This is a genomic window from Leptospira noumeaensis (assembly GCF_004770765.1).
In the GTDB taxonomy this organism is placed as follows: domain Bacteria; phylum Spirochaetota; class Leptospiria; order Leptospirales; family Leptospiraceae; genus Leptospira_A; species Leptospira_A noumeaensis.
In genome coordinates, this window is the sequence record NZ_RQFK01000011.1 from 346030 (window position 1) to 403700 (window position 57671).

Sequence of the window (57671 nt, forward strand, 5' to 3'; positions counted from 1 at the left end):
CAACAGAGGGATTGGTCTTACTCCTTATGCCCTACTCGGCTTTATTTTTATCCAATCTTTGATTCTTTCTAGCCGAATCGCCAATGCATTCATTCGTGCAGAAGAATTAGCGGAAAGTTTAAAGATCAGTAACGAATCCCTGATCGCAGTCACAGAAAACTTGGAACAAATTGTTTCAGAAAGAACTTACCAATTAAATTCTTCTTTGAATCGAATTCGGAAAGACCTCCTCCTTGCAAAAAAAATCCAACAAAAAATTCTACCAGAAGACGGAATCAAATTCGAACATTTAAAAATCCATTTGTATTTCCAACCACAAGAAGAAGTTGGAGGAGATTTTTATGATATCTTCGAATTGGATAATGGAACTGTTCGTTTTTTTGTCGCTGATGCAACGGGTCACGGAATCCAAGCAGCACTATATACAATGGCCATCAAATCGGAATACGAAGCCATCAAACGTTTCATTACTAAAACTGATGATTTGATGAACCACCTCAATCAAAAGATCCAAAACAAATTTTCCGGATTAAAAATTGTATTTTCTGGATTTTTATTGGATATCGATACAAAAACAAAAACCGTATACTATTCGTCAGCGGGTCATCCAAACCAAATTTTCCAAACAAACGGGGAACAAATCATTCTGGAACGAACGGGAAATATCATTGGTTTAAAAAAAGACCAACCTTATACACAAAAACAATTCCAAATGTCTATGGGAGATAGAATCCTTCTTTTTACAGATGGGATGTTAGAACAAAAAAACGAATCGAGAGAAGAGTTTGGGATGGAAAGAATCCAAAAAATCCTAAGTGACTTTCAAGGAAAGGAATCGGAAAGGGTGCTTGCAGAACTTGTCATCCAACTGTTCCTCTTCCAAGGAAAAGAAGAACAAGAGGATGACCAAACAATGGTTCTTGTCGAATGGGAAAAAACTTCGTAAAAGTTAATTTCCCTTTTACTCATTTTTTTAAGTAAAGATTATCGACTCCATTTTTTTCAAACTCAGCATCATACTTTTCAGCTTCCTTCCCTACTTTGTTTTCATAATCTTCTGGGGAAAGTGCTTCCAATTCTTTAACCGATACTTTTTGTTCCAAATCTCTTTGTGCCAGTTCCGTGGAAAGATCCGTCCAGAAAATATCATCGTTATAAGGTTCGATATAAGACTCGAATACTTCTTGGAAGTATTCTTCTGAAATGGTATAAAGCCCATTTTCAGAAACGATGGGACTTTCAGGAGATGAGGAAAGTTTTTTTAAAATGGATTGGATGAATTCGTCCACAGAAGGATCTGTTTCTTCGTGAGGAGAATTACTAACCCATTCGAATACTGCAAGTGCATTCAAAAGGTGTTTTGTTTCTTGGGGATTTAGATCTAAATTCATGATTACCTACTTTGTTTCCATGGAAGTGATCATCCTCCCTCTAGGCAAATCAAAGAATGACTGTGGATCTATTTTCCTTATAGTTTTGATAGATCTGGTCTACGAGAAGGCGAAAAGTTGGATCTTCTTTTAGAATTTCTAGTTTTTCCTCCAAACTCAAAATGGAGAACTTAGGATACAAAGCTTTGGTGACTGCGGGCTTCATACCTAAGTAGTAAACAAACAAGTAGTAATGTCAAGAAAAAAATACTAAACAAACGTCATGTATTTATGTCGCGATACACATCCGCGATTCGTTTCACTCCCTCCTCCATTACATCCTTGGTTAAAAAACTAAAGTTCATTCGGAAGTAAGAAGAAGACCGACTGGATGGTGAAAATTCAGTTCCCGGAACCATGGCCACACCATTTTTTAAGCAAGACTCCATAAATTGTTTAGAGTTTATTTTAGGATAATTCACCCACAAAAACATCCCACCTTCGGGAAGAGAAAATTTGGCTTCTGGCAAAAACTGATTCAATAAATACACCAAATACTCTTTTTGGTTCTGATAAAAGGATTGGATGGATCTTAAATGAAAATCAAAATCCATGGTTTCCAAAAGTTTGGAGACTACTACTTGGGAAAACTGATTGGAGTTTAAATCATTTCCTTGTTTGACAGCAGTAAATAAATTTTGATACAACTCAGGAACAATCACAAAACCCAAACGAAAACCTGGAGATAAAATTTTAGAAAAACTTCCAAGAATGAAAGTTAGGTCATTTCTTTTCCGAAACGAACTTACAGAAGGGTAAACTTTACCATCAAAATCTAAATACCGGTATGCCTCATCTTCAATGAAGATAATTTCATATGTATCCAGTAAGTTTGCAATTTTGATTCTTTTTTCCACAGACCAAGTATAAGTAGATGGATTTTGGTAGGATGGGTTTGCATAAAAAACATGGATTTTGTTTTGGGATAAAATTTCTTCCAAAAAGTAAAGATTGGGGCCATCCGACTCCATAGGGACACTTAAAAAATTGGGATGGTATGGGGAAAAAGCCTGCAATGCACCCAAATATACGGGATCTTCCAATAACACATTGGTATGGGAATCCATAAAAATTTTACCTAAAATATCTAAACCTTGTTGCGACCCATGAGTGACTGTAATCGAACTAGGAGATACCCAAGGAACATCTGTTAGTTTTTCTACAATCTGGATTCGTAAATTCGCGTAACCTGAAGAATCTCCATATTGGAGGGCTATGGAAACATTTTCACGAATGACAGTTTCCATTACCGAACTCAAAAGATCTTTAGGGAACAAATCAGGATTGGGAAGTCCTCCAGCAAAGGAAAGGATATCCGAATTTTTCACTGTTAATTTTAGAATTTCGCGAATGACAGAACTACGAACATAAGATGTACGTTTTGCTGAAAAAATAGTTGGCAGTTCTGTTTCCATATAATTAGAATAACAAATAAAATGACAACTGTCCATATACAGTTTTATATATCTATTAGTATACAGTTAACCTATGACAAAATACAAACAACTTGCCCTTGACCTAAAAAAAGAAATTAAGTCTGGTTATTATTCTGAAAAAGAAAGAATCCCTTCTCTTCGTGAAATTCAAGATTTAAAATCATGTAGTCTCACCACTGCGAAGGAGGCTTACCGAATTTTAGAAGAAGAAGGTTATATTTATGTTGTACCACAATCTGGATACTTTGTTCACCCAAACATTAGTTCCCTTATCTCAGGGCCACAAAATGAATTTTATCCGGCAGTGGAAGCTGATGATAGGATCCAACAAATCATGCGAACGGTTATGGATCCCAAATTGATTTCCTTTGGAGCGGCCATTCCATCGGATTTTTATCTGCCACTGGGAGGGATCGTTTCTTCTTTTAAAAAAGCACTCCAATACAAAGAAATATTTTCCTATGGAGACTTACAAGGAAACCCAGGGCTTCGGGAATGGATTCACAAAAGGACTTCCATCCAAGGTTACCGCGTCAATTCAGAACAAATCCAAATCACAAGTGGATGTACGGAATCAATAACCTTTGCCTTACTCAGTGTCACTGAACCCGGAGATACAGTCATTGTCCCTTCTCCGATTTATGTTGGTTTATTTCAAATTTTGGAAACTCTGAGACTAAAAGTAGTAGAGATTCCCTATAGAAAAGAAAATGGAATTTCCAGTGATGAATATGAAAAATTAGTTAAACGTCATAAACCAAAAGTATTCTTATTTGCAGCTAACTTCAATAATCCGAATGGAATTTTAATGAGCGAATTTACCAAACAAAGTTTAGCAAAAATATCTTATTTGTATGGAATTCATTTGGTAGAAGATGATATTTATGGTGATCTTTACTTTAATGGAACAAGGCCAAAACCTTTGGTGAGTTATTTCCCCCAAGAACTAAAAGGTCCAAAGTCTTATCTTTGTTCTTCCTTTTCAAAAACATTGTCTCCTGGACTTAGGATTGGTTGGGTGGCATCCAAAACAGGAATTCGTGAATTAAGCAAACGAACAAGAGCCTATAAAATTTCCGAAAACAATCCTACCCAAATGGCCATCTTAGAGTTTTTAAAACTACAAACCTTTGAAAGGCATCTCAAGTTTTTACGTTCCGAATACCACAAACTCACAGAAGAGTATACCAAACTTTTAGACTTTTATAGTGAAGGAAATTTGGAGATACAAAAACCAGACGGTGGATTTGTATTGTGGATCAAATCATCGTTAGATGGTGATAAGTTACTCAGTGAATCAAAAAAAATAGGAATGGCCATTGCCCCTGGATCTCTTTTTGGACTTTCTAAACATTGGGACAAACACTTTCGATTGAATGTTTCCGTTGGATTTTCACCAAAAATTAGAGAGAAACTGATTCAGTTCTCAAAGTTATTCTTAAAAAAACGGAAATCTTAAGTGAAAGTTTTTGGTTGCAAGAAGAGGTACGAGAAACAAGGTCTATACTATGTCAGAAACCACACGCAAGTATTTGGAAACTTCTCAAATCATTCCTTCCAAAGGGATGTCCTACACCATGTATGAAATTGAAGGCCAAGATACAATTTTACGAATGCTTACCTTTATCCCAGACAATGACGAAATTCACATTTATCCAAAACCACCGGTGAAAAAACTTTATAAACCGGAACTTTGCAAAAAAGTAGAGGAAAATGAATTTTTAGGACTTTGGACGATGGGTGAGGAAAGAAAAGCGGGAAATTAGGCAACCGTGGCCCCGGACAGAATCGAACTGCCGACACGAGGATTTTCAGTCCTCTGCTCTACCGACTGAGCTACAGGGCCTTCGGTTACGACCAAGGTATTTTTCCAGATCCCTCTGTCAACGAACCTTTATAATTTTTGCGAGGACACATGAAGAAGTTTAGGAAACCATTTGCGACCGTCATTTTTTCAATTTTTTTATTTGTACATTGTGCATCCACCCTTCACAAAACAGGGATTAACCTGGAGAGATACAGATCGGATTTAGAATCCAAATCTGTTTTAGTTGACGGTCTCGACTGGAAGTATACAGAAAAACCTGGATCCGCAGAGACCTTAGTCGTGGTACACGGCTTTGGTGGAGACAAGGACCATTGGACTCGGTTTTCTAGACACCTTCCGGATGGGATCCGAGTGATTGCTCCAGACCTTCCTGGATTTGGAGAATCGGATAAACCAGAAGGATTAAGCTACACACAAGAAGCCCAAGCCGATAGACTGTATCATTTTACCGAATCACTTGGCCTAAAAGAATTTCATATCGCTGGAAATTCTATGGGTGGTGGGATTGCAGGTATTTTTGCAGCCAAATATCCAGAGAAGGTAAAATCTCTCATCCTATTTGATAATGCAGGTGTCAAAAGCCCCACTCCGAGTGAAATGCAACTCATCGATATGCAAGGCAAACCAAGCCCACTTCTTGTCACAAGCCCCGAAGACTTTGATCGGCTTCTCGCATTTACCTTTGTCAAACCACCCTATCTACCTTCATTCCTAAAATCATACTTTGCTAATAAAAGTTTTGCGAACAGAGAATGGAATGCTTCTATCCTCAAACAAATCCGCAAGGAAGGTTATTTTTTAGAAGGAAAACTGACTGAGATAAAAGCCCCTACACTTGTGATTTGGGGAAAAGAAGACAAGGTCATCCACTATACAGTCATGGATGTTCTAAAAAAGAAAATGAAAACAAAACTAGAAACAGTTTTACTTGAGAATATGGGTCATGCACCCATGATCGAAGATCCAAAATTGTCCGCCAAACTTGTACAAGACTGGTTAAACAAACCGTAAAACTAGACAAAACATCTAAAATACTTTAGTATTTTTTTTCTAATTTAGAACAAAAAAATACTTGTACTTTCACGGGTTTTTTATGTTATAAACCCGTGACTCCAAAACATAACAACAAAACTCTGATTGGAATTACCGGATCGATTGGATCTGGAAAATCCACTGTACTTGCTATGTTTGGTGAGTTAGGAGCAGAAACGATCAGTTCCGATTCCATCGCACGCGGATTCACCGAACCAAACAGTCCCATATTGCCGGAACTCGTAAAAATCTTCGGAGATTCCATCCTAGATGAAAACGGCGCTCCCATTCGTGCAAAAATTGCCGAACTTGCATTCTCCGACAAATCAAAGCTAAATGCCTTAAACGAACTGATTCATCCCTTGGTCCGCCAAACCTTTCTTCAATTTCTAAATTCAAGAAAAGAAGGAAGTATCATCGCCTGGGAAGTCCCCCTTCTATTTGAAACAGATGCGCATACCATTTGCGATTTCACTGTGACTGTTTCCGTAAGCCCTGAAGTGGCCTGGGAAAGAGTTCAATCACGCGGCGGGATGGACTTAGAAGATTTTAAAAAACGAAACCTATCCCAAATGGATTTAGAGAAAAAAAAGTCTCTCTCCGATTTTGTCGTAACGAACGATAATCAAAGGGAAAAACTAAAAGAACAAATTGTCATCATCTATCAGGAAATCAAACAAAGGAAAAACAAATGAAAGAACGAGTATTTTACGTAATCAATTTAGACAAACAAAGAATTGGAGTATTATCCCTCTTTCTTTTTGCCCTATTCTTTTCGATTTTCTTTTTAGGAGTTTCCATCGGGAAAGGGAAAACTGAGGAAAACCTAGCCCGTGCTCAAGTTTTGGAAACACAACAGCCAAACACTGAAGTGACCGACAAGTCCATTCCTGCACCAACAGGATCCAATGGAACGGAAACAACCATTGGGCAAAACGCAGCCTCTTCTCTCACGCAAGGAACCAAAGCCAAAGAACAAACCAATCTTTCGCAAGAAATTCCGATGGCAGACGTAGGAAACCCTCCCTACTTTGTAGAAACTTCCACTGCGAAAGATGAAGAAGATGAGAAAAAACAACAAGTTGTGGATTTGACAAAACGCGCTGAAAAACGAGTGGTTTCCAACAGAACAGAAAGTTTCAAAAACTTGGCACCCACTTCAAAACAAACAAAATCGGCGAAATCAAACCATCAAGTATCCACAAGTTCCAAACCAGAAGGAAAACAATTTACGATTCAGCTTGCAGCTTTCACAAACAGAGTTTCTGCTGAAACATTTTTATCCCAACTGAGAGCAGATAACCATGGTAAGTTGCCAGCAAAATCTTTTATCGTTGTGAAAAACGGATTTTTTGTAGTCCAAATGGGAAAATCCAAAGACAAGGAAAGTCTTTCCAAAGTTCTTTCGAAAACTTCCATGCCTAAAGAAATTAAATCCAAAGCCATGGTCGTAAGTTACCAACCGCTATCTTAAAAATAGAGATCGTCAAAAACCTTGGCCTTCGGCTTTCCTAATTTTTTTTAGGGGAGCCTTTTTCTATTTTTCCACATGTTAGATTTTAGAAATTCATTGCCTATTTGTAAAATCACGATTGTCTAAAGCCTAGAATGGAAACCGAAGGAACTCCCCATCATAGCCTTACTTATGGGACAAGTAGACTTGCACCCAGTATCAGTTTGGTCGACCGTGCCAAAGAAATTGAACTAGCAGAAGAATCTGTCCAACTGCATTTGCATGGGAAACTAGAAGTCATTGCAAACCAAATCCGTCGATTGAAAGAAGAAGCAGAACTAATTCTAAAACGAGCCGAAAAAGACATCGAACTACACAAGGCACGTTGCCAGTTTGAAAAAAAAACTGGCCAAACCATTCATTTATACGAAAAAGAAAATGGTTCTTATTTTTCCCTTCTCTCTCCAAAAGACTGGGGTAACTTTCCTCCCCACCTTTACAAAGGTTCTTATATCATGAATCCAGACCGAAGTTTCACAGAAGTTCTTTTGGATGCCTTGGATTAAAACCTAACTTTGATTTCATTTTTGAAACTAAAAATAAAAACCTTACAAAGATGGTTTGCTAGCATCTTAAAAGGAGATTATTTTCTTTTTGGATTAAAACCAGTAAAACAAGACATTCATTGGTGCGAAGAAACAAGGCTCACTCTTCCCATTTTACCCTCTCCCTTAAAGGAAGGAAAACTTCGGAACCTTCAGATTGCCATTGAAAATATCAACGAACGTGTATTATATCCAGGTAGAATCTTTTCATTTTGGAATGAAATAGGAAACCCAACAATAGGTAAAGGTTATACGGAAGGCCGTGTGATTCGAGGTGGGCAGGTAAGTTCTGAAGTAGCTGGTGGTCTTTGCCAATTGTCAGGGATCATCTATTATCTTTCTTTAGAACTTGGATTAAAAATTTTAGAACGTTTCCCCCACTCCCGTGATTTGTATAACGATGAAACTAGATTTACCCCACTGGGAACTGATGCCTCTGTGGTTTACCCGACAAAGGATTTACGAATCAAAAATACCTATCCCTTTCCTTTACTTTTTTCCTTGGATTTAAAATCGACTGAACTTACTTTTCGCATCAAAAGCCCAAGTCCCATCAAACGAAACAAATTACATTTCAAACAAACTACCAAAAATGGATTTTCGAATGTGCAGGTCTTCTTAGAGTCGGAGGAAAATGGCAAACGTGTCCTCTGTTCTTCTGATGATTACCGATTATAAAAGAAAAGGATTCGTTTTCGGTATTTTTGTAATCCTTGTTTCTTTACAACTTTTTGTACAATTGAGTTCTTCCTTTGCCTTTGGGGCGGATGGGTATTACTACGCTGCCCAAGTGAATTCTTATATTACAAAAGGTAGATTCTTTAGTCCAGACGTTTCACCTATTTTATATGGCCTCGTTTATTTTTCAAAATTAGGAAACAATATTGTCCTAACAAATAAGGTGTTTGTATCTTTACTAGTTGGATTTTTATTTTTAGCAGGTTACCGGTTAGGAGTTCATTTAACAAGTCGCAGGTTAATTTCAATCTTAATTGGACTGATCTTAGTTTCCTCTTCCTTTCTCCCCCATTTTAGTTTTAACTTTATTAAAAACTTAGGAGGAATTTTATTCTTCATTCTATTTTTAACTGAAATATTGATTTTAGAAAAACTGGGAAACCAAAGAAAACCCATACACTATATCCGACTGGTTTTTATTTTTGGAATGGTTTTTTTAAGTCATAAAATCACAGCAGGGATCTCTCTTTGTTTTTTGATTCCTTGGGTTCTAAAACAGATTCGGTTTCAGAAACTTTATGGGATCTATTTAGCCATTGGATTATTTTTTGTTCTGATTGGACTTACAATTATTTTCCCTAATCTCCTTCACTGGGAAGATCTAAAGACAATTATCTTGGAAGAATCTAAGTTTCAATTTTTATCTCCCTTTTACCAATATACAAAACTTTATCCAGAATTTGTTTTGGAACAGATTTTATTTTTTTTATCACCGCTCTTTTATCTTTTTACGAGATCCAAACTAGAACACTTTCAAAAAACATTTTACGACAAACTAGTTGTATTGTTTTTTTTGTTATCACTTCCAATCTTTAGTTATACAGCCTTTAGTTTTCCCTTTCGTATGTTCCTTTTGATTTTTATTCCAGGAACCATCCTAATCCTTCCTGCACTTTCTCAAATCAAATCCAAATGGATGGTCACTCTACTCTGTGTATTGATTTTTCCTTATCAGTATTTTACAATGATCCGCGGAAAAGAATTCAACAACCAAGATTATAAATTATACTCGATATTACTTCCATTGTTCCAATTCCCCAAAGATACACTCATTATTGTGCACCAAGGCTTTGATTATTTTATTTGTTATCATAAGGCAGGAGATGCTTTTCATTTTTTACCAGAAGAAAAACACAAAAATAGACCCATCTATAGGATTGTGTATGGGGTGTCTGCCGAAGATTATAAAACCTTTTTACCGAAAGATACAAAGATACAATATTTGCCTGGGTTTTATTCTGTAATCGAGGAAAGGAAATGGCAGGAGTTCCTAGAAAAACTGCCTGCCGAATCTAAAAACCGTATTTTGGATTGGAAAAATCCAAACACACATAGAACCAATACGATGTTAAGGAACGAAATCTTTAAGGAGAAGAATAAGAAGATTTAGTAAAAGCATATTCTGTTTTACATGCAGAATCTAATTCTTTTTTCTCTTTTAATAACAAAAGTTTGTCGCTACATACATAAAAATACAAATCCAGTTTTCCCGCAACTGGATATGTGCTAAGAGAAACCAAATGTTCATCAGAATCAGAATATCCAAAATACGCATTGTTGTAAGCTGTTCTTTCCTCTTCCGTTTGCGGGTATTGGATAAATATAGAAGGCCGAACCAGCCTCGATTTTGTATCCAAAACCAAATGGTCGGAATACACATCAAACACTCCCTCTAGTTTTTCACTGATCCCAGAGTATTGATTGAACTCGCGGTAAACAAAACTTTCACCATCAAACTCAATTGTATGAGAACAATCCAATCGGTCTGGAATTGTACAAAAAACAAAATTTCCTTGAACGGCGGCAATCAACGCATCGCGAGATTCCACTTTGGAAATGGAAAGATACCCACCAAACACCCAACCAGTGATTGTTTGTGATTGCACACGGTACCAATAAGCAGAGATCCCATCAATTTCCACATCTTTTTCCGAACGCTCCAAAACCTTAACCAAATCTCCTAGTTTTAATTTCCCCACCTTTTCTCCGTCGAGTGTGGGAGTTTTCCGAGCATTGAGAACTGTAGCAGAAATAAATACATTTTGACCGACTTCGATTGTAGGTGTTTTTTTACATTGAAACAAAACCAAGGAAGTTAAAAAAATCAGGAACAATTTCTTCATGGATGGAAGATTAGAATTTTATAGAAAATTTGGCAAGAAAATTTGTGAGTTAGGATGAAAACATACCACCTAATTTTTCATAGGTGGATCAGGGCAAATGCAAAAAACCTATTTTGTAAATAAAGAAGCTAAAGATGAAAGTTGAGAAGTAAGGTCTCCACTTGGCTCTTTTCCATCAGGAGAGAGTTTATCTATCACCATTGGCAATAAATTTCCAATGAGGTTTGCCGTAGCTTCGGAATCTAATCCGACTTTCCCAGCAAGTTCCTTTACCGAATCACTTCCTAAAACCTTCATGACATCGGCGGCACCAATATTCACATTGTCTCCGGTTCCCACCCAAGATGACGCAGCTTCTGTAAATCCCTTGTCTTTAAATTTTTGTACAATTCCGGATACTCCACCATTGTCTTCGATGATCTTTTGAATCCCAGAAACAACTTGCGGATTGTTTTGTACTAGCTCCACTGCCTGAGCTGCGACGGCTTTCAAACTTTCAAAAAAACTCATGCGATGGATCGTGAATTATAGAATTGAAAAAGGAAAGAAATTTTTTGATTTCAAATTTTTATTTCATTTATTTTGATTCGAGGTAATCCTAAGAAATCAAATCTATTTAACAAATGATCTTAAATCATTTCCCAAAGTATGTGAGTGAGAAGAATCGTTATGCGAAATTGGATTCAGTTTTTTGAAGGATTCCAGGAGGCAATCCTCGTTTTCTTAATGTTTTTATTTACAGCGAAAAATAAATTATTGCATTCCAATTACTGGATGAAAAACATCAACTCAATGTTAGTTGTAAAAAGCCATGGCATTTAAAACATTCGCCCATATTCTGAACAAACGACTACTAACACTAGGACTTTCCTTTTTTCTGCTGAATTGTTGGGCAAACCCTCTCACACACCCACCCATCGAATGTTTGATGAAATTACCCAATTTCCTCTGCCCTGACAATGACAGACTCAAAAAATGGTCACCTTATCTCTATTTGGCCTTACTGCCAGAATCAACAGTCACCATTTCCAACCTAACCAACCATTCAATTGTCGAAACCGGATTTGTTGTGGGAACGGTTCCTCCGGGACAGGCGTATGTAAATGTTGGCATTGATGATGCTCCTCCGACCCAAGTGCCAGTGGTCAATGGAACCTGGAGATATGCGCTTCCTGCAAAAGCGGTTAGCGGTACTTTTTGGACATACGGTAGCCTTCATACCATCTATGCTCACATTCCTTACGAAAGACCCAATACCATCCAAGTGCGTAAAGGAACGAATCATGATACGGATGGAGATGGGTATCCCGATTTGATTGTATCGGCGACACCTGTCAATAGTATCCAAGGATATGGATATGTGTATAAAACAAATCCTTGGATCAAACAACTAGAAACGAATCCCGTTACATCACTAACAGATGGAACCACAGGAACGTATTTTGGATGCCGTATAGGATCAGGTGATTTTAACGGAGATGGATATGCAGATGTTTTAGTTGGTGCACAAGCGTATAATGGTGCGACAGGAAGAGTATATGTATTTTTGAGTAAAGGCCAATCGGGTATCCCATCTCAAAATCTAAATGCCGGTGGATTTGCAGATGCGATTCTCGATGGAGTGATAGGTTCAGGTAGATTTGGAACAAATATCATTGGAGCTGATATCAATAACGACGGTTATGATGATGGGGTATTCGCCTCGCCCTGGCTGAATGAATTATTTATTTTATATAGCCAAGGACCAAACGCAATATTGTCGCAAAACACAAATACAGCGAATTTTGTTTTTAAAAATCCTGCGACTGTTCCTAATCCAGATGATAATTTTGGATCTCTTGCATATGCAGGAGACTTGAACGGAGATGGATTTTTAGACCTTGTTGTCAGTGCAGCAATATACTCCTCAAATAGGGGAAGGATTTATATTTTTATTTCCAATCAAGGATCATTGCCAACAACTCCTCAGCAATATCTCGTTGCTCCAACCGAACCTTCGCCGGGTTGTGCTGCTGGAACCGGCTGCCAATTTGGAACTAGTTTTGTATTGGATTATTTCAATTCTGACAATTGCATTGATCTTGCTGTAGGGGGCCCCACCTTCAATACAAATCAAGGTATAGTATTTGTATACCACTCCACCTGTGATTCAACAAACCCGTATCCGAATCCACCAGTAGCAACACTCATTGGCCCACCTACAACAAGTTGTAACGGTACTAATTGTTCCTTCGGAGGAAACCTAACCTCTGGCGATACAAATGGCGATGGATTGCCAGATCTTTTAATTGGAGCCGCAGGCGCAAGTTCCGGAATCGGTGACGTTTACTTAGTGTTAAATGATCCAACTACTGGATTTCCCAACTTGAATTTAAGTGCTGCTGGATCTGCCAATAGCCTCTTTTCTGGTTCACTTACAAATAGTGGTTTCTCTCAAGGACTTCAGTTCCAAGACACCAATGCGGATGGTCTCCAAGACATCGTCATCTCGGAACCTGCAACCACCAATCGAGTGTATACATTTCATAGTGTGCGTGGCGGAGTACCAGCAAGCCAAAACTTAAATGGAACTGGTGTTACGAACCAAACCCTTGCTCCACCAGCCGGAACTTCCTTGGGGAATACGATTGCTGAATTGAGAATCAAGGCAGAAGGATATCTGTGGGCTTTGGTGGCGAAGGCGAAGATATATTTGGGGTGGATATAAAAGCAGATTAGTTTTAGTTTCTTACGGGGGCATCTCGCCATCGTTTGGTGGAGGACAAATCATAGATTCAGCGACCGCGCTATCCGCCCCGCCCCATCCCTCGAAATCTTACTTTGCTGAATGGAAACCGATCTTATTTCCTTCCGTATCAATGATGTAAGCATAATAGCCCATTTCAGGACTGATCAAAGTTTTCGGGAGAACAACCTTCCCTCCCATCTTTTCCACTTTGTCTAAAGCTGGTTGCAAATCTTCTCCCTGATTGAGATAGACAACAATCCCGTTCTTTGTCGGAATATAATCCTTTCCTTTAACCAAAACCACATTCACAGAATCTGGATTGGAAGGGATCACACCAAGTTCAGTATCTTCCATAGTCATTTTTTCTATAGAAACATTTAAGATAGTTCCATAAAAGAGAACCGCTCTATCTAAATTGGAAACAGGAATCTCCACAATCGAAATTGTATTTTTCATTTCGGTATCTCCAACTTTCTCAGTCACTGCGCCGGACTTACTTTCATCTTTACAGGAAGTCAATCCCATTTCCAAAAATAACACTACCATGATGATTAAGAACTTTTTCATTTTTACCCATTCCTTTTGATTCTATTATGATACAATTTCTAGATTCTCACGAATTGTAAAAAAACGACAAATCAATCTTTTTTGTAGAATAATTTTGAAAGTAACATTTCATCATCGTGATTAAACTCTTTTGGACTTAAACCTGTAAATTCCTTAAAATCCTTAATAAAATGGGATTGATCATAATAATTACTTTCATATGCAATTTCCGTTAATTTTTCGGATTCTCGGTTGATTAGCATTTTTAATGCAGCTTGCATCCTTATAATTTTTTCCAATTTTTTGGGACTAAGCCCAATTTGTTTTTTGAATTTTCTTTCTAGTTGTCGTCTGCTTAAAACTTCATCACCCAAAATAGAATCAATAGACTCATTTCCCTTTGAATGTAATAGACTATCGATGGTATTTTTTAAAATTCGATCAAAGATCATTTGCTCTTGGAGTTTTGATCTAAAAAAATCTTCTATGATCCGAATGCGAGTTGCAGTATCTTTGGCCTTGTGAATTTTTTCTTCTAGTTCAATTGCCCCTTCAAACCCAAACAATTGAGAAGGAGGTGTTTCGCGGTTCGCATAACTCTCCATTGGTTTATCAAAAAAATTAGCAATTCCATAAGGATAAAATCTAACCGCAAAGGTATTTACTGATCCCGTGGGTTTTATATAAAAAGGTTCCGTGATCTGCCCTATCAAACAAGCCCAAGGTTGAATCACAGATTCATTTTCATTCGTAAAACGTTGGATAGGATCTCCCAAATTAAATGCCAATTCCATACAACCATCTGGGACAATTCTTTGTTTGGGGTAATCAGAAGAATCTTGAATTGACAATGTCCAAAAACATTTGATTAGAGAACTCAAATCAGGTGATGGAGAAAATGTTTCGTAAATCAATAAAAACTTCTTTTAAGGATATTTTTCATTTTCTAAAATTCTCTAAATTTTCCTGGATCTTTACATCATTCCGCAAGCAACCACAATCCCATCCCACTGTGGTTTACAAAAGTTAGAGTTATTCTCGTTGATGATCAAACATGTTTGGTATATTTTCCAGGAATCAGCACAGGCCTTAGAACCTGAACCAGTTTCTTCGGGGGATTTACAATCACTAAGAACTGATAATAAAAATAAGACAACCAACAATTGAAAAAGACAAATCCCTGGCCTCGCGAAAAATTTCATTGTTACCGATCTTAACCATTTTACCATTAAGTCATCATATTAAGAACTACTAACAAACGAAAAGTAATAATTGGTAAAAAAGAGTTTTAAAATACTTTGTTAGGTGTTTGTTGTATACAAGGAAGATAAAAACGGTGAACCAAGCTTAATCAATCTCGTTCCAGAGCAATCGACTGCAGCGGTTCCCTGTACAACATGTTGCCATATATATCGATATCTCAGACTGGCATCAAGGTCATCGGTGTTTTTTGAGAAAGCACAAAAACGCTTGTTGTTACAAACACAATTGCATGTAAAATTGCAAACCAAGTGGTTTGTGTAGAAAAGTAGGACAAATGTTGTCTTTTCAAATTCCAACTTATCAAAAAACGAAAACTTTCTTCTATTATAAGAGCATTAAGTCTTGAGTTCTTTATTTTACAAAGTTATCTTTCGATTGAATCTCCCGTAATAAATATATTTCTCCCATTGCATAAAATAGCTCTTTATTTCTTGTTTCGTCATAATGCAAATGAGTTTTCTATACTACTTTCTGAGTTAGAGCTAAAGTATATATTCAACTTTGCTTCGGGACTTGACCTCTCCGCTGCAAACACTTCCTGTGTTTGCTACGCTTCGAGGCACGGTGAGCGCTCGGCGTTTGCCATCCGGGCAAACTTGCATGAACTATGACTCCCTATGGGTCGTCACTGTTCATGCTCGCGTCACTGTTCAAGTCCCTAGGTTTGTATTGAATCGAATGTTTGGATTGTTTTGAGGAAAGTTTGTTATGCGGGCGGAGGGACTTGAACCCCCACGCCTCTCGGCGCCAGAACCTAAATCTGGTGCGTCTGCCAATTTCGCCACGCCCGCATTGTGGTTGTATAAGCAGGTTTTTGTACTAGGGAAATCTGTCTAGTGAGATTTTGTGATTCACTTGCCTTTGTTTTGAATTTTTATTCTCATGTCAGATACCCATAGGACAAGCACGATGAACATTTTGGAATTTATGCAAAATATCTCTACGCAAGTTTATTTGCGAGGGGATGTGATCTTTCGCGAAGGGGATCCTCATGATGGCAGTATGTATTGTATCATGAGTGGAATGTTTGCTGTCACCAAACGACTGCCAGATGGAACCCAGGAAGTCATCAAAGGCCTTGGCCCTGGTGAATTTTTCGGCGAACTATCACTTCTCACAAGGAGGCCTCGGGCCATGACCATCAGTGTGGTTTCGGCAAATGCACGTGTGGGAATCTTACGAGATGACCAATTTGAAAAATTAGCTCGTATCAATACGCATTTTTTATTCCAACTCACCAAAAGTACGGTAGAAAAACTCCATAGAGCAGAAGCAAGGCTCACTGAACTCGATAAAATGTTAGAAGAATTCAAAAAGGAGGAGGAAAAATGAACGTAGAACATTTGAGAAAGTACATCACCGAAGTGCGCATCGACCATTTTTCTCCGGGGACCAAAGTGTTTTCAGAAGGAGAAGACAGTAACGGAAAGATGTTCTTTGTATTCGCAGGAAACCTCCAAGTTTTCAAACGAAAGGCAAATGGAGAAGACCAGTATATTCGAGATATCAAACCTGGTGAATTTTTTGGAGAGATGGCTCTCGTTTATCCTTCGCCTAGGGCTGCTACGATTGTTGCCGCTGCCGAAGATACAAAAGTCGGAGTCATCACAAAAGAAATCTTTTTTGCCATGGGAAAAGAAAGTCCCGGTTTTCTTTCCGTTATCCTCCATAGTATCATAAGCCGCCTAACAGCTGTCGAAGATGGAATTTCAGAGAGACAGAAGGAATTACATATTATGATCAACGGAATGCCTTCTTTACAAGAAGGTTCAATTTCCACAGAATCTGTCACAGTAACTGAGGAGAATACACAAGATTCAGGGGTTCCCAAGAAAGAAGACTGAGGGAAAAGTGGATTCACCAAATCCCTAAGTTTCAAAAATAAGTTGACTAAACAACCAAAATCGAATTTGATTTGCGGGTGACTTTGCGGTTCTTCAACTACCCCATTCCCGTTCTATTGGTTACGGTCGTTTTTTTCGCCGTACCCTTTCTCAATTTTTTTGCCATTGCGGCACTTTACGATTTGGATCTAGAACATTTTAGTATGATTTTCTCTAGGATCCAACCGTGGCAATATGTGTTTTCCGGTCTTAGTGCCATCATTGCCTATGGCCTCATTGCTAAAAAGAAATTTGGATACTACCTCTTCCTTTGTTTCAGTTTTCTTTCTCTCACTTACAATGCTTGGATGGTTTTGTCAGTCACACTTGGTAAGAAGTTTTTCCTAGCAGGCATTCGCATTCATACCTCCGATGTGATTTGGAATATGGCAGTCACAACTGTCCTACTTGGAATTGTATTTTATTTCTTACGTAGAGAAATCGCTGCTCCCTACCTAAGTGGAAAACGCCGAGGTTGGAGAACCAAATACCGAGAGACACACCCCATCCCTTTTCACTGGGCCAATTCTGACGGGGAACGCGAAGGTGACGGACAAACCATCAATATTTCCCGAAATGGAATCTTGATACCACTACCAGCGCATCATTTCCTAAAAGTAGGAGACCCAATCAACCTCCTCCTAAAATTAGAAAAGGAAAGTAGAGACCCTGTATCCATTTCAGTTCATGCAAAGATCGTACGCATTGACGAAGAAGATGACGGATCAGAAATTGCGGGTGTCCAACTTCTCTTTCAAATCAATCAAAAAGAAGAAAAACAAATCTACGAAGCATTCCTTGCTCGTGTTTTTGCTCCAAGATACCCGGTTTCTAACCCCGTCAATTTTTCAGGAAAAAACAATCAAATTTGCCAAGGAACCTTACTCAATGTATCCATGGAAGGATTGTACATAGAAACAAGTTCCGTTTTAGGACAAGACCAAATCTGTAATGTCAAAATCCAAACGAGATCGGGAGAAATTTCTGTAGGTGGGGTTGTTCGCTGGTCAAACCCACAAGGGAAATATGGAAAACCAAGTGGATTCGGAATTCAAATTGATACGATAGAAAACAAAAATCTATTTCGCATCTGGATCTGGAAACAACGTTTTAAATTATTCCACGGTCGGTAGTTCTTCCCAAAACAAAGAGTCGGCAAGTTCTGCATCACCGGGACTTGTGACTTTGACATTGTGATAATCGGTTTCTACAATCCCTACCCTTCGTTTCCCCATCCAAGTGCAAAGATCTGTAGGATGTTTTCGAATATCGGCATCAAGCCCTTCCGCAACCAGTTCACTGATCATAAACCCGGCGATGGACTGAGGTGTTTTCACAGCATACACTTCGTCTCGTTTCAAAGGTTCTTCTGTATAGTTAGTATGAATCCGAACACGAACCAAACTTTCCGTTGACTTTGCCACAAGACTGGCCCCGCCAAAAATTTTTGTTTGTTCGACTAGTTGGTAGAGTTCGTTTTGTTTAAAATTGGGCCTTGCCACATCATGGATGAAAAAAATATCCTTTGTATCATAGGAAATCGAATGGATTCCACATAACGTAGACAGATGGCGAGATTCACCACCCGGAACAATCCGATCGTTCCCTTCCAACAAATCATCCAATTCTTTTTCCGTTTCCAAAATCCAATCAGGATGAGAAACAATGGTGATGGATTTGATCAGGCCAAAACTTCGGAAACGTTTGACCGAATGCCGAAGGAGCGACTCACCTCTTATTTTTAAAAACTGTTTGGGAACTTCCGTTCCCATTCGAGTTCCTGTCCCACCTGCCAGTAGGACAGCGTACAAATTGTTCATTCGATCATTCTACAACAAGGATTTCATTGCGAAAGATTTCTAAAACCGGTTCCTTTTTACGAATCAGTTTCCCTTCACCGTTTTTACGGAGTAATACTTCCGCTGTCTCAGGAAAACTATTGTAGTTTTTTGTGGACATACTGGAACAGTAGGCACCCACAGCTTCCATCACCACGTAGTCACCAATTTCGGCTTCTCCCATTAGTCTTGTCATAGGTTCTCCGCCTTCTTTTTGAGTGAAAACATCACCTGACTCACAACAATGTCCGACGACAACATAGTCTACATTTGACTTGGGTGTGCTTCCATCTTTTTTCACTGTGACAAGTGGATGTCTCGCACCATATAACGAAGGTCTGGTGTTCGAATCCATACCAGCGTCTAGTTTCATAAAACGAAAACCCTTAGAACCTGTATCAACAAGATCGTCTACTGTTGTGAGAAGTGCCCCACAAAGTGCTATAAGATAGGTTCCTGGTTCAATTTCTAAAATCAGTTTCCTTCCATGTTTTGCGGCAAATTCTTCAAATTGTGGTTTTACCGGGGCACCAATCTTTTGTAAGTCGGTTGATTTTTCATCTTCCATCCTTCCCACTTTGTATCCACCACCAAGGCTGACTACTGTGACCGTTGGAAAGGCTTCCGCATATTCTAAAGTGTATTTGGCCACTGCCTTCCAAACTTCCGGATCACTTCCCGAACCAATATGTGTATGAACTTTTTCCACAACGATTTTGTATTTTTCTACGATGGCTTTGACTTCGGGCAGTTTTTCATGCCAAATTCCAAAGGAAGATGTGACTCCTCCTACATCTGTTTTTTTGGTATGACCGGAACCAAGGCCCGGATTGAAACGAATGGAAACAGACTTTCCAGGAAAGGCCTTTCCAAAAGCTTCGAGTTGGCGAAGAGAACAAGCATTGAACTTCACCCCTTTTCCAATGAACTCTTCAAAAGCCTTGGGAAATTCTTGGGATGTGAGCATAATGGATTCTGGTTTGAATCCAAAGTGGAGGGCACGCAACACTTCATGTTCTGACGAGGCATCAATGAGGATGCCTTTCTTTTTCATAATTTGAAGGATATTGGAATTGGGATTTGCCTTCATGGCGTAACGGACTTGTAATCCGAAAGCATTCGGGAATGCCAAGGTATCGTCACATTTTTGTTCAATTTCTTTCTCGGAATAGACAAAGAGTGGTGTGCCGAATTCATTTGCTAAAGACCTTACTTGGTCTTCTTTCAAAAACTTTAGTTTTTCGATTGATGTCATAGGATTTAAGATAAACCTTTCAATAGGTTCCATTCCATAAAGTCAAAAAAGTAGAAAATGGCAGGAAAGATTACACATATTGAAGCTCTCTCCCAAGTGAAAAAACATTTGGAACATGGAAATGCGACCCAACGCAAAATGGCCGCATTACTTTCGCGTCCCGATGTTGCCTCATACGCAAACCTTGGTGCCGTGGCTCCCGACATATTTTACTTCTATCACGTGTTACAACCCAAACGTACTAAGAAGGCAGCTTTCTTCGGTGACCTTGCCCACCATGACCGAGTGGCTGAACTGATTTTAAGTTTTCTCGACCAAGTCCATGATACAGAAATGGGACTCTATAGGGATCGATTTTTGGCATTTACTTTAGGGTATATTTGTCACTGCGTGGTAGACATCCAAACCCATCCTTATATCTTTTATATCTCAGGGGATTACTATAACAACGATAAGAAGATTTCTTACCAAGCCCAGGTCAATCATATGAAGGTTGAGTTTGGACTGGATACCCTTCTCATCAACCACCGCTGGGGAATGAGTCCTAAAGAATATGACTTCTCACAATACATCGATATCCGCCACCGAACGGTAGGAATCAAAAACAAAATGGATCCGGTGTTATGGAATTTTTGGTTACAATCCATTAAAGAAACATACCCCGGGGAGTTTGCTACCTCCTACTTAGGCTCTGAAAAAAAAATCATTCCTGGTGATATCTTAAACGAATCCTATTTAGGATTTTACAGGTTTACCTCCACTTTGGACTCGAGAAGTACCTTTATGCGGGGACTTGTGAGTGTAGTGGATACACTGACCTTTCACAAATACAATGCCAGTGTGCTTATGCTACCCGCGATCGAAAACATCAATCCCAAGATCATGAATGATGAAAAAAGGGAATGGTTCTATCCGGCTGACCCGAAACGGAAGTTCAATGACTCGTTTATCGAACTTTTGAACCAAGCAAGCCAAGCCTGCAAAGAAATTTTAACGAGAGCCTACGAATATAGTTTTTCTCCGGAAAGCAGATCGAAAATTCTGGAATCTCTCGGTGGTTATAATTTGGATACCGGTCTCCGTTACCACGGAATCGACCATATGAAGGAATTTTCTCCACTCGTTTGATCTGGATATAAAGTTAAGGGAAATGTATGAAACAAGAACCCGTTGGGCTCTTTGAAAAGTATTTTATCATTTGGTTTCGAATTGTTACAGAAAACATTTGGAGCGGAGACAAAAAATTAAGAAACACTGCCATTGCTATATTTGCGTTTGGGTCTTTAAATGTTTTTTTACTCACAGGATCTGTAAAAGATTTTTTTAAACTAAAAGAAGCTGCTGTTTACGACATCCCTTCCACCTTGTACGGGTTAAATGACAAAGGTGTCTACGAACCCATTGCCGAATATTATAAATTTTCTAGAATTCCCGTTCGTTTAGAACAACTCAAACCAGAAGAAAATACTTTATCCGCAGATAACAGACACAAAGTCATCCAATGTTTTTTATCCACTGAGGATAACTCCTTTTATTCACACAATGGAATTGATTTAAAAGGAATCGCTCGTGCCTTTGTTGTCAACATTATGGCAGGTCGTGTGAAAGAAGGTGCCTCCACCATCACCCAACAAGTCGCACGCCTTAAGTTTTTATCGATAGAACGTTCCATCGCAAGAAAAGCGCGTGAAGCCTGGCTTGCCATTTTACTCGAACTGGTGTATCCGAAAGATAAAATTTTAGAAGTGTATCTAAATGAAATTCCACTCGGACACGGAACCATTGGTGTGGGTGCAGCTTCTCGGTTTTATTTTCGGAAAGAAGTACAAGATGTTACTTGGGGAGAAGCAGCGATCCTTGCCAGTCTTACCACAAGGCCCACTCAGTTTAGTCCCATCGTCAATCCTGTTTCTAGTTTAAACAAAGTACGGGTTGTATTTCGTAAGTTAGTAGAAAATGGAAGGATGTCAGTGGCTGACGCAGAAAAAGAATATGCGGCCCTTGCAGAATATTATACAAATTTAAATCGTTCTCCGAATGATTCCGCGTTTTCTGACAGGCTCAATCGTTTTCCTTATGTAACTGAATATATCAGAAAAAACCTAATTCGTTCGATTGGTTCTAGTCGCCTTTACAATGGGGGACTTAAAATTTATTCCACCATCCAAATCCGCCACCAAGAAGAAGCGGAGAAAGCACTTTTACCTGCCCTCCAAAGACAAACCATAGAATCCAACCAAAGAGCCTTTCGTAACATTGATGCCTTTGATGATTTGTATGGAAGTGGGTATTCTTTAATTGCCGATTTGTATGACCTTCCTGATTTTAAATTTCATATTTCCAGGACAGAACGTACGTTTTCTTCCGCTTACCAGGAAGATATCCGTGACGAGTTTGCTACTCTGAATTTACTCACGGGAGATGATTTCCTAGGTGATTTGATAGATAAAAACTACACTTCACAAACCACAAAAGACCATCTCCTGCCAGTAGAAGGGTCACTCATTGCCATTCGTCCAGACACAGGATACATCACAGCCCTTGTGGGTGGATCAGGATTTCGTTCAGACAACCAACAAATCCGTCCCTTCCAAGCCTTCCGCCAACCAGGATCTGCTTTTAAACCGATTCTTTATGCGGCAGCAATGGACTATTCTGGGAAAAATCCAGATCCAGAAAAAAACGTAACACCTGCTACACTCTTTGCAGATTCCCCGCTCCAATACCTTATGGAAGACGGAGATGAATGGGCTCCTGAAAACTATAGTAGCGAATACTCAGGGTTTATTTTACTTAGAAAAGCCTTAGAACAATCCAAAAACTCTGTGGCCGTTCGGGTATTAGAACAAGTAGGACTCTCCCACCTAATGGAAAGTTTACGAGGCCTATTACAATTACCAGGCCGAGACATTCCTTATAACTTCAGTGTTTCACTCGGATCCTTCGAACTAACACCTTATGAACTCACAAGGGCCTATGCAGCCCTAGCCTCTGGTGGAAAAACAGTAAATCCTATTTCCGTTTTGTATGTCGAAGACAATGCAGGCAAAGTCATCAAAGACTTTCGCAAAGACTACGAGGATGATGACCGCAAACAAATCATTTCCAAAGAAGCTGCCTTTCTCATCACATCCATGATGAAAGACGTTGTCGAAGAAGGAACAGGTCGCGGGGTTTTATCCTATGGACTGAACCGCAAAGCTTACGGAAAAACAGGCACCACTAATAACTTTCGAGATGCATGGTTTGTGGGTTACACACCCGAACTTGTGACCTCGGTCTGGTTTGGGTATGATGTCGGAACCATTTCTCTTGGACGAGGGATGACCGGTGGGAAACTAGCCGCACCTGTTTGGGGTCGGTTTATGGCAAGGGCTCTCGACCGGGAACCAGCCATCGATTTTCCTTGGCTCGGCGATGTGAAAGTCGTAAAAAAAACTGTCTGCCGGATGTCTGGAAAACTGCCCGGATCCCAATGCCATGACCTATTTGAAGAGTATTTCATCCCACAAACAGCTCCGAAAGACGTTTGTAATGACCATGGATCATCCTGGAACGTAGTGGAATCAAGGCCAAGTCAGCCTTCGACCCAACCAACACATATAGAAAAGAAAAAACCAGAAAAAGTAGAAAAACAACCCACCTCTTCCAAACCGCCAAAACGAAAAAAATCGGTCTTTAGCGGGGATGAGGAAATCGACTACTAAAAAGGCTTGTCAAGAAGACCGAAAATTTTGATTCTCACAGAAGGGGAAAAGGAGCAGGAATGGCAATAGGTAAGGATTCCATCAATAGCGTTATCGGACCAGGGTCGATATTTGAAGGTAAGTTTTATATCGCAGGTTCACTTAGAATCGATGGAAAATTCGAAGGTGATATCAAAACAGAAGACGCACTCGTTATCGGAGAGACCGGTAAAGTAAAAACTAACATCAGTGCAAGAGAAGTCATCGTATCAGGTACCCTCATTGGAAACATCAAAGCAGAAAATGAAGTAAAACTTGAAGGTACAGGACGTATGTTAGGTGATATTACAGCTCCTTACTTAGAACTCCAAAAAGGTGTTGTTGCTAAAGGGAATATTACAATCACAGGCGGCCAGAAAAAAGACGTTCGTAAGATTGTTGAAGAATCCTTTGGTGGTATCAAATCCTTAGATACCAAGGATTAACCAGTCCCTATTAACACATGCTACTTCGGTCTCCTGAAAAGTCTACGATCGGCAAGCATGTGTTACGCTGGGGGAACGTAAATGTAATCCAGGTTTCTCCAGGTAAGTATTTTTACAATCTCCAATCACAATCAAGTGTCCTTCATGGCACAATCGATCTCAACCGCAAGCGGTATCGTATTCTTCCACTACTCGCCTCTTCCTTTATCTTAGCATTCTTTTTGTCCATCCTCGTAGACAAACAAACTTACGAAGAAAGTTTGATGGAAAAAGAATTCCTAAGTATGTCCACGGAAGTGGAAGAAAACGACATCAAAGACAAAGAGGCAAAACTTGCGGATGAAAAATACCTCCAAGAAACAGAAGATAAAAAAATGGCCATCCTTCGTTCGGCAGATCTGGATGCTTTGGCAGAAAACAAAAACAAAAAACTAAAAGTTACACAATACAAAGTCAAAAAGAACGAAACACTTTCTGATATCGCACGCAGGTTCAAACTGTCCGCGGAATCCATAGCGGGAAGTTCTGGAATTAGCCCCGAAGTTTCGATTTTACCCGGACAAATTTTAAACATTCCCAACAAACAAGGTTTAGTTTATAAACTTAAAAAAGGGGATACACTCGCCAAAGTAGCCGATTACTACAAAGTTAAAATCGACGACATATATTCCGAAAACCAATTAGAAGATTATGATTTATTCAAATCCGGCCAAAAGGTTTTTTTACCAGGCGCCATAATCCCAGAAACAGGCCCTGTTTGGAGAATCCCTGTTGTTTCCAAAGTCATCACATCAGGTTGGGGAACAAGATCTTACCCTCAATACAAATTCCATATGGCACTCGACTTACGTGCCAATTACGAATCCGTTTATGCAGCTAGAAAAGGGAAAGTCACCTATTCTGGTTGGATGGGTGGGTATGGAAATGCGATCATCCTCACTCATGATGACAGTTACCAAACTTTATATGCTCACAATTCGAAACTGTTTGTGAAAGAAGGTGACTATGTCAGTGCAGGGAAGGTCATCTCTCGTTCAGGATGTACTGGATATTGTTTTGGCCCCCACCTCCACTTTGAAGTCATCAAAGATGGAAAAAACATAAACCCTACAAAAATCATCAAAGGATTTTCTTACAAATAAAACGGATTAAATACCTATGCTTAAAAATAAACAACACTCTAAACATTCAACTTTCCTAATATTCTTTTGTTTCTTATTATTTGTAGCAAACTTACTGGTTTCCTGTGCCCCTAAAATTGGAGAACAAATCAACAAACGAATTGTGGATCCTTTTGATGAAACCAAAATTTTAAATGTACATTTTATCACTTCTCGTCGGGAAATGACAGTCAAAGACAATTGTGACAGCGCAAGTTTTGGATTCATCACCGACATCAATCCTCATTACGGAATTTGTTTGGTAAACATCCCTTCCCGTCATATTGTAGGTGATATCTCGCTTGACAATGCCCAAGACAAAAACCAATTTTTCCAATTCAAAGGTCGTATCAATACGGACGACAGAGAATTTTTAACGAAAATCAAATCCTCTGCCTCCGAGGAAGTTTTAGTTTTTGTACATGGATTCAATGTGAACTTTGATGAAGCCGTACTTCGTGCCGGACAAATCAAATATGATCTTAAGTTTCCTGGGGAAGTAGTGGTTTACTCTTGGCCTGCCGGAGTCGATTCGGGAATCCTAAACCAAGTGATGGTCAAATCCACTTACGACTTAAACTATACAGAAGCCAAAATCAACCGAGAACCTTTTGCTAAGTTCTTAAACGACATCACTGGTCTTGGAAAAAAAATCCATCTAGTGGTTCATAGTATGGGCCACCAAGTAGTTTTACCTTCTGTGGCAGCACTAGCCAAACAAGGGAAAAGTAAATTTCTATCGGAACTCATTTTGAATGCTCCCGATTTTGACAAAAACGAATTTGAACTCATCCTTTCTGATTTAACAAAATCCTCAGAGAGGATCACACTCTATTGTTCTCCTGGTGACAACGCTCTCATTGCTTCTCAAAAAGTAAATGGTGCCGCGCGCGCCGGAATGTGTTTCAAGTATTCCGGAGTGGATGTGATCAATGTGAATGAAGTGGATGATCCTGTTTTGGGTGTGGGTGGACTTGGCCATGGATATTATTCGTCAAGGCCCATCCTCACAGACATCTACCAAGTGTTACTTGGTGTATCTGTGGAACGTAGACTTTTTATCCGAAAATCTGGCCCAAAAAATGGGGAAAACTTTGTCCTCAGGAAATAGACCTTAGGGAACCACCATCTCTTCCCCAGAATTTAAGGCACGGTTTGTTTTTTGAGGGATCACTTTCTCTTCCGTGCCATCTATTTCATCGTTTGTAGAATCATTCTTTACCACAACCAATTTGAATTTTATCTTTTTGTTTAAATCCAATTGGTCTTTTGATAATTGAACAAGCCTGTCCCCACCTGCAATTTTAGGGTGATTTGTGCCAGGTAATCCCGCAAAAACTACATGCCTCGCATAAGTGACACCTGGTTTGGATCTGGGTGCAGCCAGTGGTTCCATAGGAATCCATCCAAGGCCTTCCACCCACACCTCCACAAATTTATGGTTAAATGTAATTTCTTTAGAGGACTCTGTTGGTAAATAGTTCCAAACTAACCTAGAGGGAATTCCCATACCACGTAACAAGGCCATGGTGACATAGGAATGTTCCGTGCAACCTCCATTATTTTTTTCAATCACCTTGGGTGCTGGTTCAAAACTTCCTGACTTATAGGGAATGGAAGAAACATACTCTTGAGTTTTGGTGAGGATTTGTTTTAGGTTTGTATTTTCTTGGAAAAGAGTATTTCTTTTTTGAACAACAACATCTTCATTAAGTTTCAAAAACCAATCATCTAACAAATAACTTTCCATACCATTTTGATTTTGATTCTTAGATAAAGTCAAATTTGGATTCAAATTCCAATGGATTTTATAGCGAGTGAGAATCGCCTCGTAAACGCTGATATCTCTCGTATCTCCTGCTTTGAGTGGGGGGAAGGTAAGAACCAAACTCCGATTCCCTGCCCCATCGACCTCTTCTACAGCAGAAGGATGGATTACCTCATCTTTTAAGTTTTGAGAACTTGTATTCTGTTTGGGAAGGACTAATTGGTATTTTGTTTCAGGAACATCAATAAGAGCCGTTAACTGAAACTGGTATTGAATTTTGTTTTGGATGGGAGAAAATCGGTAGGCTCTCAATCCATCTGCCACTTCCACTGGAGTTAACAAAGGTAATATGGAATTTTCAAATACCATCCACTCTCCATAAATCTTTGTGATGGGATCAAAAATTAGGAAATGATCTTCGGATAGAGTGACGAGTTTAAAAAGTGCCCGATGGTTAACAGGAAATTTCCATTCTTTTTTGTTAGTAGGATCTTTCGGCGAAAAAACTTGGATGGTATTCCCCCAAAAAGAAGATAAAAATAAAATATCACTTTCTCCGCGTTTGGTGATTCTTTGTACAGAAGAAAAAGGAACTGGGATTTTGGATTCTAATTCCCCCGATTCCAAATCATACACTTCCAATTGTTCAGAAACCAACCTATAGATTTTATGATCCAAACAAACAATATCCTGCCAAGATTTTCCATTGTTTGGCCAAGGGAGTTTTCGATTCACAACCAATGTTTTTGCATCCAAATCCCAAAGAGTTTTTGTTGTTTGGATTAGAATTTTTCCAGAACACTCTGTCCAACCCGTTACCCTTCCCCCGTCCCAAGGAAACTTTTTAGATTCCCCTGACTCTAAATTCCAAATAAGGATGGAAGATTGTTTTGTGGAATCCTTTGTTTGGAAAAACAACCTGCCATCGGTATACAAAACCGATTCAAATAAATCTACAGACTCTGATTCAGGGAAACTCGGATTTGTTTTCCAATTGTATTTGGAACGAATTTCCTTCCATGAAATCGGAACCTCGCCTACACTGACCGCAACTGCAGAGGAAAAGAAACTGAAGAAAAGTAAAATCCACACCAATTTTTTCATTCGATAATCCTTGCCTTTTCCAGAATGGTCTTTAGAGTTTTTCTAATTTATGGATTCTAGAAGAAAGGGAAGTCTTTTTTATTTTGGAGAACGAATTCTCCTCGGAACAGCAGGTCTCGTGACAGAACCTCACTCTCACTATGCAGTGTCCATTTTGGTTTCTTTGACAAATTCTTTCCATTTGTATACAAAATCCGATTCTGTGATCGAATCCCAAGGGATCATCATTCCTCCTAATTTTTATCATAAATTAGATGCTGAGAATTCAGAAATGCTCATCATCCAATTGGATCCGAAATCTGATGAATACAAAAAGATCATTATGGACAATAGTCCAAAAACCATTGATATCAATACGAGACAGAAAATTCAAAATATCGCCGAACCATTGTTTAATGACTCTTTAAATTGTATTTCCGCTCGTATCATTTATAACCAAATCTTATCTTCTCTTGGTTCAGAAACCACACCAAAAAAATATGACAAACGGATTGAGATGGTGATCCAAAAAATCAAAGAAAAAATGCCAAACCCTGTCACTCTCACGGAACTTTCCGAAATTTCAGGAATTTCCACCGATCGGTTTATGCATTTATTTAAAGAAAATATGGGAATTCCACTGAGACAGTATTTATTATGGCAAAGACTTCATATTGCAGCAAAACTTCTGCAAGGTGGCGAAAACTTAACAACGGCTTCTCATGCTGCCGGTTTTAGTGACCAGGCTCACTTGTCTCGAACATTCAAAAAGATGTTTGGAGTGAAACCTTCTTTAATTTTAGGGAGCCAATCCTTAAGTAAGGTTTGTTTTTGCGAAGATTAAGATAGAAAACAAGGGTATTAGGCAAAGTCATTGAATGATAAAATCCGAATCTGGTTTCCCGTCACGGATTCTATCAATTAAATGTAGTTTTAAAACAAAACGAAGGTGAACGACTCACCCTCACCTTTAGTTTACTACCGATCTTTTGTTTAAAGAAATTTTCAAGCTGGTTTATGGGAAAAATCTTTCCAAACACCTTTTTGTTTTAGTTCTGCATCCACAGCTTTTTTCAAATCCAATCGGAATCCGAGTTCAAAAAAAACATCTGCTACCACAAATAACGGAGCTGATACTAAAGCCTGAAATAGGTTATCAAAAAGGGCCGGTCTACTTTTTTCAAAGATAAAATGTCCGTAGAACTGTGCACCCCATCCAATCACTTGTCCAAGACCAAAAATAGTCCAAGCTGCGTTTGCTGGCAATTGCGTTGTGATCCACTCAGAGGTTAGATACAATCCACCAAAAACAAGAGTCGCCACAAATGCAAAGATTACATCTAACGTGTAGTAATACCCAAGTACTGCCAAAGTAAACACAAGGGATGCGGACACATGGAAGCCATTGTATTCAAACAGACTAAAACGGCTTAGCACAACAAACAAAGTGAAGGTGATTAAAGGAACACCGAGCACGTGGATCAAAACATTTCGTTTTTCCTGATGGTAAGCGGAATAAAACGCCATTTCTTTTGCAAATCTCAAGGGAGACCTCCGGGTGTAAAGATCCATACTACCAGAAAGTTCCGAGTCCGACTTGAACGAACCTGTCATTCTTATAAAAATTCTAAAAAATTAGGAATTTCTGCCCGAATCCAGAATGAGCTTCCTGAGAACCAAATTCCGTTTGAAATCGGAGGCAAAGTCCTCTATGAGGATTGGGAACCGATAGATCCAATTGGAATGGTCAGCTGTCCCAGGGAGGTTGATCCGGTGTTTCTCTGGATTTTCCAAAACACCGGGAACTCCCAGTGCCAAATCCTGAAACAATTGGATGGAAAAAAGACTACTTGTTCCAAACACAAAGGAAAGAAGCCCGAGGAGAATTTCATCATCTGATTCTGGTCTTGGTTTTCCTAAACGATCAAAGAAAAATTGGAATTTGGGTTCTTTATCCCCTTCATTTTTCCACCAATCTAGCGCCAAACTTGTGTCATGTGTGGACAAAACGGAAATGGCATTTTCTCTGTATGATTTTTCTGGAATAAATTCACCCGTAGTAAAAGATTTTGTCCAACGAACCACATCAATTCCAATCATTTGGCGTTCGAATAAAGATTCTCTGATAAAAGATGGAACCGATCCCAAATCTTCAGCACAAGGAAGCATGGAAGAAAAGGATTCAAAAATTTCCAATATCTTTTCCCCTGACTCTCTCCAATGTTTTTCCTCTTCTTTGATATGAAGTTCTGATAACGGGTAAAGTTTGGCTTTGGTTTCTTCATTCAGTTCTTGGTATCCCGATTCTTTCCAAAAATCCCAATAAAAGATATAATGATCCGGAATGAATTCATGGATAAGACCGAGTAACTCAAATCTTTTGGGATCCAAACCTACATTCAAAAATTCTTCTTTCGTAATTCCAAACTGAGGATGAAACCAACCACGTAACGCAGTGGAGTCATCTTTTGGGATCGACCAAATCCGATACATCCCAATCACATGATCAACGCGGTAAAGGTGGAAAAAATTCTCCAAATAGGATAACCTTTCTTTCCACCAGGAATAATTTGATTTTTCCAAAACATCCCAATTCAAAACCGGGAATCCCCAAGTTTGTCCAGTTTTTGAAAAATCATCCGGTGGTGCTCCGGCTTGCAGATCCATAATGAAATATTCAGGGTGTTCCCAAACATCACAGGAATTTCTCGAAGTGAGGATGGGCATATCACCTTTTAAGTAAATTCCCATATCTTCGTAATGGGTTTTTAGTTCAGATAACTGATCATAGGCGATCTTTTGCAAATATACCCAAAAAAGGGCCTCTTCTCTTTTTTTAGAAAAAATGTATTCTTTTGCATAGTTAGGATCTAAAAATTCTTTCGGCCATTCCCACCAACCCTCGCCCTTATATTCTTCATATAAAATACGAAAGGTTACATACGAATAACACCAAGGATTTTTTTCCAAAAAGTAAGTGGCCTCATTTATGACTTCTTTTTTGTTTTCTAAAAAGTATTTACGAATGATTTCTAGTTTTAAATTACGAATGCGGATGGGATGGTTTTCTAAAGAACGAATCTCACGTTTACGAGATTTCACATTTAGATCTAGTTTGTATAAAGAAATATAAAGCGGATCAATCGCAAAAGCAGAGATGGCACTGTAAGGTGAATACCCGAAGCCTGTATCATTTAACGGCAGCAATTGGATGATGCTAAAACCAACATCTTTAGCCCAATCACCCAGTGGGTATAAACTATAGATGTCACCACATTCAAAAGAATGTTCAGAAACAATAGAGGGCAGAGATACCAGTACCCCTGCCCTTCTTTGTTTTACATTTTCAAAAAATTCCAAGCCTTATTAAGCGACTGTGACTTCTTTTGATAAGTATACGTCTTGGATGGCGTTCAGTAGTGCAACCCCTTCCTTCATTGGTTTTTGGAAAGCCTTTCTTCCTGAAATGAGTCCCATTCCACCAGCTCGTTTGTTGATCACCGCAGTTTTGATTGCATCTTGTAAATCGTTTTCTCCGGATGCTCCCCCAGAGTTGATGAGTCCTGCTCTTCCCATATAACAGTTTGCTACTTGGTAACGAGTGAGATCAATCGGGTGGTCAGAAGTAAGATCTGTGTAGATACGTTTGTCAGTTTTACCATAAGAAGACTCTTGGTTGAGTACGTTGTATCCACCATTATTCTCAGGTAACTTTTGTTTGATGATATCCGCTTGGATGGTCACACCTAAGTGGTTTGCTTGTCCTGTTAAGTCAGCAGAAACATGGTAGTCTTTGTCTTTTTTGAACGCATTGTTTCTTACATAACACCAAAGGATGGTTGCCATTCCCAGTTCGTGAGCCATTTGGAAGATTTTAGAAATCTCAACAATTTCACGACCAGAATCAGCAGAACCAAAATAAATGGTAGCACCAATCGCAACACAACCTTGGTCATACGCTTGTTTTACGGTAGCAAACAAAATTTGTTCACTTTTGTTTGGGTAAGTAAGAAGTTCGTTGTGGTTGATTTTCAAAATAAAAGGAATTTTGTGAGCATACTTTCTCGCAACCGATCCAAGAACACCAAGAGTTGTCGCAACACCGTTACAACCACCTTCGATTGCCAATTTGATGATGTTTTCACCGTCAAAATAAATTGGGTTTTTTGCAAAAGAAGCACCAGCGGAGTGTTCAATTCCTTGGTCTACCGGAAGGATGGAAACATAACCAGTTCCACCGAGGCGGCCGCTTCCAAGTAAGGTTTGGATGCTACGAAGCACAGGCACAGACCTGTCTGTGGGAGCAAAAATTCTATCAACCCAGTCTGAGCCAGGTACGTGGATTAGTTCTTTAGCGATTTTTGGGGATTTGAATCCAAGTAGGGATTCCGCGTCATTTCCAAGATGTTTCGAGATTTCGTCGAAGTTCAAAGTTGTTCTCCTAAAAAATAAAATCTCGGGTTCTTCCAATGTGACAACATCTTTTTTTGCTCGTCGCCCATCCGCTTGGCCCTAACTTGAATTGAGAGGCAAATTTGAGAGGATCCGCACAATTTCGAATGTTTTTTTCCCTGGCCTGGCTCTTCCTCACACTCTCTTTAGGTGTGTGGTGGTGGATTTTGGGGTTTCGCCAAGCTAAAACCATTTCAGAAATTTCTATCAGTGAAGCAAGGCAAGTAGAACTGGACCGAGTGAATCGGATGTTAAAACTGGAAGGATCTTTTTTTCTTTCTATGTTGACCCTGGGTGGGGTCACTCTTGCCGTTTTATCTTATAGAGATCACAAACGTTCCAAACTCATCTCCGATTTTTTTTCTACAGTTACCCACGAAATGAAAACCCCGATCGCCAGCTTACAGCTGCAAATCGAAGTCCTTCTCGAAAATACAAAAGAACTAGAACTAAAGAAAAAATTAGAAAAAATTTGGAAAGAAAACCAACGCATTGAATCCCAAATGGGAAATGCATTTTATCTGGCAAGCCTCATGCAAGGGGAATCTTTGTATCTGGAAACTCTTACAGTTTCCGATTTATGTGAATCCTATTCCCATCATGAACCAGACCTCCATTGGAATGTTCTAGTTCCCAAAGAAACAAAAGTTTACGTTGATAAAAAAGCTTTTTTTGCCATGTTAAAAAACTTAAGTGAAAACGCAAAACGCCATGGCAAAGCAAAAACCATCAAACTCACTGTGGAAAAATCAAAAGGCGAAATTAGTTTTCTTTTGGAAGATGACGGGAATGGTTTTATAGGGAATAAAAAAAATCTAACTCTTCCATTTTTACGCCATTCTAAAACCAGTGGGAGTGGGATTGGTTTGTACATCGTTAAAAAATTAATCGAAAAAATGAATGGTTCCCTAGAGTTTCCGAACAGTTTGTCCGGTTTCCAAGTGAAACTGATTCTAAAAGAGGTTCCATGAAACCAAGAATTTTACTTGTCGAAGATGACGAGGGTCTCGGCGAAACTTTAAAAGAACGATTGGAACAAGACCGGTATAGAGTTAAGTGGGCAAAAACGGCACAGGAAGCAGAGACCCTTTTTTCACCGAACCAATTTGATTTGGTGGTTCTTGACTTACGACTTCCGGACGGAAATGGCTTCCAACTAGCGGAAACTTTTTTATCCAAAGAAAAGGACATCCCTTTTCTATTTCTCACCGCCCAAGCGGGAGCCCAGGAGAGGCTTCGCGGGTTTGAACTCGGTGCTGCCGAATTTATCCCCAAACCATTCCACTTAAAAGAATTTCTCATCCGTTTGGAACGGGTGGTTGCCCAAACCAGGCCCCACTTCGGCAGGAAATGGAAAATGAACGAAGTGGAAATTCACTTGGATTCTTTCCTTGTGAAAAAAGAAGACGGAACTTCGGTTTTACTCTCGAAGAGGGACTGCGCCCTCCTTGCCCTCCTTCTCTCCAATGTGAGAAAGGTCTTTAGCCGTTCTGAAATTTTGGACAATATTGTAGGTGAAGAAAGTTTTCCCACAGAAAGAACCATAGACAATGCCATTGTCAGACTTCGGGACGCACTCGGAGAAGATTCCATCCGCAATGTGCGCGGCGTGGGTTACCAGTGGGTGGCCGAAGTCTTCCCTCTAAATTAAGAATCCCCATTGGGGAATTGGGCCCTTTTACCGATACTTTTAGGGTGAAACAAGGATTCATTTTATCTCTAGCACTTGCAATCGTTCTCTCCTTGTTTTCGCATTCTCTTGGTGCCTGGGAAACAGACATCGATTACAACTACGAATACGAAAAAAACGGACCTTATACCAAGTTTTCTGATTGGGTTCCTTACAAACTCCATAAATGGGAACCAAAGTATTTGGAAGATTTTTATGAGTTGTACAACCTCAAACAACATTATAACGATAACGAAATTAGAAAAAATATCTATTGGTTAAAAATTGCTCTTGGGAAAAGATTCCGTCATCCCAAACATTCTTTATGTGAAACCAAAACAGAAAAAGAATATTATAAATATAGAAACTTGATGTTTATGCATATCAACATCCAAATCATGCGTTCTTACATGCGCCTTGCTTCTAAATTTGACAAACGCCATGTGTATTTTTACAATTTAGATTTTGCCCACGAACTCAAAGAAAGTTTTGGTGTGGCCGAAGCCTTTTATAAAGAAGCCATACCTTATTGGGAAAAAGCAAAAGACTACGCAGACAAAGCAAACGAAGTTCCTGTGGATTTGGATTTAGGAACCATTGAAACAGAACGTTATGAAATTGTGACAGGTAAATTAGATTTTGGACATATCATTGAAAACCACTTAGATCGTCTGGATGGAAAAAAGAAAATTGTATCTGAGTATTTAGCTAAGTATCCAGAAGCAGATGCCAAAGCCCTAGATTTAGCGGATAAAGAAAATTAAAATTCCATAAACAGAACGGCAATGTCGTCATGAATGATTCGTTCTTTATCAATCAAACAATTAGCGATCATTTTTTTAAGTAAGGCATCTGTGGAATCGGATACTGAAATCATTTCTGAAAGTTCTTGTAAAAAGATATCTAGCCCAATGTATCCACCTGTCTCTTCTTCTAATTCATAAATTCCATCCGAATACAGTAACAAACGATCCCCTTCTTCGAATGTTTTAGAAATTGTTTTCCCTTCCCAAGTATCCAAAAGTAGAATCGGATACATTTCATCCTTAACCAACTTCATAACTTTTTCATCTTTTTTCCAAAACACAACGGGTGGGTGGCCTGCAAAACTAAACTCGATCCTTCTTTCCTTTGGGAACAATCGAAGGACACAAGCAGAGATATGATGTTTAAAAATAATGGTTTTTAAATCCAGATGCATGGCTGCAAGGATGTCTGAAGGACTTGATTCCAATTTAGAATGTTTTTTAAAAGAGACTGCGGCAATTCCGGAAACAAGAGCCGATGAAATTCCATGCCCAGAGATATCTCCAAAAAATATATCAATGTTTCCTTCCGTTGTTTTTTCGTATAAAATTAAGTCTCCGCCAATTTCATCATAAGGCAAAAACCGCGATTGAATTTTTACATTGGGAATTTCACCAAAATCCTTAGCAACCCAAGCCTCTTGGGTTAATTTAGCGAGCGCTAAATCTTCTTTTACATCAGAATAAAATCTCTGTAAGATTTTTTCTTTTTTCATCAGTTTGATTTCATTTTTGGCCCGCACCAACCCTTGCGAAACAAACCCAGCTATCAGACCTAACAGTTGCTTAGTTTCTTCTGACCAGTCCCCTATCCTTTCAAAGGTGGTAATTCCGAGAATCCCAATCACACTTCCTTCATCTCGCAAACCCACAACAAGGATGGAGCGAACTTCTGCTCGTTTAAAAAGATCCAGATGCCATGGTTCATCGACCATAAGAGAAGTATCAGCAATATGAATCACACCATCACCTGCCAAAATTCCCAATCGTTCGGGATTCATTTTTGCTATAGGTAGTTTGGTTCCAACTTGGAAAAGAGAAGGCATACCTTCTAACACCCATTCATGGGAAACAGAAAGGAATTGTTTGTCTTGAGAAATTTCAGCAGCAAAAACTCGGTCAGCCCTGGAATATTTTCCCAGTTCCTCTAAAGCAAACTGAATGGCATCGGATACAAATTCAGCTTTCGAATGGACAAAGGTTTTCGATACTTCCGTAACAATCTGCGATAATCGTAAAAGTCCCGAGAGTTTGACTTCTGATTCCCTGATAGACGAAATTTCAATTTGTTGTCCCCAAATTCTGATGAGTTTATCCTCTTTCACTTGGCCACGAGAGTTTACTAAAAAAATACGTTGGTGGCCGTCGGACAACTCAACAAAGTATTCGTAATTTTCCAATTGGTAGGAATCGGCAACGAACTTACGGAGTAAATATACAGATTTTAAACTGACTAAGTCTTTTAAATACTTACCAATGATTTCATGAACGGAATTGTATCCAAAAAAACGGGCCATAGCCAAATTACAATCCCGGACAATGCTGCGACTCCAGATGTATTGCAACTGCTCCTCTTCGGAAAGGGAGATCGGCATAGGAATGTCTAATTCGTAACACCAAATGGCATCTTTGGAAAGGTGGATGAAGCTCTCTAAGTGTTGGTAACGACCATAATCGGGTTCTCGAGAACTCATCTAGATTCTAACCTTTAAGATTCTTCGGCCATTGCCACAAAAAAAACATATTTAAATGAGAATCCGAAATTTTTCCGAATTCTTTTCGAAAATGATTCGATTCCATTGACCAAAATCACCCAGTAATAGATTGTACTTCGAAATGGCGGAGGCTTAAATAACGCTTTTTTGCGCTAAATTTAAGCAAAATGTTTTCAATAAAAGCATTTCGTTGAATATCCAGGCAATTAGTTGTATTCAAATTGCTTAGAAACTCCACGAAACCCTTATATTTAGGTCGAAATGCCTTGGTATAAATCTTGCATTTAATGAGACATCAGATTACAACAATCAGACCGACCTCTGAAAGAAGGAGAATCAAATGCAGTTCGCAACCCCAAAATTTACTTCCGGAAAGGAAGTGGTTGAGTATGCCAAAAAAAATGGAGTCATTTTCTACGACTTCCGCTTCACGGATATCAAAGGAATGTGGCATCACGTTTCTTATTATGTGAATTCAGTTGATGAAGAAACATTCAAAGGAATTCCTTTTGATGGATCTTCCATTGCTCGTTGGCAGCCAATCAATGCTTCTGACATGCAATTACACCCAGAAATTTCTACGGCTTTTTTAGATCCGTTCACAGCTGACAAAACACTCGTTATGTTTTGTGATGTATGGGACATCTACAAAAAACAATACTATGAAAAATGCCCACGATCTATTGCAAAAAAAGCATTAGAGTTCATGAACAAATCCGGAATCGCAGACACTGCATACTTTGGACCTGAAAATGAATTTTTTGTTTTCGACAGCTTAAAAGTTCGTGATGAGATCAACTGCCAATACTACGAATTGGATTCTAACGAAGGGATCTGGAATACCCACTCAGAAATTCCAGGTTCAAACAACACAGGAAAAATCAACTTCAACTCCGGACACCGTCCTGGAACTAAAGGTGGATATTTCCCAGTAGCTCCGATTGACTCTCAAGTTGACCTTCGCGCTGAATTTGTAAAAACTCTAGAAGCTATCGGAATGGAAACTTTTGTGGTTCACCACGAAGTGGCACAAGCACAAGGGGAAATTGGAGTTAAGTTTGGAACTTTGATTGAAGCGGCTGACAACGTTCAAAAGCTAAAATACATCGTGAAGATGGTGGCTCATAAACACGGAAAAACAGCTACTTTTATGCCAAAACCACTTTTTGGTGATAACGGTAACGGTATGCACGTTCATATCTCTCTTTGGAAAGGTGGAAAAAACCTTTTTGCTGGAGACAAATACCAAGGTCTTTCTGACTTCGCATTCAACTATGTTGGTGGAGTTTTGAAATACGCAAGAGCTTGTGCTGCGTTCACTAACGCATCCACTAACTCTTACAAACGACTCATTCCTGGATTCGAAGCTCCGTCTATCTTAGCATACTCTGCTCAGAACCGTTCTGCTTCTTGCCGTATTCCTTTTGTGAGCGGTGAAAAAGCAAAACGTGTGGAATTCCGATTCCCAGATTCAACAGCTAACCCATATTTGGCGTTTGCTTCTCTTCTTATGGCTGGTATGGCTGGTGTTGCTGAAAAAATCGATCCAGGTCCTGCACGTGAAGAAGATCTTTTTGAACTTTCATTGGACGAAATCCGTGAAAAAGGAATCCGCCAAATGCCTCACACACTTCGTGAAGCAATGGAAGAGATGCTTGCTCAAAGAGAAATTTTCAAACAAGGTGATGTGTTTACAGAAAACTTTTTGCAAACATACCAACACTACAAATTTGAAACAGAAATTTGGCCATGGGAAGGTCGCCCTCACCCATACGAATTCCTCACTACTTACTCTTGCTAAGAGAAAAGGCCCCGGCAACAGTCGGGGCTTTTTTTTGTTTACCATTCTTTATCTCTTCAAAAAATGACAAAAGAACTAAAGATTTAGTTCAACCAAACGATCTAAGGTGATAGGGCGAGGTAGCTCAGATGGTTAGAGCACAGGATTCATAACCCTGAGGTCACGGGTTCGACTCCCGTCTTCGCTACCAAAGATCGAGAGGACAAGGTATGAAAAAAACAAACCGTTTGTTTTCAATTCTGGTTCTGGTATTATTTGCCGGTTCCATCCAAGCAGCTGACTTTCCTAAATGTAAAGAGGCCTGCGATAAGTTTTACACCTGTACAGTGCAAGTGAACCCAAATGCTTCTGAAGAGCAAAAAAACACCCTAAAAAAAGGCTGTGAGTTTAACTGTAACCGACCAAAATACTACAACAAAATTGCTGGATGCCTCACTAGTGGTGATTCTTGCAAAGCCTTCTCTTCTTGCATTATGAAAGAAATGCAAGCCAACAAGTAACAGAAAAAATAGACCCATTAAAAAAACAAAAACTAAGACGATTACGGTTCGTATCGCCTTGGTTTTTTATGTACTCTTATATTTTTTTTTAAACAAGGGCCTGGAACCGACTTAGTTGTCAGTTCCAGTTTTTTGTGTGATTTGTTTGGAGAGTGATTTGGCTTCATCTAATCGAAGAGAAAGGATCTTGGAGATTCCTGGTTCTTCGTTGGTGACTCCAAAGATGGCATTGGCCCTTGAGATCGTGGACTGTGCATGGGAAACTACAATAAACTGCGTTTTGTCTTTGAACCGGTCAAGGATCTGACAGAACCTAAGTTTATTTGCTTCATCCAGAGCTGCATCAATTTCATCTAAGAAACAGAATGGACTTGGTTTGACCATGTAGATAGCAAATAGAAGTGCAATCGCCGTGAGAGATTTCTCTCCCCCGGATAACAATCGTAAGTTCTGCACATGTTTGCCTGGAGGTTCGGCCATAATCTCCACTCCGGAATTGAGAGAGTCCTCTTTTTCCGTAAGTTCCAGTGTGGCCCTTCCCCCATTAAATAGTGTAGAAAAGGTTTCCTGGAAGTTTTGTTTGATTTTTTCAAACGTTTCTTGGAAAAGTTTCTCCGACTCTTCGTTGATTCGTTTCAAAACTTCTTCGATGTCTTTTTTGGAACTTTCGATATCAACCTTTTGTTTCAGATTGTGTTCGTAAATTTCTTTGATGTTACGATACTCTTCAATCGCTAGTGGATTGATCGAACCTAGAAGTTGGATTTCCGATTTAGCAGAACGTAATCTTCTTTCCTCAGCCTTTTGGTCCAGTTCCAATCCCCCACGTTCTGTTTCCAATTCGGAATCGGTAAGAGAGTAATCATTGTACAACTCTTCCACAAGGGAATCAATTTGAACTTTGAGTGCGGAACTCGTTCTTTCTTTTTCAGACAAAAGTGGGAGGAGATTTTGGAACACTTCTTGGTTTTTTGTGATATTGGACTTAATTCCGGAAATTTCTTCCACAAGTGACTGCAGGGTTTCTTTTTCCGATTCCAAAATTCGACTCATCGATAGGAATTCTTGGTAAGATTCTTCGATTTCTTTTTCTAAAACCTCAACTTCCTTTTCCAAACTATCTTTCTTTTCACGAATCACAGACTCTTGTTCTTTTGCCCCTAAAATCCGTTTTTCAATCTCACCAATCCTTTCATCTAGGACGGCAATCTCCTTTTGTTGGTTTTCCAAACGAGAATTGGATTCCAGAAGTTTTTTCTCGAGTTCCACAATATGAGTTCTTGTTTCTTCCCAATGGCTTCTATGCAAAATGATATTACTTTGGTGGTCCCGAATTCCCCGTGTTAGGTTTTCGTTTTCTAAAATTAAATCTTCGATTTCTTGGTCTATCGATTCTTTTTTAGAAAGGATTCCGTCTTTATCAAAAAGTAAGTTTCTAAAATCATCTTCTCTTTTCAAAAAGGATGTGAGTTTTTCGGAATAAAGATCGAGTTTGATTTCACGTAAGTCAGAAATCCCATCCTTCAAATTCGATGATCCCAACTGATTTAAAGCCGATTCTAATTTGTTTCGGTACAGTTCTAAATCAGAAAGAAGGTCAGCTTTGTCCGTATTACGAATTTCTTCCCCTTCTCTAGATTCCCTTTTTTTGTTTTCTAACTCTTGGATGAGTTCGAGGATTACTGTTTTTTGTTTGTCTCGAAGGGTAATATGGCGTTTTTCATTTTCCTGAATCCTACCTTCCTTTTCTTCAATGGACTTTTCTTCTTCTTTGATGGAAAGTTCTAAGGATACACGTTTTGATTCCAAACTTTGGATCTCTTCTTGCAAAGTGGACTGGATTTCTCTTTGGCGTTCATTTTCCTGTTCTATCGCCCGTTTTTCAACTTCGAGTTTGATTGTGGCCTGGTTTTCTGTTTCTAAAGCAGAAAGAATTTCTCCAATCCGAAGTTCATACTCCAAAATAAAGGTTTTGTTTTTGGCTATTTTTTCTTTTTGGATTTGGCTTTTAGAAAGATGATCAAATAACTTTTTATCAATTTCAGCAATCTCTCTTTCCTTGGCCTCTTTGGTGGTTTCTTTTTCAGAAATCAAATTGGTTTCGTTTTGGATGAGAGATAGAATCGATTTATTTTTTTCGCGGATCTCAAGTAGATCTTCATCTGACTTTTTCATCCGACGTTTAAAATCTCTGAGTTTTAGAAACCTTAGGTTTTTGTCAGACTCATCCAAATCGGATTTGAGTTTGAAATACTGTTCCGCTTTTTCCGATTGTTTTTCTTTGACTTCTAGGTCTTTGACCATAGAGTTCATAATGTCTTGGATGCGCAGAAGGTTTTGGTTGGTATCATCCAACTTCTTTGTGGCTTCTTTCCGATCCAGTTTGAACCGAGAAACACCCGCTGCTTCTTCAAAGATGGCCCTTCTTTCCTCTGGTTTGGAATTGAGGATTTGATCCACTCGACCTTGTTCTAAAATACTATAACTAGATTTACCAATTCCTGTATCGAGAAGGGTTTTTTCGATATCCTTTCTTGTAGTTCTGATATCATTGAGGTAATATTCGTTTTCCCCATCCGGATACAAACGACGAGTGATTTTTACTGATGGAAAATCAATGTTGAAAAAATGGTCATCGTTATCAAAGAGAATGGAAACTTCGGAAAAACCAGCAGCTCGCCTACTCTCTGTTCCGTGGAAGATGACATCGTCCATCTTTTCGCCTCGGAGTCCCTTGGCACTTTTTTCTCCAAAGACCCACTTGACTGAATCGACGATATTTGATTTCCCCGAACCATTCGGCCCGACGACAGCAGTAAACCCGGGATCAAAAGTAATCTCCGTCTCATCTGCAAATGTTTTAAATCCAACAATACTTAGGCTCTTTAAATGCATATATGTTTCGCCGTTCGATTCCTTAAGTTTCCCAGTTGACACCACTTGGGAGACATAAGAAAAAACCTTAGATAGTATTATGTCCCAAATTATCGATCCGATTTCCAGTGAAATTTTTGAAAGAAAGCCGTACTTACAAAATTATTTCAGAAACTTCTCATCCGATCTCCATTGGGAATTAGGTTCTGCAAAGAAACCAGGGGAATATTATGTCTCATTAAACGGGGAACCACTCTCTTCTTCCTTCTCTCCCCTAACACAAGCCATTCGACTTTTAGATACTTATTCCTTACGTTCCACAGATATTGTGATTTTGTTTGGGCTTGGAAATCCCCACCTCATCCAAAAGATCAGTGAAACTTTGGCACCAGGTCAGATCTTCATTTTAATTGGAGATGATGAAACACTAATCCCTGTTATCTGGAATAAAATTTTAATCCCTGTTTTACAAGTTCCCGGTAGGCATTTGTTTTCAGGAGATGCATTTTTTCCCTTATTTTTTAACTATTTAGAGTCTTTACCAATCGAAAGAGTGAGTGGATTGAAAGTCATTCGTAACCCAACCGACACAAATCGGAACCTGGTCTTTCGTGAATTAGAAGAAAAAACCCAAACTGTATTTTCAGCCAAGATGAGTGATCTACTCACCAAGTTTGAATTTGAGAGGTTATGGATTAAAAACTCCATTTGGAACTTGGTTCATGTCGGAAAAGAATCACCTGTCCGTTATCCCATCTCTTCTTTAAGGGAAAAATTCAAAGGACTTACCGCGGTACTCGTGTCAGCGGGTCCAAGTCTTAGAAAAAATCTTTCCTGGTTGCAATCGGTGAGAGACAAAGTTTTTGTTTTATCCTGCGATACTTCTCTGAAAGTCCTGATCAAAGCGGGGATTGAAGCCGATGGTGTTGTCACACTCGATGCCCAAACCAATTCCTTTTTTCATTTTATGGGAGAGTCTCTAACCCAGATTCCTCTTTTTGCAGACTTGGTCAGTTCCCCCACACTCCTCAGAGAACCGATGTTCCAATCTGTCGTGCATTCCGTCACAGCCAAATACCAAGTAGACGCCGAAGGATCACTTGTCCGGGAAGTGACAGCAGGAGGCGAACTCGCCGAACAAGTATTTCGCGAAGTGGGAGATATCCAATCGGGGGGATCAGTGGCAACCACAGCCTTTGATATGTTGCGCTTTATGGGTTTTACTTCTGTGTATTTTCTTGGCCAAGACCTTGCCTATTCAGGAAGAGAAATCCATTCTACAGGAACCCATCACAATGAAAAATGGCTCACCCTTCTCAACCGGAAAAACAGCTTAGAACGAATCAACGAGGTCATCATTCGCAAAAGAGAAACTCGGTTTGTTCCAAGGGCTGGTAACGAAGGATCTGTTCTTACCGATTATGTTTTGGATTTATACAGGCACTGGTTTGAAGAGTCAGCAACCACTGTGACCGAAATGAAACTCTTCAATGTAAATGAAGACGGAGCAGAAATTACCGGAATCCAGTCTCTCAGTCCAGAAAAGGCAAAAGAAATTTTGAATGAAATTCCAAACCACAATTACCCTTGGAAGGAACTTGCCATTTGGAATGTAAATTCCTACAACATAAATGGATTTGAGAAATCGCAAACAAACGATACTTTGCACTCTCATGCAAACCAAGGAAAAACAAAAAATCTCAAAGAAATTCCTTCCTACCTAAATCCACAAGGTTCAGAAAACCTATACAATAGAATCCAAAAAGATTTGGAGTTTATGGAAGATGGACTTAAAAAATTTGAAGAGAATACGGAAGTCCAGTCTTTCCAAGAATCAGACATTTGGATATGGATGCGGGAACAATCGTATTTACGAAGGATGGTGCGAAAAACAGAAATTTATATTTTACGTCATAAAGACTTGGAACTTGTAAGAAAGAACCAACTCATGATCCAATCCATCAAAAAAGAAATCAGGTATTTAAAACGAAGTCTTTATCCAATGATGGATTCATTTCCAGAAAAAGGATGAAAAACAGAATTGTCTTCAAACTCAGGAAAATAATCAAAAAATAATTTTTGCGACACCACTCGGTAAGCAAAGGGATTTTTTTCCGCATAACCATCTGTATATGGCATAGCAGGTAACTGGTGGAAGTTAATCCTTTCTTCAAAATTGATAAAATCACGACGACTGAGTTCTGGTCTTAACTCTAAAACAGTTTCTTTGAGTAAGTTCCAATCCAATTTAAAACTCATCCTTGCCCCACGAAAGGCCGGTGATCTTTCCAGTAAATTGACAAGTCGTTTCACTGGACAATCCATATGGTAGTATTTGGTTGCATACACTTTGACAAACCTTGCGGCAAGACCCATCGGTTCCCAAATGAGTTCGGATTCGATATTTTCGGATTCTTCTTTTTTGATTTCACTGAGAACAATATGTAATTCTGGAATGGATTGCCGACCTGTCATAATCAAAGTAGATTCTTCCATTCCAAATTCCCCATAATACAACCATTTGTAGAAGTCCTGGATTTCTGCTTCTGGGTGGTCTTCTACAAATTTGGTTAGAAGAAAAAGTTTTTCTTTATTTGTGAGAATAGATTCGCGTTCAGTTTGCATTTTGTGTAGCTCGTAGTTCTTTACCTAACACCAAACGTTTGATGTTTTCTCTATGTGAATAGGAAATGAGGAAAAAAGTAGCGACTAACACAAAAAAGATGATTGGTTGGTATTCGGAATCCGGAATGTACTTTGTGGTTCCAAAATACCAGATAGGCATAGAAAGGGTTGCCAAGATAGAACCAAGGGAAACAAATCCAGAAATTTTATAGACTATAAAAAAAATCACAACCGCACAAACGGTAACGATGGGAACTAGAGTCATATACACACCGAGCGCTGTGGCCACTCCTTTTCCACCTTTGAAATGAAGGAAAGGTGTGAATGTATGACCAAGGATGGCAACGGATCCAAGTAAAATCTCGGTGGTTGTCAGAGAATAAGGTGATTCAATATAAGATGCAGCAATGACGGGGATGGCACCTTTGAGTGCATCCAAGAAAAGAGCGATGATTCCATACTTCCAACCGATCACACGACCCACATTCGTGGCACCGATATTACGGCTGCCGTGTTCGCGGATGTCAATCCCCCGCACTTGTTTGGCCAGAAGATACCCGACCGGAATGCCACCTAAAAGGTAACTCAATAGGATTGCAGCAAGAATCATTCCTTGCCCTCCTTACCCTCGTTTCTGTTCCGAAGTTCGATCTCAACCGCTAGGCCATCCAGCCCGAACTCCGCTACTATACTCTTTCGGTAAAAGCTCAAAATATTTGACGGAAAGAGTTTCGTATCATTGACGAAGAATAATATTTTAAAAGGAATCTGGGAGACTTGCGTGGCGTAATACACCTTCGGAGGTCGATTCGATGCCTTCTGAACCTTATTTTTTCCTCCCCATTTGCTTAACCAGTCATTTAAGGCACGGGTTGTGAGCTTTTTCTGAGACTTTTCATAGAGAGCCACCACCGATTCCAGGAGTTTGTGGGTGCGGACTTTCTCTTTGGCAGAAAGGGAAATGAGGGGGCGTTCCTTCAAAATGGAAAGTTTTGCTTCCATCCGGTCTTTGTAGTGTTTCCAAGAATTGGATTCTTTTTCAGGAACCAGATCCCATTTGTTCACAGCCACAATCATGGGTTTCCCCAGTTCTTGGATTTCCCCAAAAATCTTTTTGTCAAATTCACCTAGACCTTTCATGGCATCCACAAGAAGGACAACCACATCTGCTTCTCCCAAACTATGGAGGGTTCGTTTGTAAGAATAAAATTCTAAACTTTCTCCGGTTTTGGATTTTCTGCGAATCCCAGCCGTATCAATGATTTCTAATTTTTGATTTTGAAAATAGAACTGATCGGAAACAGAATCTCTAGTGGTTCCTGGTACATCACTCACCACAGCACGTTTGTAACCGAGAAAGGTATTCAGTAACGACGATTTACCGGAGTTAGGTTTTCCAATGATGGCAATTTTGCAATACGGATCTTCCGGCATTTTGATTTTGTCTGGAAGAAAAAAATTGATTTTTTGGTAGAGAAGATCAAAATTCCTTCGACCCAGGGCCGAGATGGGCAGGAGTTCGTTTAACCCTAGTTTGTAAAATGGTTCCAAATCATATTCATCTTGTTCAGTATCCACTTTGTTGATGAGAGTTAGGACCATCTTATCTTTTAAGATTTCATCTTTTTTAAATAACTCGATGAGTCTATGATCATACTTACGTAAATCTTTATGATCGATCACATGAAGGATAAGATCCGAGTTTCGTAAATGTTCAAAGGCTATCTCAATGATTTCTTTTGAGATTTCATCAATGTTTTCAATATCGAGGCCGGGAGTGTCTGACAATGTGAAGGGAATTTTGAATTCCGATCTTTCTACTGTCTTTTGTAAAACGTCTCTTGTTACACCGGCTGTATTTTCTGTGATGGCACTTTGTGCGCGGAGGATGGCGTTGAATAGTGTGGATTTACCCACATTTTGTCTACCAACAATGGTGACCACTGGAAGTCCTTTCATTTGCGTAGGTGTTCCTTCATGGCTCTTTCCATATCGATTTTGGCTTCCTTTTTCTGAATGTCGTCACGTTTGTCGTAAAGTTTTTTTGGTTTGGCTAAAGCGACATCTATCTTCACCAAACGGTTGTTCTTAAAGAAACAGCGAGTGGCCACAAGAACCAAACCCTTCTCTTTGATGGAACGATCAATTTTTTCAATTTCTTTTGCTTTTAAGAGGAGTTTACGGGGACGAATCTCTGGATGATTCGCATAACCCCCATTCTTGTAAGGAGGGATTTGAAAGTTTTCCAAAAACACTTCTCCGTTCCTTACTTTGGCAAAACAATCGGTAAGATTTCCCTTTTTTTCACGAAGGGATTTTACCTCAGATCCTGTGAGTACGACACCTGCCTCGAACGAATCTAAGAGTTCGAAATTGAACTTTGCCTTTTTATTGATTAAAGGATCGGTTCCGCGTGGTTTGTCGTCTTTTTTGGTTTTGCCCATAATAATTATTGCCTAAGCGAATGGTGAATTTGCACAAGTCTTGCAATTTCAGCCCCAATCAAATTTGGCATGGAATAAAAGTTATCTGCCGTAATTTGGAGGGAGTCTTGGAACACATGTTCCGCAATGTAGCGAGACCCAAGTCCCACCCCTAAAAATACATAATTTTTGTCCTGGTTTTTCAGTACAGCTTCTTTCAACTTTCTGGTATCAAAAGACGAAAGTTCGTCCTCAATATAGGTCTTGGCCCTTTGCCCGCGAAAGTCAGAAAGGATCACAATGATCTTAGTTTGGGCATCCGGCGAAAAAAACCGCTCTGCATTGGAGAGAACTTGGAATTCGGGAATGCTGTCCCCATGCCAATTTTTACAAAGAGCAGAAAATACCTCTTCTTCCTTTTCCGCTGTGTAATCTTCTTCAGCTGATTTTAAGTTAAAAATATCCACTGTGTCTTTGGAGTTTTTAATATCACAGAAAGTATGGACACTGGTTTTGATATCATGTTCGTTTAGGATATGCAAACTTACAAGGAGAGCCGAAAGCATCGCAATCGAATATTCAAAGTTAAAGATCCTACGGCATTTTGAAACAAGGAAGGTGACTTCTACACCTTTTAGTTTTTCATCATTTTTTTCAATGATGGTTTTATCGAAGATTTTAGTATCTCCCCTTCCACTTTTGTATGAGATGTATTTTCTTGCATCCACCCTTGACCCTTCGTTTTTATACATCCGATGGATGTCAATTTCTGGATCAAAGAGTTGTTCTAAATTGAGTTCCACCTCTTCGAGTTCTTTACCAAAGACGGATTTAAACTCTTCAAGACCTACCATAATGGAATAGTCCCAAAGGAGGCGGCGTTTTTTTAAGAATTGTTTGTAGAGTTCTTCGGTTCGGTAACCCCAAGCACCACCACCACCTTGTGGTTCTCCTTGGCCTTGGTTTCCTTGGGTGTCTTCGCCATACCATGCGTCGGCCCCTTCTTTGATTTTGCCACCGGTTTCGGGGGTATTGATTTCAATCCCCCGTTTGGTTTCTTCCCCAGAGTTTAGCTTTTTTGCAACGCCTGTTAGCGGGTCACGTTGGTGTAGTTCCGGATCCCACCAATTTTTTCGATTTAGTCCTGATTCAACCGTAAACGTTTTTTTTTTCTCTTCGATTTCCTCGAAGAGTGTTGAGACGACTTCTACTCCAGAAAGATAACCTTCAAGGAGTCTTTCGAGTTCTTTTCTTTCTTTGGGGTCAGCAATTTGGTTGGTATAATAAATTTTTCCCCCGCGAATGGCGATGTCTTTTACATCGGTTTGGTTGTAGCGGTAGATATGATTTTTCCATTTTAGGAGATTGGCGATTCCAAATCGGTATGGCATTAGGTTTGCCGAACCAATGGTACGTTTGTCTGCGAGTTCCTTAGCTTTGAGATGGAAACGTGCAAGCGAACGAGGAAGAACCCCTTCCGGAAGATAGAACTCTAAAATTTCTTCTAATACTTTTACATCTTCTAGTTCGGGAAAAAGGATTGGTGTGAAACGGTTCCGAAAAGCACGAGATATCGTTGTTACCGACTTGGATGCACGAAATGACTTCATTCCAAACACAATGGATTTTTCTGTGAGTTGGATGGGTAGATATTCGCCGGACTCTGGTGGCAAAGTGAGGGAACGTGCATCATCCGTTAACATATTCATCTTTTCCACAAGTTCTGCACCAGCAGACTCAAGTCCAGATATAAGAATGATATGACCTTTCCGAATAGAACGTGTTAGTGGGCCATCCACCCAAGTCACACTTTCGATATTTCCTTCTTCAGTGGGTTTTAGAGCACCCACAACGTCAGATGTGTGCATCCCTTTGGATAACATCACAGACTCAAGTTCGATTCCTGTGAGCTCTGTAAAAAGTGGTAAAAACTCTTGTGGGTCTTGGTCTTCTCTATATTCGACTAAGATGTTTTCTTTGGCTTGGATGGCGGTGAATACTTGGTCAAGAAAATGTAAAACTGGTTCTGGAGTGGGATAAGTAGAAAGAAGGGAGATAGTCTTTTTTTCGTCCCAAGTTTTGATTTCTTTGTCATTCCAAAAAATCGTAGAACCTTGCACATAACCTTTGGTAGGAACGAGTTTCACCGAACCACCAAACTCTGATTCAATGAGTTCTCTTTGTTTGGCTTTGTCTTCTTTTTTTCGGAATGGTTCTTCGAATAAGTACAGAGCTTCTCTTGCGGCAACAGCCTTGTCTTTAGCACCAAATAAAACCAATCGGTTACAATACTTTTGTAGGGTTCTTAAGTTAAAGTGGTATTTTTCTAAATCACCTTTTCCAATTTCCCCTGATTTGATCCGAGATTCCGATTCCAAACTAATCCGAATGATTTGTTTGAGAACCTCTTCCCCAAGCATGGGATAGAGTTTTTTTAAAATAAAAAACATTTCATCGGGAGAGTATGGATCAACGTAAACAACGGCAAAATGTTTGGTGATATCGAAAGGAAGAGGTTTTCTACCTTCAAATCCTTCACTGGGGTTTTGGGTTCCGATAAACCAGAATCCTGTTTTTCCATTTACTCTTTCCCCACTCCCTTCCAAAAGATCTAAGTAGTTGGATTCGTAGACAGAAGAAAACCGTTTGATGATGTTTGGTGCACAAAGGTTCATCTCATCGGCAACAAAACTAAGTCCTTCTGACAAAGCATTGGTGAGAGGGCCATTCGACCATGTGAAACCTTTTCCATCCAGCAGGATGCGGTAAGAACCAATGAGGTCTTCTGGCAATGTGTCTTCGTTAAAACTAAACCGAAGTGTGGGTTGTTTGCGAAGAGAGTTGATATAATAGATGAGTGCATTTTTTCCAACACCAGCATCGCCCACAAGGAGGACAGGAATCCCTTCGAGCATGGGGTATAGAATTTTTTGTAAGGTTTGTTTTACCGAGTCGGTTTCGACAAGGCTAGAAGGGAAAACGGGAAACTTACTCGTGGGCGGGAGAACCGGCACTTTCACATCAGCGATGGTAACAAATTCCATATCCTTCAGATTTCTACCCATTTCCTAGGTGTAAACCAAATTCTATTGACCCGTATCTCCCCAAAAAACCATGATGATTCCATGGATTTCGCAAATAGAATGTATGGGATTGATTCCTCCCCCATCCGCAAGGCTTTTGAGCTCGCACGGACCATCCAAAACCCGATTAATCTCAGTATCGGCCAACCGCACTTTCCTTGCCCACCTAACATTATCGAGGTTTTAACTAAAGCGGCACAGGACGGGAAAACTTCTTACACCTTAACTGGTGGGATTCCTGAATTAAAATCTGCGATGGCTGAGAAATACCGCACCCAAAACAAAATTTCTTATGCCCATGAAGACCGCATCCTTGTTACCTCTGGAATTTCTTCTGCTTTATTTTTGTTGTTCAATGCACTCGTAAACGAAGGTGACGAATGTTTGGTCATCTCCCCTTACTTTTTAATGTATCCGGCGATGTTAAAATTCTATGGTGGAAAAGTAGTTCCGCTGGAAGAAAGTTTCAAACCAGAAGATTTAGAATCTTTAAAATCTCGGAAATTCAAACTCATCATTTTTTCGAATCCTTCGAATCCTACGGGCAAAGTTCTTTCCAAGGAACAACTACGAGCCCTGGCAAACTTAGCCGAAACAACAGGGGCATATCTTATCAGCGATGAAATTTATGAACTCTTTGATTATGACAAACAGTTTCATTCGATTGGTTCCGAGTATGAAAAAACCATCACTCTCACTGGATTTTCCAAAACATACAATATGACTGGGCTTAGGCTTGCGACCATTCTTGCCGAAGACAAAGTGATCAAAGCACTCACCACCTTACAACAGTATACGGTAGTCTGTGCTCCTTCCATCACGCAAGTGGCAGGAATCGAAGCACTCAAAACAGATATGAGTGCTTATATCCAAGACTATCGTGAAAAACGCGACTTTGTTTATGATTCCTTAAAAGACTATTATCCCATCCAAAAATCGGGAGGGGCTTTTTATTCCTTTTTCCAAGTTCCAGTCACTGATGAAGAGTTCATCCAAAGAGCTGTCAAAAAAGATCTCATCCTTGTGCCTGGATTTATCTTTTGTGACCAAAAGAATTTTGTGAGACTTTCCTTTGCCACAGAATGGGACACATTGAAACGAGGAATGAAAGCCTTACAGGAACTATCTAAGGAAAGTTAAAATCTTTCCTTCCGATTGAGAGAAAGGTAGAAATTGGATTTTATGGACGAATCGATTTGGTTATCTCTTTGGACCCTCTCGACCTATGGAATCCTATTTTTTTTTGGCGGAGCCTTAGCCAGTTTCTATACAACACTAGCCGAGCGAATCCTGACTTTTTGTTATGGCAAAAAAAGAAAAGAAACAAAAGGTTTTCAACGTTGGAAAACTATTTTTACAAAACCTAGCCACTGTCCATCTTGCGGACATTTGGTGAGTAAAACAAACCTTACCCCAATTTTTGGTTGGTTTTTGACAAAAGGAAAATGTAAGTCTTGCGAAATAGAATTACCCAAACTCTATCCACTTACTGAATTTTTATTTGGACTCATTGCTATCTTTGTGTATTTTGTATCGGAAGATATCGTTGGAACCATCCTCCTTCTATTTTTGTTTGGGCACTTGCTTATCTCCATGATGACAGATGTCGCAAAGTATTCTTTGGATTATGAAAACCTTCCCTTTATCATTTGTTTCGGTATCCTTTCCAACTACTTTCTGTTTGGTGAAAACTTAAATTTAGAAAGCTTATGGGTGTTTTTGGGATTTTTATCCTTTTACCTGATCATTTACCTACTCTTTCGTGGAGGGACTGGACTTGGAGATGTGCTTTTTTCTCCAATTTTTGCTGCCATTGCCGGAAATCCCTTTTGGATTTTATATTTTAATTCCGCATACCTTCTTGCCGTAGGGTTTAGTTTTCTTTTAAGAAAAAAAGGAGACTCTTTAAAGGGAAAAAAAATCCCGATGGGACTTTATTTTTCCCTCGGACTATTTTTAACTTATTTTGCAAAACTACTAGTCCACTATTACAACTGGGAGGGATTTCCAATCTATGGAACCATTGAATGAATTGCCACAAATGAGAAAACTCTACACTCGCTCGGTTCTCACCGAAGAAACAGCAGGTTCGGATCCCTTAAAATTATTTAGTCTTTGGTTTTCGGAAGCAAAAGAAGAGGGAGAAGCTGAACCCAATGCCATGAGCCTTGCTACGGTAGACAAAACAGGCCAACCATCAGTGCGTATTGTTTTACTCAAAGGACTCATTCGTGAAGAGTTCCAGTTTTTTACCAATTATGATTCGGATAAAGGACAGGACATAGCTGCAAACAATCATGTGGCTCTCAATTTCTTTTGGCCAAAACTCGAAAGACAAATCCGAATCGAAGGTCGTGCTACCCGTATCTCCAAGGAAGAATCAGAATCTTATTTTGCAGTCAGACCCAGGGAATCTCAAATTGGAGCCCATGCATCAAATCAAAGTTCGGTGGTTCCATCCAGAGAATATTTAGAAGAGAAGTTTGTCTCCCTCACAAAGGAATGGGAAGGTAAAGAAATTCCAAAACCAGAAAACTGGGGTGGGTATTCGGTCTCCCCTACTAAAATCGAATTTTGGCAAGGAAGGGTGGGTAGACTTCATGACAGGATTTCTTTTGAAAGGATAGAATCGAGTTGGAAACGAAGTCGTTTATCTCCTTAAGGCCCTTTCGATTTAAAAAGTCTTTTTAATCTCAAATACCACAGACCCGCTAAAAAAGGTTTTCCTTTTTAGCGGAAATACGGATCGTTTGATTCGTTAGATCGATGCGATCAACCATGAAGGTTGAGCAAATGTCCTAATTTTGTTTTTTTAGTCTGCAAGTAACGAGTGTTTTCTTCCACAGGATCAATTTCAATGGGAACTCTTTCTGTTACGTGCAGATTGTAACCTTCCAAACCAACAATTTTACGAGGGTTATTCGTGATGAGTTTCATTTGTTTCACCCCGATATCTCGTAAAATTTGGGCTCCGATTCCGTATTCTCGTAAGTCAGGAGCAAATCCTAATTTTTCATTGGCTTCGACGGTATCAAGGCCCCCCTCTTGTAAAGAATAGGCTTTGAGTTTATTAATAATTCCGATCCCACGACCTTCTTGGCGCATGTACAAAAGGACTCCTGTTCCTTCTTTTTCAATCATTCGTAAAGCATTATGAAGTTGGGGTCCACAGTCACATCGTTGGGATGAAAATATATCTCCTGTCAAACATTCACTGTGAACACGGACAAGCACTGGTTTATCGGAATCAATGTCTCCCTTGACCAGTGCCATATGGATTTTGTCGTCAATTTGTGTGGAGTAAGCTTTGATTTTAAAATCTCCAAACTCGGTTGGAAGATTTGCTTCCACTTCCAAATGGATTAATTTTTCTTTGTGCCTTCTATAACGTATGAGATCTTCGATTGTATAAATATTGAGTCCATGGGTTTTTGCAAACTTTTCCAAATCAGGAATCCGAGCCATCGATCCATCGTCATTCATAATCTCACAAATGACTCCACTTGGATAAAGACCCGCTAACTTAGATAAGTCGACGGCTGCCTCTGTATGACCTGCCCTTCTTAAAACACCACCGGTTACTGCCTGTAAAGGAAACATATGGCCTGGACGCATCAAATCGTCTGATTTTGTTTTTGGATCAAGAAGAGCTTCCACAGTTTTCGCTCTATCCAGTGCGGAGATTCCTGTAGAAGTTCCGTGTTTGGCATCGACAGAAACCGTAAAGGCTGTCCCGTGTTTGTCTCCTAGAGTTAGGTCATCCACCATCTTCCCAAGACCGAGGGATTGTAACCTCTCTCTCTCCATAGGCACGCAGATCAGTCCGCGACCATGGGTTGCCATAAAATTAATTTTGTCTTTGTCCGCAAACTGGGAGGCGCAGACCAAATCCCCTTCGTTTTCTCTGTCTTCAGAGTCGACTAGAATGATCATTTTGCCTTGGCGGATTTCTTCGATTGCTTCTTCGATCGGACGTATCATGGGGAAAGGCCTCTATATACTAAAACTCTGAAAGGCGTTCCGAATTAAAGAAGATTCCCAAAGAAAGTCATTGATTTTTCCCCTTTCTTTTGTCTAAATGTTCCGGATCGGAGGCCATGTGGAACTGAAACTGAACACAACAGGAAAGATCAAAACCATAGAAATTGCAGGAAAATTTGACATTGAGTCCACAGAAGAATTTGAATCTATCTTTGCAAAACTCATCGAACCCAATCCCAGTATTGTTTCCATCGAAATGAGCCGTTTGGATTATATCGACTCGTCGGGAATTGGTTCTCTCATCAAAAGTCTAAACTCTCTCAAAAACAAAAAGGGGAAACTGATCCTTGTTGGTATGAAACCAATGATCCAAAATGTTTTTAAATTAGCAAAACTCGATATGTTTTTTGAAATTATGAGTAGTTCTGATTTTCAGAGTAAGTATGTAAATGACGATTCTGATTCAGACATCGATGATTTATTAAAAAGAAATTAACTACCGGATCTTTGGCTTAAATAATTTTCGATGTATTTAGCAAGTACATCCACTTCCACATTCAAACGTTGGTCTTTTTTCCAGGAACCTGCATTGGTTTTTTCCATTGTTTCTGGGATTAAGATCAGTTGTATATTCCCATCCTGAACATCCACCACAGTAAGGCTTATCCCATCCAAAGTCACAGATCCTTTTTTCACAAAATAACGGCGAAGTTCTTCTGGAATTTCTACCCAAAACTCTTCTACCTCTGTTTCAATTTGTTTGCGACTCACAACCTTTGCCATTCCATCTACATGGCCTTGCACCATATGACCGCCGAACCTTTGTCCAAGGGCCATCGCTCGCTCCAAATTGACGGTAGAACCTTCTCCTAACCGAGACAAGTTGGTGAGTTCCAAAGATTTAAACGACGCATAAAACTTAAATAAATTCCCAAGATCGTTAAATTCAGTGACTGTCATACATGCGCCGTTGATGGCAATGGAGTCCCCTGTTTTTAAATCAGGATTTTCCCATTCGGTTTCGATTGTAAATTGGATACCCGAATCAATCGGTTCGATCGCGACAACTTTTCCAAGTGTTTCTACAAGACCTGTAAACATATTCTAAACACTCCCATTCGGTTTTCTAATAAAAATGCGGTTGGATCCCACTTGGTATTCTGAAATTAAAAGTTCATTCTGGAATATGAAAGGAATTCCATCGGGAAGTGATTTGTTTTCATTTCGAATTTCAAGAATCCGATCCGATTCGTTAAGTTCCTCTGCCAAAAAATTAGGGAAAAAATTTCCCGATTCGCATAACAAAGTATTGATGCCAAGGTCACCCAAAATCTCTAAAAATTTACCACCATCATCTTGTTTCAAAGAAATTCCTTCAAACCGAGAAACTGATTGGATATGATTTTCCAATACTGGATGGAAAGATTCTAATTCCTCATCCGTAAGGATAAAAAATATACATTTTTTTTCACCATACTTCTCTGTGAGTTCTCTTTGTTTTTGAAAGAACTCATCTGACGGCATATGGTTTGGATCCAGACAAAATACCCGGTATGGTTGGTAGAGACTTTCTTCCAAATTATGGATTTCTGCTGTTTCATTTGCATATTGTAAAATGGAAGAAATGAGTCCAGATCCCGCTTCAAAAAAAGGTTCTAGTTCCGTGGTTCGAGTCCCAAGTTTATGAGAATTTATCATTTCTTCTGAAATTCGAAAGTGAAGTGAGGGCGAATCAGAAATTACAGTACCTGGACCTACGGCCACCGCATCCACTTTGGCACGTAACAACTGTAAGGAAAGATCCACTTCAACTGAGCTGACTCGTTCTTTTTTTTTATCCGAAGATGCAAAATTCCCTTCTTGGGAAGTGGCAGATTTGATCCAAACCCAAGGACGTCCCGTTTGGATTCTTGTTAAAAATCCCTGTAAATAAGGAAAAGATACCTTGGCGAGCATCGGGTCAAGGCCAATAGAAATTCCGGCTTTTTTATATGTTTCCCATTCGCCAGAGACAATGAGAGGATTTGGATCTTTCCAACCAAGTTTAATTTCTTTAGGTTTTTTTTCGATCACCAAATCTCGGCAAGGTGGTGTTTTTCCAAAATGAGTGCAAGGTTCTAAACTGACAGAAAGAATCTCATCGTAAGTGGAAAACTTATATGTTTCATTTGGATTTTGATCAGAAGCCAAATCTAAACTTTGGTTTTCTCTTCTATCATTTACTTCGGGTCGTATATACCGAGAATAAAGTTCTCTTTCGGCATGGTTGCCGCCATAGTTTTGAGTGTGTGCGGATGCAAGGATTTGTCCCTCAGTATTCGTCAATACAGCAGAGACTGGCGGATTGGCTCCGGTTTTTCCCATTGCCAAAAATCCGAGTAAGGAATGCAGAGAATAAGTTTCCTTTCGTTTCTCTGCATTCATAGTGGTTCTGTTAAACGAATCTTTTTTTCCTGATTAAATCGTAGATCTCAGAAATGGGAGCTGCGATGTAAATAGAAGAATAAGTTCCTACAAGAACCCCAAAAAGAAGAATAAAGGCAAAATCATACAATTCCACTGCTCCACCTACAATGATGGCAACTACGGAAATCATCGTTGTAAAGGACGTATTGATCGTTCTACCTAATGTTTGGCTGATGGAAACATTGATGATATTGGAAAAAGCCAAATTGTCTTTTCCATGCGAATTTTCTCTGATTCTATCAAATACCACGATTTTATCGTTAATGGAATAACCAAGAAGTGTGAGAAGTGCTGCAATGATGGGAACACTTGGTTTGATTTGTAAAAATCCAATCAGAGCCAGTGTCATCAGAATATCATGAACCAGTGCAATAGCGGATGCCAATGCAAACTTGAACTGTGAACGAATGCTCAAATACAAAAGAATGATAGCAAGGGTTGTGAGTAGGAGTGTAATCCCCACTTCCGTTAACTCACCACCAACTACCGCGCCCACTTGGTCAGCAGAAAGAACCTTTTCTTTGGGTAGTTTGTATTCATATCTTAAAAGTTGAACAAAACGATCAATTGCCGATGTAGAAGATTCCCGGTTTACCTCAGGAATTTCTTTGTATAAAGACTCAATCGTATCGAGTGAACCAAGTCCAATGTCCAATTGGTAGATGTTTTTATCTTTTTCCAAAAGGATGACAACGGCTTCAATATTTTTGGATTGGAAGTATCCTTCGAGATCGCTACGAGTTTTGTCTGCTGGTAGTTCTACGACTGTTCTAAGTCCACCATTAAAATCAAGAGAGTGAGCAAACCCACCATACTTAACGAAAGTAACAACGAATCCAGCAACAATCAGGAAAAGTGAAAAGCTAAGAGTAAAGTATTTATACTTTGTAAAGTTGATATTATACATTTGTAGTCTCCTTTTTCCCAAAGAAGAAA

The 57671-nt window shown here is 39.4% G+C and carries 55 protein-coding genes and 3 tRNA genes (2 of these 58 only partly in view); 30 read left to right on the forward strand and 28 right to left on the reverse strand.

Annotated features, from left to right (window positions below):
• On the forward strand, window positions 1-946 hold the 3' portion of the coding sequence (locus EHQ24_RS04795) for a PP2C family protein-serine/threonine phosphatase (protein ID WP_135600533.1). The gene continues 1130 nt to the left of window position 1, outside the view; the window shows 946 of its 2076 coding nt (coding positions 1131-2076); the start codon falls outside the window, past its left edge; its stop codon occupies window positions 944-946.
• Window positions 947-965: 19 nt separating this feature from the next.
• Here EHQ24_RS04795 and EHQ24_RS04800 read toward each other — a convergent pair whose 3' ends face one another.
• From EHQ24_RS04800 to EHQ24_RS04805, 3 genes are read right to left on the reverse strand one after another with little or no spacing between them, the layout of a single operon-like run.
• Entirely contained in the window at window positions 966-1391 is a 426-nt protein-coding gene (locus EHQ24_RS04800; protein WP_135600534.1) for a hypothetical protein, read from the reverse strand.
• 49 nt (window positions 1392-1440) lie between these two features.
• A complete protein-coding gene (locus EHQ24_RS19180; protein WP_167483046.1) occupies window positions 1441-1596 on the reverse strand; it encodes a hypothetical protein in 156 nt (51 codons plus the stop codon).
• Between the two features lie 55 nt (window positions 1597-1651).
• On the reverse strand, window positions 1652-2845 hold the full coding sequence (locus EHQ24_RS04805; protein ID WP_135600759.1) for an aminotransferase-like domain-containing protein: 1194 nt from the start codon (window positions 2843-2845) through the stop codon (window positions 1652-1654).
• 73 nt (window positions 2846-2918) lie between these two features.
• On the opposite strand from EHQ24_RS04805, the gene EHQ24_RS04810 reads away from it, so the two are divergent.
• Window positions 2919-4325, forward strand: coding sequence for an aminotransferase-like domain-containing protein (locus tag EHQ24_RS04810; protein WP_135600535.1), 1407 nt, complete (start codon window positions 2919-2921; stop codon window positions 4323-4325).
• 49 nt (window positions 4326-4374) lie between these two features.
• Window positions 4375-4632: a hypothetical protein gene (locus EHQ24_RS04815; protein ID WP_135600536.1), complete on the forward strand. Its 258-nt coding sequence runs from the start codon at window positions 4375-4377 to the stop codon at window positions 4630-4632.
• A 7-nt stretch (window positions 4633-4639) separates the two neighbouring features.
• On the opposite strand, the gene EHQ24_RS04820 is transcribed toward EHQ24_RS04815, so the two are convergent.
• A tRNA-Phe gene (locus EHQ24_RS04820) sits at window positions 4640-4712 on the reverse strand.
• A 69-nt stretch (window positions 4713-4781) separates the two neighbouring features.
• Between EHQ24_RS04820 and EHQ24_RS04825 the strand changes: the two genes are divergently transcribed.
• The 6 genes from EHQ24_RS04825 to EHQ24_RS04850 all read left to right on the forward strand — a co-directional run bounded on the left by EHQ24_RS04825 (window position 4782) and on the right by EHQ24_RS04850 (window position 9912).
• Window positions 4782-5705: an alpha/beta fold hydrolase gene (locus EHQ24_RS04825; protein ID WP_135600537.1), complete on the forward strand. Its 924-nt coding sequence runs from the start codon at window positions 4782-4784 to the stop codon at window positions 5703-5705.
• Window positions 5706-5800: 95 nt separating this feature from the next.
• Window positions 5801-6421: a dephospho-CoA kinase gene (coaE, locus tag EHQ24_RS04830; protein ID WP_135600538.1), complete on the forward strand. Its 621-nt coding sequence runs from the start codon at window positions 5801-5803 to the stop codon at window positions 6419-6421.
• Window positions 6418-7200: an SPOR domain-containing protein gene (locus EHQ24_RS04835; protein WP_135600539.1), complete on the forward strand. Its 783-nt coding sequence runs from the start codon at window positions 6418-6420 to the stop codon at window positions 7198-7200. Before coaE ends, EHQ24_RS04835 begins: the two co-directional genes overlap by 4 nt.
• 134 nt (window positions 7201-7334) lie before the next feature.
• Complete coding sequence (locus EHQ24_RS04840) at window positions 7335-7745, forward strand: DUF2452 domain-containing protein (protein WP_135600540.1); 411 nt, start codon at window positions 7335-7337, stop codon at window positions 7743-7745.
• 21 nt (window positions 7746-7766) lie between these two features.
• Entirely contained in the window at window positions 7767-8462 is a 696-nt protein-coding gene (locus EHQ24_RS04845) for a VanW family protein (RefSeq protein ID WP_341867233.1), read from the forward strand.
• On the forward strand, window positions 8419-9912 hold the full coding sequence (locus EHQ24_RS04850) for a hypothetical protein (protein WP_135600542.1): 1494 nt from the start codon (window positions 8419-8421) through the stop codon (window positions 9910-9912). The genes EHQ24_RS04845 and EHQ24_RS04850 overlap by 44 nt, the downstream gene beginning before the upstream one ends.
• Here EHQ24_RS04850 and EHQ24_RS04855 read toward each other — a convergent pair.
• On the reverse strand, window positions 9887-10645 hold the full coding sequence (locus EHQ24_RS04855; RefSeq protein WP_135600543.1) for an SH3 domain-containing protein: 759 nt from the start codon (window positions 10643-10645) through the stop codon (window positions 9887-9889). The genes EHQ24_RS04850 and EHQ24_RS04855 overlap by 26 nt on opposite strands.
• A 108-nt stretch (window positions 10646-10753) precedes the next feature.
• Entirely contained in the window at window positions 10754-11155 is a 402-nt protein-coding gene (locus EHQ24_RS04860; protein WP_135600544.1) for a YidB family protein, read from the reverse strand.
• Window positions 11156-11456: 301 nt separating this feature from the next.
• On the opposite strand from EHQ24_RS04860, the gene EHQ24_RS04865 reads away from it, so the two are divergent.
• Complete coding sequence (locus EHQ24_RS04865; protein ID WP_135600545.1) at window positions 11457-13352, forward strand: FG-GAP-like repeat-containing protein; 1896 nt, start codon at window positions 11457-11459, stop codon at window positions 13350-13352.
• Between the two features lie 108 nt (window positions 13353-13460).
• Here EHQ24_RS04865 and EHQ24_RS04870 read toward each other — a convergent pair whose 3' ends face one another.
• From EHQ24_RS04870 to EHQ24_RS04880, 4 genes are all read right to left on the reverse strand, one after another.
• Window positions 13461-13940 carry a VOC family protein gene (locus EHQ24_RS04870; RefSeq protein ID WP_135600546.1) on the reverse strand — a complete coding sequence of 160 codons (480 nt, stop codon included), beginning with the start codon at window positions 13938-13940 and terminating at the stop codon, window positions 13461-13463.
• Window positions 13941-14011: 71 nt separating this feature from the next.
• The gene (locus tag EHQ24_RS04875; protein ID WP_135600547.1) at window positions 14012-14833 is read right to left on the reverse strand and encodes an AraC family transcriptional regulator; all 822 of its coding nucleotides are present in this window, start codon (window positions 14831-14833) and stop codon (window positions 14012-14014) included.
• 60 nt (window positions 14834-14893) lie between these two features.
• On the reverse strand, window positions 14894-15121 hold the full coding sequence (locus EHQ24_RS19185; protein ID WP_208725701.1) for a hypothetical protein: 228 nt from the start codon (window positions 15119-15121) through the stop codon (window positions 14894-14896).
• Between the two features lie 770 nt (window positions 15122-15891).
• Window positions 15892-15973, reverse strand: a tRNA-Leu gene (locus tag EHQ24_RS04880).
• A gap of 118 nt (window positions 15974-16091) precedes the next feature.
• On the opposite strand from EHQ24_RS04880, the gene EHQ24_RS04885 reads away from it, so the two are divergent.
• The 3 genes from EHQ24_RS04885 to EHQ24_RS04895 all read left to right on the forward strand — a co-directional run bounded on the left by EHQ24_RS04885 (window position 16092) and on the right by EHQ24_RS04895 (window position 18198).
• Window positions 16092-16514, forward strand: coding sequence for a cyclic nucleotide-binding domain-containing protein (locus EHQ24_RS04885; protein ID WP_135600548.1), 423 nt, complete (start codon window positions 16092-16094; stop codon window positions 16512-16514).
• Entirely contained in the window at window positions 16511-17026 is a 516-nt protein-coding gene (locus EHQ24_RS04890; RefSeq protein WP_135600549.1) for a Crp/Fnr family transcriptional regulator, read from the forward strand. The genes EHQ24_RS04885 and EHQ24_RS04890 overlap by 4 nt, the downstream gene beginning before the upstream one ends.
• Before the next feature lie 77 nt (window positions 17027-17103).
• A complete protein-coding gene (locus EHQ24_RS04895) occupies window positions 17104-18198 on the forward strand; it encodes a PilZ domain-containing protein (protein ID WP_135600550.1) in 1095 nt (364 codons plus the stop codon).
• Here EHQ24_RS04895 and EHQ24_RS04900 read toward each other — a convergent pair.
• Entirely contained in the window at window positions 18181-18885 is a 705-nt protein-coding gene (locus EHQ24_RS04900) for an IspD/TarI family cytidylyltransferase (RefSeq protein ID WP_135600551.1), read from the reverse strand. The genes EHQ24_RS04895 and EHQ24_RS04900 overlap by 18 nt on opposite strands.
• Window positions 18886-18889: 4 nt before the next feature.
• Entirely contained in the window at window positions 18890-20158 is a 1269-nt protein-coding gene (locus tag EHQ24_RS04905) for a diaminopimelate decarboxylase (protein WP_135600552.1), read from the reverse strand.
• Window positions 20159-20215: 57 nt separating this feature from the next.
• On the opposite strand from EHQ24_RS04905, the gene EHQ24_RS04910 reads away from it, so the two are divergent.
• From EHQ24_RS04910 to EHQ24_RS04930, 5 genes are read left to right on the forward strand one after another with little or no spacing between them, the layout of a single operon-like run.
• A complete protein-coding gene (locus tag EHQ24_RS04910; RefSeq protein WP_135600553.1) occupies window positions 20216-21286 on the forward strand; it encodes a zinc dependent phospholipase C family protein in 1071 nt (356 codons plus the stop codon).
• 26 nt (window positions 21287-21312) lie between these two features.
• Window positions 21313-23865 carry a penicillin-binding protein 1A gene (locus EHQ24_RS04915; protein WP_135600554.1) on the forward strand — a complete coding sequence of 851 codons (2553 nt, stop codon included), beginning with the start codon at window positions 21313-21315 and terminating at the stop codon, window positions 23863-23865.
• A 59-nt stretch (window positions 23866-23924) separates the two neighbouring features.
• Window positions 23925-24329 carry a bactofilin family protein gene (locus tag EHQ24_RS04920; RefSeq protein ID WP_002974102.1) on the forward strand — a complete coding sequence of 135 codons (405 nt, stop codon included), beginning with the start codon at window positions 23925-23927 and terminating at the stop codon, window positions 24327-24329.
• Between the two features lie 17 nt (window positions 24330-24346).
• Window positions 24347-25471 (forward strand): M23 family metallopeptidase, encoded by a 1125-nt coding sequence (locus EHQ24_RS04925; RefSeq protein ID WP_167483048.1) that lies wholly within the window; start codon window positions 24347-24349, stop codon window positions 25469-25471.
• 16 nt (window positions 25472-25487) lie between these two features.
• Window positions 25488-26600 carry an alpha/beta hydrolase gene (locus EHQ24_RS04930; RefSeq protein ID WP_135600556.1) on the forward strand — a complete coding sequence of 371 codons (1113 nt, stop codon included), beginning with the start codon at window positions 25488-25490 and terminating at the stop codon, window positions 26598-26600.
• 3 nt (window positions 26601-26603) lie between these two features.
• On the opposite strand, the gene EHQ24_RS04935 is transcribed toward EHQ24_RS04930, so the two are convergent.
• Window positions 26604-28361, reverse strand: a complete 1758-nt coding sequence (locus EHQ24_RS04935) for a transglutaminase-like domain-containing protein (RefSeq protein WP_135600557.1) — start codon at window positions 28359-28361, stop codon at window positions 26604-26606.
• Window positions 28362-28410: 49 nt separating this feature from the next.
• Between EHQ24_RS04935 and EHQ24_RS04940 the strand changes: the two genes are divergently transcribed.
• Window positions 28411-29184, forward strand: a complete 774-nt coding sequence (locus EHQ24_RS04940) for a helix-turn-helix transcriptional regulator (protein WP_135600558.1) — start codon at window positions 28411-28413, stop codon at window positions 29182-29184.
• 161 nt (window positions 29185-29345) lie between these two features.
• On the opposite strand, the gene EHQ24_RS04945 is transcribed toward EHQ24_RS04940, so the two are convergent.
• The 3 genes from EHQ24_RS04945 to EHQ24_RS04955 form a co-directional block, all read right to left on the reverse strand.
• On the reverse strand, window positions 29346-29885 hold the full coding sequence (locus EHQ24_RS04945; RefSeq protein WP_135600559.1) for an Mpo1 family 2-hydroxy fatty acid dioxygenase: 540 nt from the start codon (window positions 29883-29885) through the stop codon (window positions 29346-29348).
• 90 nt (window positions 29886-29975) lie between these two features.
• Window positions 29976-31700 carry a 4-alpha-glucanotransferase gene (locus EHQ24_RS04950; protein WP_135600560.1) on the reverse strand — a complete coding sequence of 575 codons (1725 nt, stop codon included), beginning with the start codon at window positions 31698-31700 and terminating at the stop codon, window positions 29976-29978.
• A gap of 6 nt (window positions 31701-31706) precedes the next feature.
• Window positions 31707-32771 carry a class I fructose-bisphosphate aldolase gene (locus EHQ24_RS04955; protein ID WP_135583942.1) on the reverse strand — a complete coding sequence of 355 codons (1065 nt, stop codon included), beginning with the start codon at window positions 32769-32771 and terminating at the stop codon, window positions 31707-31709.
• Window positions 32772-32899: 128 nt separating this feature from the next.
• On the opposite strand from EHQ24_RS04955, the gene EHQ24_RS04960 reads away from it, so the two are divergent.
• Genes EHQ24_RS04960 through EHQ24_RS04970 form a run of 3 tightly spaced genes read left to right on the forward strand, consistent with a single transcriptional unit; the run spans window position 32900 to window position 35225 of the window.
• Window positions 32900-33763, forward strand: coding sequence for a sensor histidine kinase (locus tag EHQ24_RS04960; protein WP_135600561.1), 864 nt, complete (start codon window positions 32900-32902; stop codon window positions 33761-33763).
• The gene (locus tag EHQ24_RS04965) at window positions 33760-34443 is read left to right on the forward strand and encodes a response regulator transcription factor (protein WP_135600562.1); all 684 of its coding nucleotides are present in this window, start codon (window positions 33760-33762) and stop codon (window positions 34441-34443) included. Before EHQ24_RS04960 ends, EHQ24_RS04965 begins: the two co-directional genes overlap by 4 nt.
• A 59-nt stretch (window positions 34444-34502) precedes the next feature.
• Window positions 34503-35225, forward strand: a complete 723-nt coding sequence (locus tag EHQ24_RS04970; protein WP_425270072.1) for a hypothetical protein — start codon at window positions 34503-34505, stop codon at window positions 35223-35225.
• On the opposite strand, the gene EHQ24_RS04975 is transcribed toward EHQ24_RS04970, so the two are convergent.
• Window positions 35222-36961 (reverse strand): PP2C family protein-serine/threonine phosphatase, encoded by a 1740-nt coding sequence (locus EHQ24_RS04975; RefSeq protein WP_135600563.1) that lies wholly within the window; start codon window positions 36959-36961, stop codon window positions 35222-35224. The two genes, EHQ24_RS04970 and EHQ24_RS04975, sit on opposite strands and share 4 nt — an antisense overlap.
• Window positions 36962-37322: 361 nt before the next feature.
• Between EHQ24_RS04975 and glnA the strand changes: the two genes are divergently transcribed.
• The 3 genes from glnA (at window position 37323) to EHQ24_RS04990 (ending at window position 39283) form a co-directional block, all read left to right on the forward strand.
• A complete protein-coding gene (gene glnA / locus EHQ24_RS04980) occupies window positions 37323-38783 on the forward strand; it encodes a type I glutamate--ammonia ligase (protein ID WP_135583952.1) in 1461 nt (486 codons plus the stop codon).
• A 113-nt stretch (window positions 38784-38896) separates the two neighbouring features.
• Window positions 38897-38973 (forward strand) — tRNA-Met (locus EHQ24_RS04985).
• Between the two features lie 19 nt (window positions 38974-38992).
• Complete coding sequence (locus tag EHQ24_RS04990) at window positions 38993-39283, forward strand: Cys-rich protein (protein WP_135600564.1); 291 nt, start codon at window positions 38993-38995, stop codon at window positions 39281-39283.
• A gap of 111 nt (window positions 39284-39394) precedes the next feature.
• Here the strand turns inward: EHQ24_RS04990 and EHQ24_RS04995 are convergent, their stop codons facing one another.
• On the reverse strand, window positions 39395-42178 hold the full coding sequence (locus EHQ24_RS04995; RefSeq protein WP_135600565.1) for a chromosome segregation SMC family protein: 2784 nt from the start codon (window positions 42176-42178) through the stop codon (window positions 39395-39397).
• Between the two features lie 79 nt (window positions 42179-42257).
• On the opposite strand from EHQ24_RS04995, the gene EHQ24_RS05000 reads away from it, so the two are divergent.
• Window positions 42258-44189 carry a motility associated factor glycosyltransferase family protein gene (locus tag EHQ24_RS05000; protein ID WP_135600566.1) on the forward strand — a complete coding sequence of 644 codons (1932 nt, stop codon included), beginning with the start codon at window positions 42258-42260 and terminating at the stop codon, window positions 44187-44189.
• On the opposite strand, the gene EHQ24_RS05005 is transcribed toward EHQ24_RS05000, so the two are convergent.
• The 5 genes from EHQ24_RS05005 to EHQ24_RS05025 are packed head-to-tail and all read right to left on the reverse strand — an operon-like array spanning window position 44153 to window position 50249.
• Complete coding sequence (locus EHQ24_RS05005; protein ID WP_135600567.1) at window positions 44153-44782, reverse strand: hypothetical protein; 630 nt, start codon at window positions 44780-44782, stop codon at window positions 44153-44155. The genes EHQ24_RS05000 and EHQ24_RS05005 overlap by 37 nt on opposite strands.
• Window positions 44772-45392 (reverse strand): glycerol-3-phosphate 1-O-acyltransferase PlsY, encoded by a 621-nt coding sequence (gene plsY, locus EHQ24_RS05010; RefSeq protein ID WP_135600568.1) that lies wholly within the window; start codon window positions 45390-45392, stop codon window positions 44772-44774. Before plsY ends, EHQ24_RS05005 begins: the two co-directional genes overlap by 11 nt.
• Window positions 45389-46741 (reverse strand): ribosome biogenesis GTPase Der, encoded by a 1353-nt coding sequence (der, locus tag EHQ24_RS05015; protein ID WP_100742629.1) that lies wholly within the window; start codon window positions 46739-46741, stop codon window positions 45389-45391. The genes plsY and der overlap by 4 nt, the downstream gene beginning before the upstream one ends.
• The gene (gene smpB, locus EHQ24_RS05020) at window positions 46738-47226 is read right to left on the reverse strand and encodes an SsrA-binding protein SmpB (protein ID WP_002974168.1); all 489 of its coding nucleotides are present in this window, start codon (window positions 47224-47226) and stop codon (window positions 46738-46740) included. The genes der and smpB overlap by 4 nt, the downstream gene beginning before the upstream one ends.
• Window positions 47227-47231: 5 nt before the next feature.
• Entirely contained in the window at window positions 47232-50249 is a 3018-nt protein-coding gene (locus tag EHQ24_RS05025; protein ID WP_135600569.1) for an AAA family ATPase, read from the reverse strand.
• 81 nt (window positions 50250-50330) lie between these two features.
• Between EHQ24_RS05025 and EHQ24_RS05030 the strand changes: the two genes are divergently transcribed.
• The 3 genes from EHQ24_RS05030 to pdxH are packed head-to-tail and all read left to right on the forward strand — an operon-like array spanning window position 50331 to window position 52950.
• Complete coding sequence (locus tag EHQ24_RS05030) at window positions 50331-51428, forward strand: pyridoxal phosphate-dependent aminotransferase (protein WP_208725702.1); 1098 nt, start codon at window positions 50331-50333, stop codon at window positions 51426-51428.
• Window positions 51429-51470: 42 nt separating this feature from the next.
• Window positions 51471-52319, forward strand: a complete 849-nt coding sequence (locus EHQ24_RS05035; RefSeq protein ID WP_135600570.1) for a prepilin peptidase — start codon at window positions 51471-51473, stop codon at window positions 52317-52319.
• Window positions 52312-52950 carry a pyridoxamine 5'-phosphate oxidase gene (gene pdxH, locus EHQ24_RS05040; RefSeq protein WP_208725711.1) on the forward strand — a complete coding sequence of 213 codons (639 nt, stop codon included), beginning with the start codon at window positions 52312-52314 and terminating at the stop codon, window positions 52948-52950. The genes EHQ24_RS05035 and pdxH overlap by 8 nt, the downstream gene beginning before the upstream one ends.
• A gap of 110 nt (window positions 52951-53060) precedes the next feature.
• Here pdxH and EHQ24_RS05045 read toward each other — a convergent pair whose 3' ends face one another.
• Window positions 53061-54269: a bifunctional 3,4-dihydroxy-2-butanone-4-phosphate synthase/GTP cyclohydrolase II gene (locus tag EHQ24_RS05045; RefSeq protein ID WP_135600571.1), complete on the reverse strand. Its 1209-nt coding sequence runs from the start codon at window positions 54267-54269 to the stop codon at window positions 53061-53063.
• A gap of 118 nt (window positions 54270-54387) precedes the next feature.
• Between EHQ24_RS05045 and EHQ24_RS05050 the strand changes: the two genes are divergently transcribed.
• Complete coding sequence (locus EHQ24_RS05050) at window positions 54388-54765, forward strand: STAS domain-containing protein (RefSeq protein ID WP_135600572.1); 378 nt, start codon at window positions 54388-54390, stop codon at window positions 54763-54765.
• On the opposite strand, the gene EHQ24_RS05055 is transcribed toward EHQ24_RS05050, so the two are convergent.
• The 4 genes in view from EHQ24_RS05055 to secD are tightly spaced (at most 10 nt apart) and all read right to left on the reverse strand, a layout consistent with a single transcriptional unit that may run on beyond the window.
• Window positions 54762-55370 carry a riboflavin synthase gene (locus tag EHQ24_RS05055; RefSeq protein WP_135600573.1) on the reverse strand — a complete coding sequence of 203 codons (609 nt, stop codon included), beginning with the start codon at window positions 55368-55370 and terminating at the stop codon, window positions 54762-54764. The genes EHQ24_RS05050 and EHQ24_RS05055 overlap by 4 nt on opposite strands.
• 3 nt (window positions 55371-55373) lie before the next feature.
• A complete protein-coding gene (locus EHQ24_RS05060; RefSeq protein WP_135600574.1) occupies window positions 55374-56693 on the reverse strand; it encodes a bifunctional diaminohydroxyphosphoribosylaminopyrimidine deaminase/5-amino-6-(5-phosphoribosylamino)uracil reductase RibD in 1320 nt (439 codons plus the stop codon).
• A 10-nt stretch (window positions 56694-56703) separates the two neighbouring features.
• The gene (secF, locus tag EHQ24_RS05065; protein ID WP_135600575.1) at window positions 56704-57642 is read right to left on the reverse strand and encodes a protein translocase subunit SecF; all 939 of its coding nucleotides are present in this window, start codon (window positions 57640-57642) and stop codon (window positions 56704-56706) included.
• Window positions 57635-57671, reverse strand: partial view of a protein translocase subunit SecD gene (secD, locus tag EHQ24_RS05070; RefSeq protein WP_135600576.1) — the 3' portion only. The gene runs 1898 nt beyond the window's last position; only the last 37 of its 1935 coding nucleotides appear in the window; its start codon lies off the right edge, out of view — the gene reads right to left on this strand; it ends in the stop codon at window positions 57635-57637. Before secD ends, secF begins: the two co-directional genes overlap by 8 nt.

Bases quoted from the DNA above. Each gene is read 5' to 3' on its own strand.
- EHQ24_RS04925 (WP_167483048.1), top strand. From the start codon at position 24,347: ATGCTACTTCGGTCTCCTGAAAAGTCTACGATCGGCAAGCATGTGTTA.
- EHQ24_RS05025 (WP_135600569.1), bottom strand. From the start codon at position 50,249: ATGGAATTTGTTACCATCGCTGATGTGAAAGTGCCGGTTCTCCCGCCC.
- EHQ24_RS05035 (WP_135600570.1), top strand. From the start codon at position 51,471: ATGGACGAATCGATTTGGTTATCTCTTTGGACCCTCTCGACCTATGGA.
- EHQ24_RS05045 (WP_135600571.1), bottom strand. From the start codon at position 54,269: ATGATACGTCCGATCGAAGAAGCAATCGAAGAAATCCGCCAAGGCAAA.
- EHQ24_RS19180 (WP_167483046.1), bottom strand. From the start codon at position 1,596: ATGAAGCCCGCAGTCACCAAAGCTTTGTATCCTAAGTTCTCCATTTTG.
- EHQ24_RS04850 (WP_135600542.1), top strand. From the start codon at position 8,419: ATGGCAAACGTGTCCTCTGTTCTTCTGATGATTACCGATTATAAAAGA.
- EHQ24_RS04975 (WP_135600563.1), bottom strand. From the start codon at position 36,961: ATGAGTTCTCGAGAACCCGATTATGGTCGTTACCAACACTTAGAGAGC.
- EHQ24_RS04885 (WP_135600548.1), top strand. From the start codon at position 16,092: ATGAACATTTTGGAATTTATGCAAAATATCTCTACGCAAGTTTATTTG.
- EHQ24_RS04920 (WP_002974102.1), top strand. From the start codon at position 23,925: ATGGCAATAGGTAAGGATTCCATCAATAGCGTTATCGGACCAGGGTCG.
- EHQ24_RS04860 (WP_135600544.1), bottom strand. From the start codon at position 11,155: ATGAGTTTTTTTGAAAGTTTGAAAGCCGTCGCAGCTCAGGCAGTGGAG.
- EHQ24_RS04905 (WP_135600552.1), bottom strand. From the start codon at position 20,158: ATGACATCAATCGAAAAACTAAAGTTTTTGAAAGAAGACCAAGTAAGG.
- EHQ24_RS04915 (WP_135600554.1), top strand. From the start codon at position 21,313: ATGAAACAAGAACCCGTTGGGCTCTTTGAAAAGTATTTTATCATTTGG.
- EHQ24_RS04990 (WP_135600564.1), top strand. From the start codon at position 38,993: ATGAAAAAAACAAACCGTTTGTTTTCAATTCTGGTTCTGGTATTATTT.
- smpB (WP_002974168.1), bottom strand. From the start codon at position 47,226: ATGGGCAAAACCAAAAAAGACGACAAACCACGCGGAACCGATCCTTTA.
- EHQ24_RS04910 (WP_135600553.1), top strand. From the start codon at position 20,216: ATGGCAGGAAAGATTACACATATTGAAGCTCTCTCCCAAGTGAAAAAA.
- EHQ24_RS05000 (WP_135600566.1), top strand. From the start codon at position 42,258: ATGTCCCAAATTATCGATCCGATTTCCAGTGAAATTTTTGAAAGAAAG.
- EHQ24_RS04940 (WP_135600558.1), top strand. From the start codon at position 28,411: ATGGATTCTAGAAGAAAGGGAAGTCTTTTTTATTTTGGAGAACGAATT.
- EHQ24_RS04865 (WP_135600545.1), top strand. From the start codon at position 11,457: ATGGCATTTAAAACATTCGCCCATATTCTGAACAAACGACTACTAACA.
- EHQ24_RS04835 (WP_135600539.1), top strand. From the start codon at position 6,418: ATGAAAGAACGAGTATTTTACGTAATCAATTTAGACAAACAAAGAATT.
- EHQ24_RS04890 (WP_135600549.1), top strand. From the start codon at position 16,511: ATGAACGTAGAACATTTGAGAAAGTACATCACCGAAGTGCGCATCGAC.
- secF (WP_135600575.1), bottom strand. From the start codon at position 57,642: ATGTATAATATCAACTTTACAAAGTATAAATACTTTACTCTTAGCTTT.
- EHQ24_RS05060 (WP_135600574.1), bottom strand. From the start codon at position 56,693: ATGAATGCAGAGAAACGAAAGGAAACTTATTCTCTGCATTCCTTACTC.
- EHQ24_RS04870 (WP_135600546.1), bottom strand. From the start codon at position 13,940: ATGAAAAAGTTCTTAATCATCATGGTAGTGTTATTTTTGGAAATGGGA.
- EHQ24_RS04935 (WP_135600557.1), bottom strand. From the start codon at position 28,361: ATGAAAAAATTGGTGTGGATTTTACTTTTCTTCAGTTTCTTTTCCTCT.
- plsY (WP_135600568.1), bottom strand. From the start codon at position 45,392: ATGATTCTTGCTGCAATCCTATTGAGTTACCTTTTAGGTGGCATTCCG.
- EHQ24_RS04800 (WP_135600534.1), bottom strand. From the start codon at position 1,391: ATGAATTTAGATCTAAATCCCCAAGAAACAAAACACCTTTTGAATGCA.
- EHQ24_RS04815 (WP_135600536.1), top strand. From the start codon at position 4,375: ATGTCAGAAACCACACGCAAGTATTTGGAAACTTCTCAAATCATTCCT.
- EHQ24_RS04965 (WP_135600562.1), top strand. From the start codon at position 33,760: ATGAAACCAAGAATTTTACTTGTCGAAGATGACGAGGGTCTCGGCGAA.
- EHQ24_RS04930 (WP_135600556.1), top strand. From the start codon at position 25,488: ATGCTTAAAAATAAACAACACTCTAAACATTCAACTTTCCTAATATTC.
- glnA (WP_135583952.1), top strand. From the start codon at position 37,323: ATGCAGTTCGCAACCCCAAAATTTACTTCCGGAAAGGAAGTGGTTGAG.
- EHQ24_RS04825 (WP_135600537.1), top strand. From the start codon at position 4,782: ATGAAGAAGTTTAGGAAACCATTTGCGACCGTCATTTTTTCAATTTTT.
- EHQ24_RS05005 (WP_135600567.1), bottom strand. From the start codon at position 44,782: ATGCAAACTGAACGCGAATCTATTCTCACAAATAAAGAAAAACTTTTT.
- EHQ24_RS04900 (WP_135600551.1), bottom strand. From the start codon at position 18,885: ATGAACAATTTGTACGCTGTCCTACTGGCAGGTGGGACAGGAACTCGA.
- EHQ24_RS04810 (WP_135600535.1), top strand. From the start codon at position 2,919: ATGACAAAATACAAACAACTTGCCCTTGACCTAAAAAAAGAAATTAAG.
- EHQ24_RS05030 (WP_208725702.1), top strand. From the start codon at position 50,331: ATGGATTTCGCAAATAGAATGTATGGGATTGATTCCTCCCCCATCCGC.
- EHQ24_RS04995 (WP_135600565.1), bottom strand. From the start codon at position 42,178: ATGCATTTAAAGAGCCTAAGTATTGTTGGATTTAAAACATTTGCAGAT.
- EHQ24_RS04855 (WP_135600543.1), bottom strand. From the start codon at position 10,645: ATGAAGAAATTGTTCCTGATTTTTTTAACTTCCTTGGTTTTGTTTCAA.
- der (WP_100742629.1), bottom strand. From the start codon at position 46,741: ATGAAAGGACTTCCAGTGGTCACCATTGTTGGTAGACAAAATGTGGGT.
- EHQ24_RS19185 (WP_208725701.1), bottom strand. From the start codon at position 15,121: ATGAAATTTTTCGCGAGGCCAGGGATTTGTCTTTTTCAATTGTTGGTT.
- EHQ24_RS04840 (WP_135600540.1), top strand. From the start codon at position 7,335: ATGGAAACCGAAGGAACTCCCCATCATAGCCTTACTTATGGGACAAGT.
- EHQ24_RS04960 (WP_135600561.1), top strand. From the start codon at position 32,900: ATGTTTTTTTCCCTGGCCTGGCTCTTCCTCACACTCTCTTTAGGTGTG.
- EHQ24_RS05055 (WP_135600573.1), bottom strand. From the start codon at position 55,370: ATGTTTACAGGTCTTGTAGAAACACTTGGAAAAGTTGTCGCGATCGAA.
- EHQ24_RS04805 (WP_135600759.1), bottom strand. From the start codon at position 2,845: ATGGAAACAGAACTGCCAACTATTTTTTCAGCAAAACGTACATCTTAT.